Here is a 43677-nt window from a genome sequence, read left to right as displayed (position 1 = left end):
ATTGGAGCGGGAAACGAGACTCGAACTCGCGACCCCGACCTTGGCAAGGTCGTGCTCTACCAACTGAGCTATTCCCGCCTGTACTGCTTGCTGCCAGTTGCCTGACAACGAGGCGCATTATACGTACCCCGAGCGCGGGCACAACCCTTTTTTCGCACTTTGGCCCCTTTCCCGTGCTGTTTGCTCAGGGTTTAGACGGCTTGCCCAAAAAATCCGCACCAGGCTGTGACCCCACAGGCGAATTTGAGAAAAAGTCATTGAAATGATTAGCCTTTAGTCAGAGACTTGCTGCGGTTAGTAACCGGATTCTCAATTGAAAATCACCCGATGAAATGGATCTTCAAGCCCCGTGGGCTCAGGCCGCAGCTGATGCTGGCATTTTTCATGCTAGCCATGGTGCCCTTCCTGGTCGTCACCCTGTTTTTCCTCTATAGCCACGGCAAGGATCTCACCACCCAGACTTCCAACCATCTGGTTTCCGTTCGCAACATCAAGAAGAACCAGCTGGAAGACTATTTCGGCAACCTCAAAGAGCAGATCATCAACTTCTCCCAGCAGGATTTTGCCGGCAACAGTATCGGTCGCTTCTATGGCTTCACCGGAGCCTTCGAGAAACTCGGCACCACACCGCAGGAGGCCCGTGCCCGCGCTCAGGCCCGCTATGTGCCGGGCTCCTGGGATCAGCTGCAAAAACCCGACAGCACCAGCGACATCGAACCCTCTATCAGCGCCCTGATCTTGGCGGACGAGATGTACGGCCGGGTGCACCAGCGCTTTCACCGCGGCTACGCCGATATGGTGCGCAAGTCCAACTACAGCGACATCTTTCTCATCGATCTCAACGGCGACGTGGTCTACTCGGTCACCAAGCACGCCAACTTCGCCACCAACCTGCTCTCCGGCCCCTACCAGTCGAGCGGCCTTGGCAGCACCTTCGCCAAGATCAAACGCCGCCTCGACGGCGGCCAGAAGCCGCAGCAGATCTTCGAGTTCACCGATTTTGGCCGCAACGAGCTGACCGGCCAGGTGGTCGCCTACATGGCGGCCCCCGTGATGCAATACGACTATGTGCGCGGCGTGGTGATCTTCGAGCTGCTGCCTGACAAGCTCAACCAGATCATGGCGGAACGGGAAGGGCTCGGCGAGACCGGCGAGACCATCCTCATCGGCCCGGACAAGCGGATGCGGGCCAACGCCTGGCTGGCACCCGAATTCAGCGTGGAGAATAGCTTTCGCCCCAACTTCCGGCCGCTGCAGACGCCGCTGGTGGTCAAGGCACTCTCCGGCGAACAGGGGGTCGGGCTGTTTCGCTCCTACCACGATGACGAAGTGCTGGCCGCCTACACCCAGGTGAAGGTGTTCGACACCGAGTGGGCCTTCATCGCAGAGATCTCCACCAGCGAGGCTTATCGCCCCATCCGCCAGCTGGAGACCCTGGTGATCCTGCTGGGGGCCGGCTCATTGCTGCTGCTGATCCTCTTCTCCCGCTGGCTCTCCCACTCCATCACGGCGCCGCTGCGCTCCCTCACCGCCGCCGCCGAACAGGTGGCCGACGGTGCGCTGGATCACCCCATCGCCATCGAACGCACCGACGATGACATCGACCGGCTCGCCCAGGCGTTTCGCCACATGCAGCGCTCGGTGAAGGACAAGATCGAACTCATCGAGCGCCAGACCCAGGAGCTGCAGCAGCAGGTCAAGCTGACCCACAAGCAGAACCTCAGTCTGCAACAGGCGGACAAGCTCAAAGATGAGCTGCTGGCCAACACCTCCCACGAGCTGCGCACCCCCATTCACGGCATCAAGGGGATGGCCGAGTCGATGCTTGCCAGCCAGCAGGACTTGACCGAAGGGCAGCAAAAACAGCTGGGGCTCATCATCAAGAGCGCCGACGGCCTGGCCCGGCTGGTGGACGATCTGCTCGACTACCACCAGATGCGCTACGGCCAGCTGGAGATCCACCCCCAGCCGGTCTCCTCCAAGGGAGTCATCAGGCTGGTGCTGGATCTCTGCCAGCACCTGGTACAGGCCAAGCCGCTCACCCTGGTGGACATCAGCCCGGTGGAGCTGCCGCCGGTACTGGCCGACGAGCAGCGGCTCGAACAGGTGCTCTACAACCTGGTGGGCAACGCCATCAAGTACACGCCGCAGGGCAAGGTGGTGCTGAGCGCCCTGGTGGAGGGCAACTTCCTGCGCATCAAGGTGACCGACACCGGCATCGGCATAGCCCCGGATCACCTGGAGCACATCTTCGAGCCGCTGGTGCAGATGAGCCCGGAGGTCAGCAAGCAGGGGGCCGGCCTCGGCCTCTCCATCACCCGCCAGCTGGTGCACCTGATGGGGGGCGAGCTGTTCGTGGAGAGCGAGCCGAGCGTCGGCTCCACCTTCGCCTTCACCCTGCCGCTCGCCAGCGGCAAGGCGGGCAGCCTGACCCTCGACAGCCGCCAGATCGAGCACCAGCTGGTGCGCCAGCAGCCGCTGATCCTGCCGGACTGGGAGAGCGAGGATCTCCCCCCTCCCCCCGAGGATGCGCCTCTCATCCTGGTGGTGGACGACGAGCCCATCAATTTGCACATCCTGCGCCACCTGCTGCAGCCCTGCGGTTATCGCATCCTGCCCAGCAGCGACGGCCACGATGCGCTGGCCAAGCTGGCCGAGGAGCCGGTCGACCTCATCCTGCTGGACGTGATGATGCCCACCCTCTCCGGTTTCGACGTCTGCCGCCGGCTACGCCAGCAGCACCCCAAGGAGAAGCTGCCGGTACTGCTGCTCACCGCCCTCAACCAGCCCAAAGACATCGAGGAGGGCTTCAACGCCGGCGCCAACGACTATCTGGTCAAACCCTTCTGCAAGGAGGAGCTGTTCGCCCGGGTCAGGGCCCTGCTGGAAGCCAGCGCCGGGCGCGCCTCTCTGGTAGAGAATCGCTTGCTCAAGCAGGAGATAGAGCACCGTCTGCTGCTGCAGGAGCAGCTGCATCAGGATCAGGAGCGGCTGCTGGCCCTGCTCGGTGAAGGGGCCGACCCCATGGTGTTCATCGATGGCCAGGGCACAGTGCTGTTCGCCTCGCGGGCGCTGGCCCGCCTGCTGGGTCAGGAGCCGGAAGCCATGGAGGGGCAACCGCTGGACGACTGGCTCGCCAGCCCGCTGACCAGCCAGTGGCCCGATCTGCACGATCGGGGGGAGCAGCAGCTGGCGTTTCTGGTGGCCGGCCAGAAAGACGAGCTCAATGCCCGCGCCCTGCCCATCAGCCTGGGAGGCCAGGCCGCCTTCGCCCTCACCCTCAGCACCGAGCTGCGGCAGGACGAGAACCGGGTGATGGCGCTGGAGAACGCCCTCAAGAGCCTGTCACGCCAGGCCATCATCGAGGATGGCCAGCTGCTGGGCGAGCTGAGCCGGCTGGGCGGGGAGTTCCGCTCGCTCGCCGACGACCTCATCCGCCAGCAGGATGACGAGCCCCTGCGCCGCGCCTTGGTGGACACCATGCGGCTTACCCTGGATGCCTGGCAGCAGAGCACCGGCAAGGGCAAGATAGTGCTGGCCGAGAAGAGCAAGCTGTGGCGGGTCTACATGGACCGCTCCAGCCCGCAGACCCGCACCCTCGACAAGTACCTGAGCCTGGATACCCTGCCCAAGGCGCCGCGCTGGAAGACGGTGGTCGCCACCGCCGAGTACGTGCTCAATCACGGCCAGCTCAACGAGGTCCAGCGCCAGCAGTTGCACCACAGCGCCCAGACCCTGCGCCAGCTCGCCAACCGCAAACCCTGATATCCACCGCCCAATCTGCGCCCTGGCTCACACTTGCCGGGGCGGTTTTTTTTTGTGCAGAATTAAGCCTTCGCCATACGTCAAAACGAGAGCCGATCCAATTCACACAATTGTCATGGAAGGTCGATTGACAGGGACTTATTACGCCAAAGCAATTAACATAACCTGATGATTTAAATCGAATTAAAAGCGGTTTTGACGAAATTGACGTGAGGGCGTCGATTTTTACGATATCGACGATCTGAACAGTTGTTGTTTTCCTGTTAACTCTGCTTTGCTAGGGACGTTGGATGACACAACTACAAGGGTGCAAAACCTGGCCAACATTGAGGGCCGACCTCCCCAGCATGCGAAGTCGGTGCTCAAATCCAAACAAGGAATATAAATAAGAAAGGAAATAATATGCTTGCCAAAGTATCCAAAATCTCTACTGCTGTAATGCTGGGCACCATGATGCTTGCCGGCGCTGCCGGCAACGCCATGGCGGCCGACAACAAGACGGTGCTGACCCTGGTCGCACAACAGGAGACCGCGTGGGTCAAGAACTTCAACCCCTTCCTGCAAGCGGGTCTGTTGCACACCACTCGTCACTTCATCTATGAACCGCTGGTGATCTTCAACGATATGCAGGGTGGCAAACCCGTCTATCGTCTGGCCACCCACTACGAGTTCAGCAAGGACCTCAAGTCCGTCACCTTCGATCTGCGTGACGGCGTGAAGTGGTCGGACGGTCAACCCTTTACTGCCGATGACATCCTGTTCTCCTTCAATCTGGTCAAGGCTAACAAGGCGCTGGACGAGCGCTCAATCTGGACCCAGATCAAGAGCGTCGAGAAGCTGGCCCCCAACAAGGTCAAGTTCGACCTGACCGACGTCAACACCAACGTGGTGAACGATCTGGTACTGGTACCCATCGTGCCCGAGCACCAGTGGAAGTCGGTGAAAGACCCGGTCGCCTTCACCAACGACAAACCAGTCGGCACCGGTCCCTTCACCGAAGTGGACAACTTCTCCGCCCAGCTCTACACCCAGTGCCGCAACCCACACTACTGGGACAACGCCAACCTCTCCATCGACTGCCTGCGCATGCCGCAGATGGCCACCAACGACCAGGTACTGGCCGCGGTGATGAAGGGTGATGTGGACTGGTTCGGCTCCTTCGTGCCGGACATCGAGCGCCTCTACGTCGGCAACGATCCGAAGAACAACAAGTACTGGTTCCCGGCCTCCGGCACGGTGGCGTTCAACGTCAACTTCCAGGCCAAGAAACCGGGCAACCACGAAGCCTTCAACGACATCAACTTCCGTCGCGCCTTCTCCATGGCGATGGACCGCCAGTCCATGGTGGATATTGCGGGCTACGGCTACCCGACCGTCAACGAGTACCCGTCAGGTCTGGGCAAAGCCTTTGACTCCTGGAACAACCCGGAAGTGGACAAGAAGTACGGCAAGTACAACAAGTTCGATCTGGAAGGCGCCAAGGCCCTGCTGAAACAGGCCGGCTACAAGGATTGTGACGGCGACAAGTTCCTCGACACCCCCACCTGCCAGAAGATCGAGTTCAAGGTGCTGGTACCGAACGGCTGGACCGACTGGGTCAACACCGCCCAGATCGGCGTGGAAGGGCTGCAGGCACTGGGCCTGAACGCCAAGACCGCCACCCCGGAAGCCACCGTCTGGACTGAAAACCTCATCACCGGTGACTTCGACGTCGCCCTGCAGGGTTACTTTGCCGGTGCCAACCCGCACAAGTACTTCGAGACGGCCTTCCACTCCCGCAACATGGGTGAGCGCGGCAACCGCTTTGCGGCACCCCGCTACAAGGATCCGGCGCTGGACAAGCTGATCGACGACTTTACCCAGACCGCCGATGCCGCCAAGCAGAAGGAGATCATGTTCGAGATCCAGGACAAGGTCGGTGCCAACCAGACCATCATCCCGGTATTCAACAACCCGACCTGGTACGAATACAGCACCAAGCGTTTCCACGGCTGGTTCAGTGCCGACAACCCGGTCGCCAAGCCGCAGGTTCACCCGGACACCCCGGAGCGTCTGCTGCACGTGTTGTCACTCAAGCCGAACAGCTAATCAATCCCGGCCCCCTGCGGGGGGCCCTCTTCCCCGCCCATCCCCCTTTTTTCCCGGCGCTGCCGGGGTTGGGGTAACTATGCCCGACGCGGGGCGGACCAGCAGTAAAAGGTATCATCATGGGATTCATACTGAGACGCTTTTCCTTCTATCTGGTCGCCTTTCTGGTGGCCGCCACCATCAACTTCCTGCTACCCAGAGCCATGCCGGGGGATCCCGTCTCCGTCATGTTTGCACGGGCCGGCGCCATGATGGAACCCGCCGCCCTGGAAGCCCTCAAGGCCACCTTCGGGTTCGTGGACGGCCCCATCGGCACCCAATTTCTCACCTATGTGAAGAGTGTCTTCACCTGGGATCTCGGCACCTCGGTGCGCTACTACCCCCAACCGGTCGCCGACGTGCTCGGCCGCGCCATCGGCTGGACCCTGTTCCTGGTGGGCACTTCCACCATTCTGAGCTTCTCCATCGGTTCCATCGTCGGCATCTTCGCCGCCTGGCACCGGGGCGGACGCATGGACAGCTTCCTCTCCCCGCTCACCCTGGTGATGCAGGCCATTCCGCCGGTGGTCATCTCGCTGCTGGCGCTCTTCCTGTTTGGGGTGAGTCTGGAATGGCTGCCCATCGGCTACGCCTACAGCCCGGAGATCAAGCCTGACTGGGGCTGGGAGCACATCAAGAGCATCCTGACCCACGCCATCATGCCGGTGGGCACCCTGGCCATGGTGCAGGTGGGGGGCTTTCTCATCACCATGCGCAACAACATGATCAACCTGCTCGGCGAGGACTACATCACCATGGCCAAGGCCAAGGGGCTCTCCAGCAACCGGGTGATCTTCAACTACGGCGCCCGCAACGCCATCTTGCCGAGCGTCACCGCCCTCTCCATGGCGCTGGGCTTCGTCATCGGCGGATCCCTCATCACCGAGGTGATCTTCAACTACCCGGGACTGGGTCTGACCCTCTATCAGGGCATTCTGGCCCGCGACTACCCGCTCATTCAGGGGCAGCTGCTCATCATGACCATCACCATGCTCAGCTTCAACTTCCTGGCCGACGTGCTCTACGTCTTCCTGGATCCCCGTCTGCGTACCGGAGGCAAATAAGATGCGCATGCCGACTATTCTGAAAATCCTGCTGGGCAACAAGAAGGCCGCCTGCGGCCTCTTCATCGTGGTCAGCTTCGTGCTGATGGCGCTGTTCGCCCCGCTGCTGGCCAGTTACGAGCCGACCAAGCGGGTCTCCCGCCCGCACCAGCCGCCCAGTGCCGAGTACGTGATGGGCACCACCCGCATGGGTCACGACATCTGGGCCCAGTTCACCAACGGCGCCCGCATCTCCCTGATGGTGGGCTTCGGTGCCGGTATTCTGGTGTGCGCCCTCGCCATCACGGTCGGCATCACCGCCGGCTACTTCGGCGGCGTCATAGACGAGTGCCTCACCTTCCTGATGAACGTGGTGCTGGTGATCCCCAACCTTCCCTTGCTGCTGGTGCTGGCAAGCTTTATCGGGGAGGCGTCACCGACGGTGATCGCGCTCATCATAGGCTTTACCTCCTGGGCCTATGGCGCGCGCGTCATCCGGGCCCAGACCCTGGCGCTGCGGGAGAAAGAGTTCGTCATCGCCGCCGAGGTGCTGGGCGAGCCGGCCTGGCGCATCATCCTGGTGGAGATATTGCCCAACCTCATCTCCATCATCGGGGTGAGCTTCATCGGCTCCATCATCTACGCCATCGTCACCGAAGCGACCCTGGAGTTCCTGGGCCTGGGCGACCCCACCGTCGTGAGCTGGGGCATCATGCTCTACAACGCCCAGACCTCCAGCGCCATCCTGGTCGGCGCCTGGTGGGAGATCCTGGCCCCCTGCTTCGCCATCGCAACGCTCGGTGCCGGCCTGGCCCTGCTCAACTTCGCCATCGACGAAATCGCCAACCCGCAGCTGCGCTCCCACAAGGGGCTCAATCGCTGGAAGAAACTCGCCGTCCCCGTCACCACGCCGGTGCCGGCCGTACAGGAGAAGACAGCATGAGATCGCAACAACCCCTGCTGTCGGTACGCAACCTCTGCGTCGACTACATCACCGAGAACGGCGACGTGCGCGCCGTCAACTCGGTCAGCTTCGACATCGCCCCCGGTGAAGTGTTCGGCCTGGCCGGCGAGTCGGGCTGCGGCAAGTCCACCGTCGCCTTCTCGGTAGCGCGGCTGCACAAGCCGCCCGCCTACATCAGTGGCGGCGAGATCCTGTTCAAGGGGGAGAACATCCTCCACTACGGCGACGAGCGGCTGCGCTCCTACCGCTGGCAGCAGGTGTCGGTGGTGTTCCAGTCCGCCATGAATGCACTCAACCCCGTGCTGCGGATGGAGGAGCAGTTCTGCGACGTGCTGCTGGCCCACAACCCGGGGCTGACTCGCTACGAGGCGATCAAGCGCGCCCAGGAGCTGCTCGCCATCGTCGACATCCACCCGAGCCGGCTCAAGGACTACCCGCACCAGTTCTCCGGCGGCATGCGCCAGCGGCTGGTCATCGCCATCGCCATGGCGCTCAACCCCGAGCTGCTCATCATGGACGAGCCGACCACGGCGCTCGACGTGGTGGTGCAGCGTGAGATCCTGCAGAAGGTCTATGCGCTGAAAGAGAAGTTCAACTTCTCCATCCTGTTCATCACCCACGACCTCTCCCTGATGGTCGAGTTCTGCGATCGCATCGGCATCATGTATGCCGGTGAACTGGTTGAGGTGGCGCCGGCCAAGGCGATCCTGACCGCGCCGCTGCACCCCTATACCAAGGGGCTCGGCAACTCCTTCCCACCTCTGCACGGGCCCAAGACGGTGCTGGAAGGGATCCCGGGCACCCCGCTCAACCTGCTGGAGGTGCCGGTGGGCTGCCGCTTTCAGGCCCGCTGCGCCAGGGTGCACGAGCGCTGCCGCCAGCAGTACACCAAACTGGCCGAGATCCGCCCCGGCCAACAAACCGCCTGCTACCTCTATGAGGCGCAGGATGAGCAACAAGATCCCCTGATCTATCTGGACAAGGCCGCTGGCTGTTAAGGATGTCTGTCATGCAAATCGCCCAAACCGACGCCCCCATCATCGAAGTCCAGCACCTCTACAAGGACTTCCCCGTCAACTCCAACGCCATCAAGAGCGGCAAGATGCGGGCCCTCTCGGACATCACCTTCAACCTGCACCGGGGCCGCGCCCTGGCGGTGGTGGGAGAGTCCGGCTCCGGCAAGAGCACCATCGCCAAGATCATCGCCAAGATGTACAAGCTCTCCGGCGGCCGCATCCTCTATCGCGGCCGCGACCTCGAGGAGTTCAACAAGGGCACTGCCCTGCTCGACTACCGCCAGAGCGTGCAGATGGTGTGGCAAGATCCGTTCGGTTCGCTGAACCCGACCCACACCATCTACCACCACATCGCCCGCCCCCTGCTGCTGCACAGCAAGGTGATCGACAAGAAAGATCTGCCCGACATGGTCTATGGCCTGCTGGAGAAGGTGGGGCTCACCCCTGCCAAGGCCACCGCGGCCAAGTACCCGCACCAGCTCTCCGGCGGCCAGCGCCAGCGGGTCAACATCGCCCGCAACCTGGCGGTGGAGGCCGAAGTGGTGCTGGCGGACGAGCCCACCTCCATGCTCGACGTCTCCATTCGTATCGGCATCCTCAACCTGATGGAGCAGATGAAGGATGAGCTCGGGGTCTCCATGCTCTACATCACCCACGACATCGCCACCGCCCGCTACGTGGCCGAAGATCTGGCGGTGATGTACGTGGGCCACATGGTGGAGTGGGGCGAGGTGGACGAGATCCTGCACCACCCCCAGCACCCCTACACCCAGCTGCTCATCTCGGCGGTACCGGACCCCGAGAAGAGCATCCACGCCGAGCTGGAGGGGGGCCGCAAGGGGGAGATCCCGCTCTGGACGCCGGAGTCCTGCGGCTGCCCGTTTGCCGGGCGCTGCAATCAGGCGATGCCCCGCTGCAAGGAGACCCTGCCCCCCATCAGCAAGCTCGCCGACAACCACTTCGTGCGCTGCTACCTCTACCAATGACAGATTGGCCGGACACGGCGTCCGGCCACGCCTCGCCACGGGGCCGTCAGGGCCCCGCAATGTGCCTCGCCACGCCAGGTGAGCCACAGGAGTAAGACGTTGATGGAACTCTTGATCAATCAGGTGGGTTACCAGTGCGACGGGGAGAAGATCGCCCTGTTGCAGAGCGACACCGACCTCGATATCCGCGGCCACCTCAGGCTGCTGCGCCAGGATGACGAGCGCATCCTGCTGGAAATCCCACTGCAGCCGGCCGGCCAGGTCGAGGGCTGGCAGGGGCGCCACTACTGGCGCGCCGACTTCTCCCCCTGCAAAGAGCCCGGCCACTACCGGCTGGAGGCCCTCATCCAGACGGGCGCCAAGGAGCGCATCGTGCGCACCGCCCCCTTTGCCATCGGCCAGGATTTGCTGGCGAGCCGCTGCCTCTCCGACGTCATTCACTACTTCAAGGGGCAGCGCGCCAGCGGCGCCTTCGATCGGGCCGACCGCAGCGCCCGCCTGTTTGGCAGCGAGCAGCACAAAGACGTGCACGGCGGCTGGTATGACGCCAGCGGGGATGTGAGCAAGTACCTGAGCCACCTCTCCTACGCCAACTACCTCAACCCCCAGCAGACCCCCATGGTGGTCTGGTCCCTGCTCAAGTGCCGGGAGCTCTTGGCCCCGCGCCAGGACATCGACGGGGTCAACCTCTGCAAGCGGCTCAACGACGAGGCGCTGCACGGCGCGGATTTCCTCTGCCGGATGCAGGATGAGTCGGGCTTCTTCTACATGACCCTGTTCGACAAGTGGAGCAAGGATCCCGCCCAGCGCGAGCTGTGCGCCTACGCCACCCAGCAGGGGCTCAAGTCCACCAGCTGGCAGGCAGGTTTTCGCCAAGGGGGCGGCATGGCCATCGCGGCGCTGGCCCGCGCCGCCCGCGAGAGCGTCAGCGGCGACGTTGATGCCAGCCGTTACGCCGAGGCTGCCCGCCGCGGCTACCTGCACCTGCGTGAGCACAACCTGGCCTATCTGGACGACGGGGTCGAGAACATCATCGACGACTACTGCGCCCTGTTGGCGGCGGTGGAGCTGACCCGCACCTTGGGCTCCGAATGGCTGAATGAGGCGAGAGTCCGTGCCAGCAAGCTCTGTGCCCGCCAGCGCCCCCATCCGGAGCTCGGCCACTACTGGTCGGCCAACGAGGATGGCTCGCGCCCTTACTACCACGCCGCCGAGGCGGGCCTGCCGGTGCTGGCGCTGCTGGAGTATCTCGCCATCGAGCCGGAACCGGCGCGCCAGGGGACGGCCCAGCGCGTCATCGAGCAGGCGCTGGCCGCCGAGCTGGCGCTTTGCGCCCGCCCCGGCAACCCCTTCACCCTCGCCCGCCAGTATGTGAAGGGGGTCGATGAGACGCCCCGGGTGAGCTTTTTCATGCCCCATCACAACGAGTCGGGTTACTGGTGGCAGGGGGAGAACGCTCGTCTCGCGTCGCTGGCCGCCATGGCGTTTGCCGCCGCTGCCCAGCTGCCGCGTCAGCGCAAGCCGCTGCTCACCTTCGGCCAGCACCAGCTCGACTGGATCCTGGGGCAGAATCCCTTCAATGCCTGCATGCTGGCGGGCCATGGCAGCAACAACCCCGCCTACACCGCCGGTTATCCCAACGCGCTGGGGGGGATCTGCAACGGCATCACCGCCGGCTTCGATGACGAGGCGGAGATCGCATTCATTCCAGCGGCGTACAAGGATCGGCTGGATCAGAACTGGCGCTGGGGCGAGCAGTGGATCCCGCATGCAGCCTGGTTTGCTCTGGCCATCACTTGGCAGAATGCGCAGGGAAATGGAGGTCGACATGATTGAGTACTGGGTCGGGGTCGATGGCGGCGGCACCCACACCCGTGCCCGCATTCGGGATCGGGCCGGCAAGCTGCTCGGCGAGGGGCGCGCCGCCGGCTCCAATCTGGAGCTCGGCATCGCGCTCGCCCACGGCAATGTGCTGGCCGCCATCGAGCAGGCCCGTATCGAGGCCGGCCTGGCGGAGGATGCCCAGCAACGGATGGGGGTCGGGCTGGCGCTCGCCTCCGCCGAGCTGGCCGACTGCTATCACGCCATGCTGACCATGCCCTTCCCCTTTGCGAGCGTGCGGCTCACCTCCGACGCCTTCGGCGCCTGCCTGGGCGCCTTTGGCGGTGAAGAGGGTGCCATCCTCATCGCTGGCACCGGCTCGGCCGGGCTCATCTATCGCCACGGCCAGCTGCACACCTGCTCCGGCCGCGGTTTTCCCATCTCGGATCTGGGCAGCGGCGCCTGGCTGGGGCTGCGCGCCATCCAGCAGGCGCTGCTCTGCCACAACGGCATCCTGCCCCCCAGCACGCTCGCCATTCGATTGCTCGACCACTTCAAGCGGGATCAGGCCGAGGTAGTGCGCTGGGCCGCCCGCGCCATTCCCGCCGACTACGGCCGCTTCGCCCCCTGGGTGTTCGATGCCGCCAGCGACGGTGACGAGCTCGCCTGCCAGCTGCTGGATGAGACCTGCCAGCAGCTGGCTACCCTGCTGGAGGGGATGCGCCAGCTGGGTGCCGACCGGATAGCCCTGCTCGGCGGCATCGGCATGCGCCTCGCCCCCCGTCTGGCACACCTGCCGCTGGTCAGTCCCGCTGCCGACGCGCTGGAGGGGGCCATCCTGTTTGCCCGATCGGAGGCTTATCCATGTCTGCATCCCTGAACCTGTCCCCATCCACCCCACCCCAAAGTGCGGGCCTGACCCCGGTCTGCCCGCTGCGGGGGGTGCCCATGTCAGCCCTGCGGCTCCCGGCCGGGGTTGACCAATACCACAAGGACGCTGTCTGGCTGTTCGTCCCCTTCACTCCATCAGAGGAATTTTCATGTCTGCACCCCTGATCCACACCCAGGTCGACCGACGCGACGGTGACGACGTCTGGTTTCGTTTCAGCCTGAGCCAACTGCCGGATGCCCCCTGGAAACTCCACTTCTGCCTGGCCCGCCACATCGACCCCGGCTCGGTAGAGGGGGGGGAGCTGGAGCGCCAGAGCGGCAGCTACAAGGTCTTGATCCCGCAAACGGGGGCCAGCGAGCTCAGCTTCTGTTGTCGCAACACCCCCATCAAGCGCCTCTCCGACATGCCGCGCGGCTTCTTCCTGAGCCTGCCCCAGGCCAGCGGCGGCCCCCAGCTGATGCCGGTGGAGCTGACCGGCGAGGAGCTGGGCCTGCCACAATCCGCCACTGCAGCGCCGGATCTGCCCGAGGTGGAGCCGCTCGCGGGCATCGTGCCCCAACCGGATCGGCTGTTGCTGCTGGAGGGCAACTTCCGGCTGGCGGAGCGCGCCCACGTCAGCGGCCCGAGCCCCCTGCTCGGCCCGCTGCTGGCCCACTTCAACGAGCTGACCGGGCTCGCGCTGGCGCAGGATCACGACGCCGAGATCCGGCTGGTTGAAAGCGGGCTGGGCCCGGAGGCCTACCGGCTGACCATCACCCCGGAGGAGATAGTGATTGCCGCCAGCGGCGAGGCGGGCTGGCGTCACGGCCTCGTCAGCCTGGCCCAGTGGTATCTGCAGCACGGCGAGAGCCTGCCCTGCATCGAGCTCAGCGATGCACCGCGCTTCGGTTTTCGCGGCATCTTTCTCGACTGTGCCCGCCACTTTCACTCCCTCGCCACCCTCAAGCGCCTGCTCAAACTGATGAGCCTCTACAAGTTCAACCGCTTCCACTGGCACCTGACCGATGACGAGGGGTGGCGACTCGAGATCAAGGCCTTCCCCCAGCTGACCGAGCTGGCCGCCTGGCGCGGCCACGCCCTGCCGGTGGGGCCCCAGCTCAGTGGTGGCCCCGAGCCCTACGGCGGCTACTACACCCAGAGCGAGGTGCGCGAGCTGGTGGCCTACGGCGCCGGGCTCGGCATCACCATCATTCCGGAAATTGACATCCCGGGTCACTGCCACGCCGCCATCAAGGCGCTGCCCGAACTGCTGGTGGAGGAGGCCGACCGCTCCCGCTACCTGTCGGTGCAATATTTTGACGACAACGTGCTCAACCCGGCGCTGCCCGGCACCTACCGCTTCCTGGAAGCCGTGATGGACGAGGTGTGCGAACTGTTCCCTGGGCCGCTGGTGCACATGGGAGGGGACGAGGTACCCGCCGGGGTCTGGACCGACAGTCCCGCCTGCCAGCAGCTGATGAAGCAGCAGGGGTATCAGGATTGCCGCGAGCTGCAGGGCCACCTGCTGCGCCACTGCCAGCAGTACCTGGCCGGCAAGGGCAAGCGGATGCTGGGCTGGGAGGAGATTTTGCACGGCGACAAGGTGAGCCGGGACGCCACCATCTTCGCCTGGACCAGCTTCCAGGCCGGGCTCGACGCGGCCACCGCCGGTTATCCGGTGGTGATGGCACCGGTCCAGCACCTCTATCTGGATCTGGCCTGGAGCCAGGACATCCATGAACCCGGCCTCTACTGGGCGGGTACCCTCAATCTGGCGCAGGTCTACGCATGTGACCCGGCCCCAGCCGATTTCCATGCCAACGATAACATCCTGGGGGTGTTGAGCCCCTTATGGTCGGAGCTGATCACCTCTCGCGATCGCCTCGACTATATGTTGTTCCCGCGCATGCTGGCGACCGCCGAGGTGGCCTGGAGCGATCCCGCCCGCAAGGCGTGGGAGCACTTCGCCGCCCGTCTGCCGGGCCAGCTGCAGATCCTCGACCAGCTTCAGGTGCGTTACCGGGTACCACAGAGGTAGTGTTATCTTTTTTCCTTGGCGGCCCGATGGCCGCCTTTTTTTTACGATTCGCCAACAAAACATCAACTTGCCCCTACCATTCATCCGCCATTGTTGGCAAAATTCAGCCCCCTATGAAGCCGGTCTGCCGCCTGCTGGCGCGAGCCTGCAGCCACCTCCAGATCTGCCACAATAACAACGACAAAGTTATCAACAAGAACATCGGAGCGTATTCCTATGGCCCGCAGAGACGTCCATACCCTGGACAGCGAAGTGGAGTTTCCTGCCGACGAACAACTGGTTTCCACCACGGATCTGCGCGGGGTGATCACCTACGCCAACCCCGCCTTCTGCCGCATCGCCGGCTACCCCGTCGAGGAGCTGGTCGGCCACAATCACAACCTGGTACGCCACCCCGACATGCCCAAGGCCGCCTTCGCCGATCTCTGGGCCCGCCTCAAGGAGGGCAAACCCTGGCGCGGCATGGTGAAGAACCGCTGCAAGGATGGCCGCTACTACTGGGTCGATGCCTATGTGACCCCCATCTACGAGGGCAACCGGATCAGCGGCTACCAGTCGGTGCGCTGCAAGCCGGATCCCCAGCTCAAGCGTATCGCCAGCCAGACCTACCAGGCCTTGCTCAAGGCGGAAAGCGGCACCAGCAGCCGCCTCCCCTCCCTCGCCCGTGCCCGCCTGCCGCTGCTCGCGTTGTTGCTGCTCGGCCTGCTGGGCTGGGCCGCCAGCAGTCAGGGCCCGATGACAGCCCTGCTGATGCTGCTGCCCCTGCTGCTCATCGGCGGCGCCTACTGGCGTGAGCTCTTCGCCCTGCCGCTCTATCTGCAGCAGCTCGGTCGCGAATACGACAGCCTGACCCGGCTGGTCTACTCCGGTGACGGCCCCGGCGCCATCGCCGACTTTCACATCAAGATGCTGCAGGCCCGCATCCGCACCGTGCTGGGCCGGGTCAACGATGCGACCAATCCGTTGCAGACCCTGGCCACCAACCTGAAACAGGCCTCCCATCAGGCCTGCCTCGACATCAACGAACAGGATGCCCAGACCCAGCAGATGGCCGCCGCCATGACCCAGATGGCCAGCACGGCCCACGAGATTGCCCGCAACATCCAGGACTCCAACGGCCAGGTCAGCGAGGCGCGCAGCCGCTGCCAGCACACGGACAAGCAGCTGGCCCAGACCGAGCAGCGCATCGAGCAGCTCGCCAGACAGGCAGAGCTCGCCTTCAACTCGGCGGTGGAGCTGGCCAGCGAGTCGGAGCGGATCGGCAGCGTGATGGGGGAGATCCAGGGCATCGCCGACCAGACCAACCTGCTGGCGCTGAACGCCGCCATCGAGGCAGCCCGGGCCGGTGAGCAGGGGCGCGGCTTTGCGGTGGTGGCCGACGAGGTGCGGACCCTGTCGACCCGCACCCACAAGGCGACCGAGCAGATCCAGGGCAGCATCCAGCAGATCCAGCACACCCTGGGCCGCTGGAAGGGGATGATGCAGGAGAACCTGCAGCAGACCCGCGAATGCGCCGAGATGACCCGCCAGGGCTCCAGCAGCCTGCATACCGTGCTGCAGGAGATCGAGCTGGTCACCGAGTTCTCCACCCAGATAGCCGCCGCCGCCGAGCAGCAGCAGACGGTGGTGGAGGACATCAGCCGCAGCATCAACCAGATCTCCGAGTACTCCCACGCCAACAGCCAGAAGATGCAGGAGGTCGACGACTCCAGTCAGGAGCTGCTGGAGCGGGCCAAGCAGCTCAAGGGGCTCAGCCAGACCTTCGGCTGACCCATTTGCCAGCCACCCGACAGAAGCGCCACAATGGCGCTTCTGTCGTTATTGACGAGTGATCCGGATGAGAATGGAATCGACCCCTGCCCCGCTGAACAAGGTTGCCCGCATCGAGGCGATCCTCGCCCTGATCCCGGCCGGTCGCGTGGTGAGTTACGGCCAGGTGGCGGATCTGGCGGGGCTGCCCGGTCGGGCCAGGCTGGTGGGCAAGGTGCTGCGGGAGACCGACAAGGTGCTGCCCTGGCACCGGGTGCTGGGCGCAGCGGGCACCATTTCACTGCCCAAGGGGTCGGCAGGCTTCGATAAACAGGCTGGATTGCTGCAGGAAGAGGGGGTGCCCGTGATTGGCGGGCGGGTCAGGATGCGGGAGTGGCAGTGGCAGCCCGACCTCGCCGAGCTGCTGTTTCTCCTGCCCTTTTGACGATGGCGGCCCGCCTCACCGGGTGATGGGGGCCAGGATCTCGTCGCTGCGCACCTGCACCGGGATGGTTTCGTACTCCCGCTGCAGCAGCACCAGCAGACTCTGCTTGTCTACTTCCAGCACATAGGCGGTTCCTTCCCGGGTCAGACAGGTCATTCCCGGCCGGATCTCGTTAATCTCCATCACAACCTCCGTGTCCAGCGCTGCCATCCTTGCAGCGGTTTCAGTATACCGCCATCCGAAAACAAAAAGGCCCCTGCAAGGGGCCTCTTTCATCAGAGTGTGAACTGCGCGCAATCACGCCTTCTTCGACTTGGCCAGGCTCTCCTGCCACTTGCCGTTGTCGTAGTGCGCCGTCCAGCCGGTCGCCTTGCCGTTGACCTCGGTCATCACGTACTGCTCCTTGGTCTTGCGACTGAAGCGCACGATGGCGGGGTTTCCGTCAGGATCTGACGCCGGGGCATCGGCCAGATACTGGTGCTTGGGCGACAGACGCTCCTTGAAGCGCTTGAGCTCTTCCACCAGCGGCGCACGGGTCTCGCGGGATTTCGGGAAGTTGCTGGCGGCCAGGAACAGGCCGGCCGCCCCGTCACGCAGCACGAAGTGGGCGTCGGACTGGGTGCACTTGAGCTCCGGCAGCGGGACCGGGTCTTCCTTCGGCGGCGCGATATCACCGTTTTTCAGGATCTTGCGGGTGTTCTTGCAAGTGTCGTTGGTGCAACCCATGTACTTGCCGAAGCGGCCGTTCTTGAGCTGCATCTCGGAGCCGCAGCGGTCGCACTCGATGCTCGGCCCTTCGTAACCCTTGAGCTTGAACTGGCCTTTTTCGATTTCGTAGCCATCGCAATCCGGGTTGCGACCACAGACGTGCAGCTTGCGGCTGTCGTCGATGATGTAGGCATCCATGGCTGTGCCACACACACCACAGCGATGCTTGGCACGCAGCGCCTCGGTTTCTGCCTCTTCACCGTCGGTGGCGGAGACGAACTCGTCGGCGGAAACCAGGTTGATGGTCTTCTTGCAACGCTCTTTGGGCGGCAAGGCGTAGCCGGAACAGCCGAGGAACACCCCGGTGGTGGCGGTACGGATACCCATCTTGCGGCCGCAATCCGGGCAGTCGATGTCGGTTAGCACCATCTGGTTGGCACGCATGCCCCCCTCTTCCGGCGCCTTGTCCGCTTTTTCCAGCTCCTGGGTGAACTCGGCGTAGAAGGCGTCCAGCACCTTCTTCCACTCCAGGCTCCCTTCGGCGATGCCATCGAGCTTGTCTTCCATCTTGGCGGTGAACTCGTAGTTCATCAGTTCGACGAAGTTCTCCACCAGCCGGTCGGTGACAATCTCACCCATCTTCTCGGCGAAGAAACGGCGGCTCTCGACCCGCACATAGCCACGATCGACGATGGTGGAGATGATGGAGGCGTAGGTAGACGGACGGCCGATGCCGCGCTTCTCCAGCTCGCGTACCAGCGCCGCTTCGGTGAAGCGGGCGGGCGGCTTGGTGAAGTGCTGGCGCGGATCCAGCTTGACGAGTTTGAGGATCTCGCCGACGGTCACCGCCGGCAGCTGGCTGTCTTCGCCCTTGCGGCCCATCGGCGGCAGCGCCTTGGTCCAACCGGCGAAGCGCAGGGTACGGCCGCGCGCCTTGAGCTCGAACTCACCCGCCTTGACGGTCAGGGTGGAGGAGTCGTACTGGGCCGGCGTCATCTGACAGGCGACAAACTGACGCCAGATGAGGTCATAGAGCCGCATGGCGTCGGGCTCCATCCCTTCCAGCATCTCGGCAGTCACCAGCACGCTGGAGGGGCGGATCGCCTCGTGGGCCTCCTGGGCATTGGCCTTGGCGCCATACAGGTTTGGATCGCTCGGCAGGTAGGCGGCGCCATACTGCTCGCCGATGTATTCCCGCACCGCCTCGACCGCCTCTTTGCTGAGGTTGGTGGAGTCGGTACGCATGTAGGTGATGTAACCCGCTTCATAGAGACGCTGGGCCATCATCATGGTCTTCTTGACCCCGAAGCTCAGCCGGGTAGAGGCCGCCTGCTGCAGGGTAGAAGTGATGAAAGGGGCGGACGGCTTGGAGCCGGTCGGCTTGTCTTCCCGGTTCACTACCTTGTAGTCGACCCCTTCCAGGGCGGCCACGGCGGCGAAGGTCTCGGCCTGGGTCACCGGCTTGAAGTCGGCGCCGTTGCGGCTGACCACTTCCATCCGCAGATCGCTCTTGTCGGCGGTCAGCAGATCGGCGTTGAGATCCCAGAACTCGACCGGTACGAACGCCTTGATCTCACGCTCTTTATCGACGATGAGGCGCACTGCGACGGACTGTACCCGACCGGCGGAGAGGCCGCGGGCCAGCTTCTTCCAGAGCAGCGGGGAGACCATGTAACCCACCACCCGGTCGAGGAAACGACGGGCCTGCTGGGCGTTGACGCGGTGAATGTTCAGCTCGGATGGCTGGGCAAACGCCTCCTGGATGGCGGTCTTGGTGATCTCGTTGAACACCACGCGCTTGTAGCGGCTGTCGTCGCCGCCGATGATCTCGCGCAGGTGCCAGGCGATCGCTTCTCCCTCTCTATCCAAGTCGGTTGCGAGATAGATGGTGTCGGCCTTCTCGGCCAGACTCTGCAACTCGCTGACCACTTTTTCCTTGCCGGGCAAAATCTGGTAGTTGGCCTGCCAGCCTGCGGTCGGATTGATCCCCATCCGTGAGAACAGGGCATTGCGATCCTTGGCAGCCTTCTCTGCTTCGCTCAACTTGATGCCGCGAATGACAGGTTTTTTGGGCTCGTTGCTGGCGCTGCCGCTGGTGGGCAGATCGCGCACGTGACCGACGCTGGATTTCACCACGTAGTCCTTGCCCAAATATTTGTTGATGGTCTTGGCCTTGGCCGGAGACTCCACTATGACCAGTGATTTGCCCATGCTGTAACTATTATCCTCATTGCACCCGACGGGGTTGGTGTGCGGTTTTGTGGGGCTGTATAAGAGATTTGACGGGAAAAAGCAATCTTGTGAGCAAATTTGCCCGGCAGCCCGAACCACTTTGTTTCTTTATTTATTAATGCGAAGCCGAGCCGCGGGAAGCAACCGCTTTTTTATTTTTATGCTATATCCACCCTCTTTTTATATTTGAAACGACATAACCAACCGCTCTTGTAACATAACAAACCAGTTTCGTTATCAGCTTGTTACAAAAGACAAAATCTCCTTATAATGGCTGCATCCCACAGCATTGTGCGCGGAAGGAACCGCTACCCATATAAAAATCGAAAGGATGTACTCAATGAAGCACTTCGAGGTCAACTTCGACGGCCTGGTCGGCCCGACTCACAACTATGCCGGCTTGTCCTATGGCAACGTCGCCTCCCAGAACAATGCCAAGGAGGCGTCCAATCCGAAGGAGGCGGCCAAGCAGGGTCTGCGCAAGATGAAGGCACTGACCGAGCTCGGCATGACCCAGGGAGTGCTGGCCCCGCAGGAGCGACCGGATCTCGCCACCCTGCGCCGCCTCGGCTTCACCGGCAACGACGCCAGCGTGCTGGCCCAGGCCGCCAAACAGGCACCCGCCGTGCTGGCCGCCTGCTATTCGGCCTCCAGCATGTGGACCGCCAACGCCGCCACCGTCTCCCCGAGTGCCGATACCCAGGATGGCCGCATCCACTTCACCCCCGCCAACCTGACCAACAAGTTTCACCGCTCCCTCGAACCCGAGGTGACCGGCCACATCCTGCGCGCCGTGTTCAACAACGACCGCCACTTCTATCACCATCAGCACCTGCCGGAGAACGACCACTTCGGTGACGAGGGGGCCGCCAACCACACCCGGCTGTGCCGCGCCTATGGCGAATCCGGGGTCGAGCTGTTCGTCTATGGCCGCAGCGCCTTCGATGTCTCCCAACCCGCCCCCAAACGCTACCCGGCCCGCCAGACCCTGGAAGCGAGCCAGGCCATCGCCCGCCTGCACGGCCTGGGGGACGAGAGCGCCGTGTTCATCCAGCAGAACCCGGACGTCATCGATCAGGGGGTGTTCCACAACGACGTGATCGCGGTGGGCAACCAGAACGTGCTGTTCTTCCACCAGCAGGCGTTTCTCAATACCGCCTCGGCGCTGGCCGAGGTGCGCACCAAGTTCGGCGACGGCGAGCTGCACTTTATCGAGGTGCCGACTGCCGAGGTGTCGGTACAGGATGCGGTGAAGTCCTATCTGTTCAACACCCAGATCCTCACCCTGCCGTCCGGCGAGATGGCGATCATCGCCCCCACCGAATGTCGCGACAACCCGGCGGTGTCGGCCTATCTGGCCAAGCTGGTGACCCTGGGGACCCCGATCAAGGGGGTGCACTACATGGATGTGAAGCAGAGCATGCGCAACGGCGGCGGCCCCGCCTGCCTGCGGCTGCGGGTGGCGATGAACGACACCGAACTGGCCGCCGTCAACCCGGCCTGCCTCATCAGCGACAGCCAGTTTGCCCGCCTCGATGGCTGGGTCGATCGCCACTATCGCGACAGCCTGGCACTGGACGACCTGCGGGATCCGGCGCTGGTCATGGAGTCCCGCACCGCGCTGGACGAGCTGACCCAGATCCTCAAACTCGGCTCCGTCTACCCGTTCCAGCGCTGAGACGCGCCATCGGCCTGCAGAACCGACCCAACAAAAAGCCGGGCAAGTGCCCGGCTTTTTGTTGGGTTTTACGTTGCCCTGACTCAGCGCCAGGGGCCCTGCTGCCACAGCCGACCAAGACCGGACTCCAGCGCCACGGCGGCCTGCTGACCGAGCTTCTGGGTCAGGCTTTTTGGCTTGCTGTAGCGAATGCCGACCACCTTATGCTGGCTGGTCTGGGCCAGCAGATAGTCATCACTGGTGCAGAGGCTGTCCACCAGCCCGAGCTGCTTGGCCTGGCTCGCCAGCCAGTGTTCGCCGGTGGTGACGCTGTCGATGTCGAGGTTGGGTCTGTGCTCGGCCACGAATGCCTTGAAGCGCTCGTGAATGGCGCCCAGCTCCTCGCGAAACTTCTCGCGCCCCTGATCGTCATTCTCGCCGAACATGGTGATGGTGCGCTTGTACTGGCCAGCGGTGTGCATCTCGAACTCAATGTCGTGCTTTTTGAGCAGCTTGTTGAAGTTCGGCAGCTGGGCGATCACCCCGATGGAGCCGACGATGGCGAACGGCGCCGCCAGGATCTGATCCGCCACGCAGGCCATCATGTAGCCGCCGCTCGCCGCCACCTTGTCGATGGCCACGGTCAGCTTGATGTCACGATCCCGCAGCCGCTGCAGCTGGGAGGCAGCCAGGCCGTAGCCGTGCACCACGCCACCGCCGGATTCCAGCCGCAGCAGCACCTCGTCGCCCGGCTGGGCCACCCCTATCACGGCGCTCACCTCTTCACGCAGGGAGGCCACTTCCTTGGCATCCATGCTGCCGTGAAAATCGATGACGAACAGCCGGCTGCGCGCATCTTCGCTCTTTGCCCGGGCCTTGTGTTCGGCCTTGCGCGCCTTCTCCAGCTGCTTGCGCTCCGCCTTGCCGGCCAGCGCGGCCTGCAACTGGTGACGTCCCTGCTCCAGCTCGCTGGAGAGATCGGTCACCACCAGCTCCCCCTTGCGGGATTTGGGCTGACGGCTGCTCACCACCATCAGGATGACGGCGCCGATGGCGAGCAGTAGGGTGAGGGTCTTGGCCAGGAACAGGCCGTATTCGGTCAAAAATGCCACTTGATGCTCCACTGGTGTGCCCCGGAGGGACGATTTTTTCACATTCTAGGGAGTTTGCCCGGTGTGCGCAAAAACTCTGCGTCAACCCGTCAAAAATGCCAATCGACAATCACAACCCCTCTGATTTATTCACATTTTTGCCATCTCATACTGGTCAAACGCCGTGCGGGATCAGTACACTTGCCCCTCTATTTGCCGCGCGCATCTGCCACGAATTGTTAACAGGAGTTGTCATGTTCAACTATCAGGCCCCCCGGGATCTGCTCAAGGACAAGGTCATTCTGGTCACGGGTGCCGGTGACGGCATCGGCCGCGAAGCGGCGCTCACCTATGCGGCCCACGGCGCCACCGTGATCCTGCTCGGCCGCACCAGCGCCAAGCTGGAGGCAGTCTACGACCAGATCGAGGCCGCCGGCCACCCGCTGCCCGCCATCGTGCCGGTGGATCTGAAGGGGGCGACCAAGAGCCACTACCTTGGCATGGCCGAGACCTTCGCCCAGCAGTTCGGCCGCCTCGACGGCGTGCTGTTCAACGCCGGCCTGCTCGGCACCCTGTCACCGTTCGAACACATCCAGGAGCAGGAGTGGGACGAGGTGATGCAGGTCAACGTCAAATCGGAATTCCTGCTGACCCAGGCGCTGCTGCCGCTCATCCGCCAGACCGCCAAGGAGCAGGGCGAGGCCTCCATCGTCTACACCTCCTCCAGCGTAGGCCGCAAGGGCCGCGCCTACTGGGGCACCTATGCCATCTCCAAGTTCGCCATCGAAGGCATGATGGAAGTGCTGGCGGACGAGCTGGAAAATACCGGTGTGCGGGTCAACACCCTCAACCCGGGCGGCACCCGCACCAAGATGCGGGCCAGCGCCTTCCCGGCCGAAGATCCGATGAACCTCAAGACCCCCGCCGACCTGATGCCGCTCTATCTCTATCTGATGGGCGCGGACAGCCGGGGCAAAACCGGCCAGACCTTTGTGGCCCAGCCCAAATAAATCAACAAAATAACCGCAACCCTGCGCCGCATGGGGTTACATTCAATAGGGTGCCGTCGGCACCCTGTTTCAACATCCGCTCCCTTATCAGGTTGAGATATGTTTCGTCCCAAGAGCACGTTTGAGCAATGGCGGATCTTTCAGGCCGTGGTTGACTGTGGCGGCTACGCCCAGGCCGCCGAGGCGCTGAACAAGAGCCAATCCTCTCTCAATCATGCGGTAGCCAAGCTGCAGCAGAGTCTGGGTGTGGCTCTGCTGGAGGTGAGAGGGCGCAAGGCGGTATTGACGCCGGCGGGGGAGATCTTCCTCAAGCGGGCCCGTCAGCTCAGCCAGCAGGTGGAAGAGCTGGAGAACCTGGCCAACAACCTGGAGCGGCAGTGGGAGCCGCAGATCAACCTCTATGTGTCGGTGCTGCAGCCGCGCGAGCGACTCTATCGGGCACTGGCCAACTTCTATCCCCGCAGCCGGGGCTGCCGGGTCAATCTGCACGAGCGCATTCACTGCCACTTCAACGCCCTGCAGGTAGGGGATCTGATGCTCTCCGAGCACCTGCCCCACGATCGCACCGGCCTGCCGCTGGACGAGGTGTGCCTGCTGCCGCTCTGCTCGGCCGAGCACCCGCTCGCCACCCAGGGTGGCGCCATCGCCGCCGAGGAGCTGGCCAGCCACAACCAGATCAGCCTGCATCCCCCCATTCACCGCTCGGTGGACTGGAACGACGCGGACGACACCGGCTGGAAGGCGACCCATTACCACGAGGTGATCGCCATGCTCAAGCTCGGCCTCGGCTACGCCTGGCTGCCGCGCCACCTGGTGCAGGAAGAGCTGACAAGCGGCGCCCTGGTACCGCTGGATCTGGCAAGCGGCAACGAGCGCCACCTCTATACCTATCTGCTGACTCCGTCGGCCGATGCGCTGGGCCCGGCCACCGAGCTGCTGCTGCGCTGCCTGCGCAACGAATACCAGAACGACAACGACCGCTAGAGCGTCTCCCCGCCGCCATCAGACAGTGAGGCGGGCCGACCCGCTCGCCCCCTCAACCCCTCCGCTTTCAGACGTTCGGCACCCGCCAGCAGGCGGCCAGCGCCAGCAGCGCCAAGCCCATGGCCACCATGAAGACCCCGTGGAAGCTCCAGATCTCCGCCACAGTCCCGGCAATAGCCCCCGCCATGATGGAGCCGGTGCGGATGCTGTTGGCGAACAGGGTGGTCGCCACCCCGGCGCGACCCGGCATCAGATCCTGGAAGTAGGACATGCCGATGCCGGCGACGATGCCGATGAAGATGGCGTTGAGCAGTTGCAGCGCAATCAGAGCATGCTGGCTCGACAGGGTCACCAGCCCCACGTAGAAGCCGACCCCGGCCAGCACCGCCAGCAGCATCATGGGACGCTTGCCAAAACGCTGGGTGTAATGGCCCGCCAGCAGCATGAAGGGGATCTCGAGGGCCGCCGCCGTGCCCATCAGCACCCCGGCCAGCTTCTCCTCCAGCCCCAGCTCGCGGGTGATGTAGAGCGGCATGTTGATGAGGTACATGCTGTTGCAGGTCCACATCAGGGTGGAGGCAATGAAGAGCGCCCGCACCGACGGATCCCGCCAGCTGCTGACCCGCTCCACCTCGCTGTCCATCACCGGCAGCGGCAGCGAGGGCAGCCAGCGCCACACCACGAAGGCGCAGAGCAGATAGGCCACTGCGGAGGCGAGGTACATCACCTCGAAGCCATAACCGATGGCCAGCGCGAAGGCGATGGGGGGCCCTATCACCCAGGCCAGCGAGAACTGGGCCCGCAGCACCGAGCTGAACATGTCGGCCCGCTTGTTGCGGCTGTCGGCGTATTCACGCGCCAGCGCGAACAGCTGGGGACTGGCGGTGGCGGCCAGGCTCGCCAGCAACACCCCCAGGCTCACCAACAGCCAGTATTGCCGGTTCCAGGCAAACAGCAGGGAGAGCACCACGCCGGCGAAGCAGCAGCGCAGGATCAGCCGCTTGCGATCCCCCTTGTTGTCGGAGCGATGGCCGAGCCACTGGCTGATGAGGATGCCAATCACCGCGTTGACGGTATAGAAGAGCCCCACCAGGAAGGGGCGCACCTGCACCTCCTCGGCCAGAAACAGGCTCAAGGTGGGTACCTGCAGTGCCACCGCCACCCCGGTCATAAAGGTCACGGCCAGAAAAGAGAGAGAGACGGGATCCGTCCTGTTGCGAGCGGCGGTCAGCAAGCGCATAGAATTACCACTGATTGGAGGGAAGAAAACTGGCCAAAATTCGGCAAGTGCATGAAATGGCGCCGCTTATTTTATGTCATTATCAAGAGCCACCTCAAGGCTTGCGACCCCGTCCCCGACCCCGTACAGTGAAAGCCCACTGGCCAGCATAAGGATTTCACATGTTTGATTTTGACCGGGAAATAGATCGCAGCGGCACCATGAGCCTGAAATGGGACAAGTACAAGGGACAGGACGTGCTGCCCATGTGGGTTGCCGACACCGACTTCGTCTCCCCCCCTGCCGTCATCGAGGCCCTCACGGCACGGGTCGCCCACGGCATCTTCGGCTACTCGCGCCCCTCTCCCCGGCTGATCGAACTCATCATCGCACGGCTGGCCAGCCGCTATGGCTGGACCATCCAGCCCGAGTGGATCGTCTTCCTGCCCGGGGTGGTGCCCGGTCTCAACCTCGCCTGCAAGGCCTGGAGCCAGCACGGGCGCGGCATCATCACCCCCAAGCCGGTCTACTACCCCTTCCTGCAGGCGCCGGGCTTCAACGACCGGCCGCTGCTCACCGTGCCCATGGTGGAAGAGGCCGGTCGCTGGGTGCTGGATATCGAGGAGCTGGAGCGCCAGGCGCCGGCGGCGGATCTGCTGCTGCTGTGCAACCCGCACAACCCGGGCGGCACCGTGTTCACCCGCGAGGAGCTGCTGGCCATCGACGCCATCGCCGAGCGCCACAACCTGGTGATCTGCTCCGATGAAATTCACTGCGACCTGCTGCTGGACAAGGACGCCCGCCACATCCCCTACGGCGCCATCAACCCGGCGGCGGCCGAGCGCTCGGCGGTGATGATGGCCCCGAGCAAGACCTTCAACATCGCCGGGCTCTGCTGCTCCTTCGCGGTGGTGCCCAATGCCCGTCTGCGCCTCAAGCTGCAGCAGGCGATGCGCGGCATCAGTGCCGACGTCAACCTGCTGGGCTTCGTGGCGGCAGAGGCGGCCTACGAAGGCGGCGAGCAGTGGCTCAGCGAACAGCTCGACTACCTGGCCGCCAACCTGGCCCTGATCGAGCAGGCGGTCGCCCGCTGGCCCGGCATCAAGCTGGCGCGCCACCAAGCCACCTACCTCGCCTGGATCGATATGAGCGCACTCGGGCTGGACGACCCCATCACCTTCTTCGAGCAGGCCGGGGTGGGGCTCTCTCCCGGTGCCCAGTTTGGTGACGGCCAGTTCGTGCGGCTCAACTTCGGCTGCACCCGGGCTCGCCTCGTCGAGGCGCTAGCCCGCATGGAAAAAGCCATTCTGGCGCGCTGATCACGCGCTTTCTCCCTCATGGCCTCACCCTATGGGCAGTGGCGGGGCCGGCAGCAGCCGGCCCCGCAATATATTGAAGTCAGCCAGATCCGTATCCGATCGCAATAGGGTATATTTTCGCAACATGCCGCCACGGCCCCGCAACCCGGGATATCGATGGCGCCGAATACGGTGCAGTGCCGCCGCCAGCAGCTGGCGCGGCCGAATGCCAACCGGGATGGGCCAGCCCCATCCCTTTTATCAGCCATTGATCCGGTTCACTATGCCCCAACCAGCCTTGCACTATCTGCCGACTCTGCTTCGCCGCACCCTGCCCTGGCTGGCAGCGGCCCTGGCGCTGCCCCTGCAGGCAGCCACGCCTGCCAATCTCACCATCGGTACTGGGCCCCTCAACGGCGTCTACTACCCGACCGGTGGTGCCATTTGCCGGCTGCTCAATGAAGAGACGGCCAGCCATGGCCTGCACTGCTCGGTGCAGAGCACCTCCGGCTCCCTTGCCAACCTGAAGGCGCTGCATCAAGGGAAAGTGCAGCTGGCGCTGGTGCAGTCCGATGTGGTGCACCACGCCGCCCACAGTACCGGCCCCTTCATGGGTCAGGCGCCCGACGACCAGCTGCGCAGCCTCTATCGGCTTCATCAGGAGTCGCTGACCCTGCTCGCCAGTGCCAACAGCAACATCAACACCCTGGCCGACATCGAGGGCAAACGGGTCGATCTGGGCAACCCGGGCTCCGGCGAGCACATCACCAGCCAGGCCCTGCTCGATGCCATGGGCTGGCAGGCCAAGAGCTTTGCCCCCGTCATCCCCGCCGCGGCCAACAACCGGCTGGAGGGGCTCTGTGACGGCACCCTGGACGCCGCCTTCGTGGTGGCGGGCCACCCCAACCAGGCCATCGGCGATCTCACCGGCCGCTGCAAGGCGCGCCTCATCCCCATCGAAGGGGAGCAGGTCGACGCGCTGCTCAAACAGCATCCCTACTATCAGCGCAGCCGCATCGGCGCCAACCTCTACCCGGGCCAGCCGAGCGGCGTCAACACCTTCGCCGTCACCGCCGAGCTGGTGGCGCTGGCCAGCCTGCCAGAGGGCGAGGTGCGCACCGTGCGCGACGTGCTGAGCGGGCGACTCAAGCAGTTCACCCGCCTCCATCCGGCCCTCACCGCTCTCACCCTGGAGGGGATGCAGGGTGAGGCGGAAGTACCGCGCCACGCCGGCATGGCGGATGCCCCGCCCGCCCTGCTGCCCGAAGCCCTGAACCCGGCTCCGGCGGCCTCGGAGGCCCTGGCAACCTCAGCGGCGCAGCCCACCGAAGTGGAACACCCCGCTGGTGAGGACGCGAAACAACCCACCGGCGAGACGGGCGCCCCCTCCCCGGAAGGTGCGCCCGCCACCTCGTCCGGGCAGACCCCTGGCGCCCTGCTGCCGACCCCCTCGGCAGCCGCAGCCACCAAACCGGGTGCCAGTAACGTGCTCGAAGGGGCCGCCGTGGAGCAGGGCGGCAAGCTGACGGGCACGGCCGCGCCAAGCTCCTCTGCCGTGATGAGCGGGGAACAACCCGCCTCGCCTGCCCCCGCCGAACCGGCATCGACAGCACAGGTACCGATAACACCGCCCGCACCGAGCGCCGCCTCACCGACCGGGGACGGCGCACCTGCCCAGTAAGGTCGCCAAACAGCCACAACGACAGAGGCCACCCAAGGGTGGCCTCTTTTTGTTTCGATATTGGGTGGACTCACGCCCTGGCGTCCGGCAACGGCTGCGGGCGCTGGATCTCCTGCTCCACCCAGTGCAGCAGTTGCTTGATGGCGCGCGACAGCACCTGGTTCTGGCGCACTACGTACCCTAAGCTGGTGCCGGGAAAGTCGGTGAGCCGGGTCACCGGGGCGGTCAGCTTGAGCCGCGGGTGAATGGAAAAGTCCGGCACTATGGCCACTCCGAAGCCCGCTTCGGCCCAGTCGAGCTGGGCGTCCACGCTGCCCACCTCCATGATGCGGCAGCTGGGCAGACCGAGCAGCGGCAAAGAGGGGTCGATAAGCGCCCGGGTACGGGTGTCGTGGCCCAGCAGGATCAGGGTCGGCTCGTCGAGGGGATCGCTCTCCCCCGCCTTTGCCCGCGCCTGCCAGCGGGCGAGACCGTGGCCCAGCGCGCACCAGGTCACCTGCTGCAACTCGGTGTAGAACAGCGGCTCGCTGCGCTTTTGCGCCATCACGAAGCCCAGATCCGCCTTGCCCGCCTTGACCAGCTCAGCTGCCTGATCCGAAGTGGTGTTGAACAGGGTGAGGTCGATGCCGGGGAACTCCTGCTTGAAGCGCTGAAAGGGTTGAATGAGCAGCAGGCGCGAGATGATGTCGCTGGCGGCGATGGCCAGCGTCCCCTGACTCAGCTGGTTGAGGGCGTTGAGATCGGACTGGCAGAGCTGCAGCTCGGCGATGGCGCGCTCGGCGCTTTGCAGCAGCCGCTCGCCGGCCTGGGTCAGCCGAAACGGGCTGCGCTCGATGAGTTTGACCCGGGTGGCCTGCTCCAGATTCTTGAGGTGCAGGCTCACATTGGGCTGGGTCATGTGCAGTTCGGTGGCGGTCTGGCCGAAGTGCTGCAGCCGGGCCAGGGTGACGAAGGTGTGCAGCCAGTGAATATCCAGCATGGGGATCCTCTTGTGCCGCCACGGCCGCACGGGCCCCTGACGGGGATGCCGGCACGGCAGCGGGGCGGTTTGCCGATAAATTCACCGCAATTATATGACTCTCTTATCGGAATTATAAAGATAATTAATTTTTCTAATCCTCCTGAGCCTCCTAGGATGATCGCCTAACGTCTTAGGAGAAAGAGTCATGTCGTCTATCGTAGTCGTAGGTGCCAACTGGGGTGATGAAGGCAAAGGCCGCATCGTGGATTATCTGGCAGGCCAAGCAGGCGCCAGCATTCGCTTCCAGGGCGGCAACAACGCCGGCCATACCGTCGTCAACGACCTTGGCACCTTCAAGCTGCACCAGGTTCCGAGCGGTGTGTTCAACCCGGATTGCCTGGTCGTGCTCGGCCCTGGCATGGTGATCAGCCCCGAGAAACTGACCGTCGAGCTGGACGAAGTGAAAGCCTCCGGCGTCACTCCCAAGCTGGCCATCTCTGATCGCGCCACCCTCTGCCTGCCGCTGCACGCCATGGAAGATACCCTGGAAGAGCAGCGCCTGGGCGACGGCGCCTACGGTTCCACCCGTCAGGGCATCGCTCCCGCCTATGGTGATCGCGTCATGAAGAAAGCGATCCTGGTGGGCTGGCTGAAGCAGCCGGAAGTGCTGGTCGAGCGTATTCAATTCTTCCTCGACTGGAAACTGCCGCAACTCAAGGCACTCTACCCGACCTTCGAATTCAACCAGACCGCCCAGGAGATGGCCGACTGGCTGCTGGAAGTGTCCGCCCCCTGGATCGACTCCGTCTGCAACGTCAGCATGCCGCTCAAAGCGCTGCAGGCCGAAGGCAAGACCCTGCTGTTCGAAGCCCAGCTGGGCGCCGGCCGTGACCTGATCTACGGCGAATACCCCTGGGTGACCTCCTCCCACGTCTCCGGCGCCTATGCCGGCATCGGTGGCGGCCTGCCGGGTCTGCGTCCCGAGCGCGTCATCGCCGTCGCCAAGGCGTTCAGCACCTCCGTCGGTACCGGCACCCTGCTGACCGCCATGGAGAACCAGGACGAGTTCCGCAAGATCGCCAACGAGTTTGGCGCCACCACCGGTCGTCCCCGCGACGTCGGCTACTTCGATGCCGTTGCCACCAAGAACGGTGTCGAGCTGCAGGCTGCCAATGAAGTGGCACTGACCAAGCTGGACTGCCTGACCGGTCTGCCGGATCTGAAGATCTGCGTCGCCTACGAAGGTGCCCACACCGAGAACCCGATCTGGCCGCAAACTGCCGGTCTGAAGCCGGTTTACGAAGTGATGGAAAGCTGGAGCGAAGACATCACCGGCTGCCGTACCTTCGCCGAGTTGCCCAAAGCGGCTCAGCAGTACGTACTGCGCATCGAAGAGCTGCTGGGCGTACCGGTGCCGATGGTCTCCGTCGGCCCGGGCCGTGACGAGATGATCCTGCGCTAAGTTGCGCGATCAGCTGTCAGCACAGTAAAAAACCGGCATCCTGGATGCCGGTTTTTTTATGCCCGGCGTGCCACCCTCTTTCGCAGCGCTCACCAGCAATCAACATAACGACTCATATCATGGCAGTAAAACGGCCACTTTGAGCGGTTGAGTCACTCACCTTCTCCCCCTCTTCGCTAGACTGATCCCATCATCCACCGAGGAGCCTCACCATGAAGATTGCCAAGCGAACCACCCTGCTCTCCCTGCTGTGCGTGGCGACCCTGCCCGCCAGTGCCATGACCCTAAAGAGCAGCGACATCCACGAAGGCCAGCTGATGGACAAGGCCTTCAGCTTCAACGGCTTTGGCTGCAGCGGTGACAACCGCTCGCCCCAGCTGAGCTGGCAGGACCTGCCGGCCGGCACCAAGAGCGTCGCCATCACCGCCTATGACCCCGACGCGCCCACCGGCAGCGGCTGGTGGCACTGGCTGGTAGTGAACCTGCCGGCCAGTCAGAGCGAGCTGCCGAGCAACACCTCCGGCAAGCTCAAGCAAGGGCTGGAGCTTAAGACCGACTTCGGCAGCCAGGGTTACGGCGGCCCCTGCCCGCCCGCCGGCCACGGCATGCACCGCTACCAGTTTACCGCCTGGGCCCTGCCCCAGGCCCTGGAGGTGAAGACAGACACCCCGCCCGCCATGGTAGGCTACATGCTCAACAGCATGGCCCTTGGCAAGGCCACCCTGACCGCCACCTTCGTCACCCCCTAGGAGCCAGCCGGATGAGCACGCCGCTGCTGCAACTGCACCACTATCTCGGGATCCGCCAGCAGCCGCTGCACCGGGTGCTCATCTACGCCCCCACCATCATCTGGGTGGAGCAGGGTCACAAGCAGTTGTGGTGGCAGGAGAAGCGCCTGGCGTTCGATCAGGCGAGCTGGCTGCTGATCCCGGCCGGTCACCAGCTCACCTTCGTCAACCAGCCGGAGCAGGGCAAGTTTCGCTCCCGCGCGCTGACCCTGCTGACCCCGCCCCCCGTCGAATGGCTCAGCGCCGCCCAGGCCGGCCCGCTCAGGGAGCCGCGCCTGGCGGTCAGTCCGGCGCTGGCCTTCTGTTTCGAGCTGGTCTGCTCCATGGCGGATCGGCGGCTCCATGAGGCCACCCAGGTCCAGCTGCTGCAGGGCTTCTATGCCGAGCTGCAGGCCGCCGGCGGGCTCGACCTGCTGTTTCCCGCCCATGCCATGACCCTCGGCGAGCGGCTGGCCCGCTACCTAGGGGTGGAGCCGGGCGCCGATCACACCCTGGAGGGGGTCGCACCGCACTTCGCCATGAGCCGCGCCTCCATGGCGCGCAAGCTGGCCGCCGAGGGGCGCAGCTTTCGCCAGCTACTGGCCCAGGTGCGTATGAGCCACGCCCTCACCCTGCTACAGCAGGGGCTGGCGCCGCTGGAGACGGCCCTCGCCTGTGGCTACGACTCCCCCAGCCGCTTTGCCGCCCGCTTCAAGCAGGAGTTCGGCCTGACCCCCTATCAATACCTGCGTACCTGCCCCTCCTCCCTCTCGCTGGCTGCCGCCAGACAAGTAAATAGTTACTAAAACATCAAACTATGTAACCTCGTGTAACCGGGTGATCCGGCTCACACCTCCCCCTCCTGCACTGTGACGCAGCGCCAATATTCCCCTCAACATCGCCCTATAATGGCTCTCGCAAACGCTTTCACTAAAACAAGTACTAAAAAACACCTTCCTTAACCTACAAAAACTGTCATTGGAGCGAGAGATGTTTCGTAAAAGTTTACTGTCCGTCACCCTGAGCGTCGCCCTGTTCGGCCTCACTGCCTGCAACGGCAATGACTCCAGCAGCCCGGCCGCCCCCAGCGCCACCCTGGCGAACCAGTATCAGAACGTGATCGACCGCAGCGGCACCCCGCTCCAGTTCCGTGACTTTGACAGCTACTCCAACCTCAAATACAACCCGCTGCTCGATCTCGGTGCCTGGCACGGCTTCCTGCTGCCCTCCAGCGACAGCGAGTGGGGCGGCTTTACCGGACCCATGGTCATCGCCGAGGAGTACAGCCTGTTCTTCGCCAGCGAATTGGACAAGCTGACCCTGAGCGACGAGAGCGGCCGCGCCTTCCCGCTCACCAGCGCCAGCAAGCAGGCGCTGTACGCCATCCCGGGGGCGCTGGTGCAGCGCTTCGAATTCGACCCCTTCACCCTGGAACTGGAGCTGCGCTACGGCGATGCCCGCACTGCGCTGGTTCGCACCCGTCTCATCAACCACACTGACGCACCGCTCACCCTCAAGCTCAACTGGCAGGGGGAGCTGCTCAACCAGTGGGATGCCAACAAGACGGTCGCCGAGCAGTACCCCACCTGGACCCGCAGCATCAGCCAGACCGAGCGCGGCGTGGCATTCCAGTTCGGCAAACTGCGCAGCACCTGGAACATCATGCAAAGCGGCAGCGCCAGCTACCGCATCGATCGCACCCTGCCTAGCCGTACCACCCTCGACGAGCAGGGGCTCGGCTACGTGAGCGAGGCCAGCCTCACCCTGGCCGCCAAGGGCCAGCAGGATATCTACACCCTGCAGAGCTATGTCCACAGCAGTGCTGAAGCGAGTCGTTTCGAGCAGAGCCGCCAGGCGCTGCTGGCCGACCCCGCCAGCCATTTCGACGACTCCATCCGCCGCTGGGAGGATTACCTGGCGCGCGGCCTCTCCAATCAGGGGATCCCGGAATCGGAGCGGCGTATCGCGGTCAAGGCGATGGAGACCCTCAACGGCAACTGGCGCTCGCCGGCCGGTGCCATCCTGCACGACGGGGTGACCCCCTCCAACACCGCCCGCTGGTTCGACGGGGTCTGGGCCTGGGACAGCTGGAAGCACGCCTACGCCATGGCCCACTTCAACCCCGAGGTAGCCAAGAACAACGTGCGCGCCATGTATGACTACCAGATCCAGGCCGATGACCCGGTTCGGCCGCAGGATGCCGGCATGGTGATCGACGCCGTCTTCTACAACAAGCTCGCCGATCGCGGTGGCGACGGCGGCAACTGGAACGAGCGCGACACCAAGCCGCCCCTCTCCGCCTGGGCCATCTGGGAGATCTACAGCGCCACCCAGGACAAGGCCTTCATCGCCGAGATGTATCCGAAGATCCAGGCCTATCACGACTGGTGGTACCGAGCGCGGGACAACAACCGCAACGGCATCATCGAATATGGCGCCACCCGCCACGTCGAGCACAACGACGAGTTCGGCAACATCACCTTCAAGGTGCAGTACCCGACGGGGGCACCGGTCGGGCTGGATCTGTCGAGCTGTACCGATGAGGGAGATGGCTGGTATGGCTGCGCCGGCATGGCGCTCTATCAGCAGGTATTGAGCGTTGGCGGCTACGCCGACATGGATATCGGCGCCCAGCACGGCGCCGGCTGGGAGTCCGGCATGGACAACGCCGCCCGCTTCGGCTTTATCGAGCCGGATCAGCTCAAGCGCTATGCCGACAAGACCTATGGCGGCGACATGGCCAAGGCGCGCCAGGACTGGAACGTCTTCTTCTTCGAAAACCATCAGGACGACGGCAGCCTCATCGGCTTCTCCATCGATCAGGAGTCGGTGGAGCTCAACGCCTTCCTCGCCAAGGAGAAGCGTATCCTGGCCGACATGGCCGAGCTGCTCGGCAAGCCGGACGAGGCGATCCGCTATCGCGAAGGGGCGACCCAGCTGGCTGGTTACATCAACAGCTGCCTGTTCGATGAGGCCTCCGGCTTCTATTACGACCGCCAGATAGCCCAGGGGGATCTGCCGGACGCCAACGGCTGCGTCGGCAAGCTGTTGACCGCCCGCGGCCGTGGCCCGGAAGGGTGGAGCCCGCTCTGGGCCGAGGTGGCGGACAAGGAGAAGGCGGCGCGGGTACGCGAGGTGATGCTCAATGCCCAGGAGTTCAACACCAGGGTGCCGCTCGGCACGGCGGCGCTGACCAACCCGGCCTACGACCCCGACATCTACTGGCGCGGCCGGGTCTGGCTGGATCAGTTCTACTTCGGGGTGAAGGGGCTGGAGAACTACGGCTATCGCAGCGATGCCCAACAGCTCGTCAACAAGCTGTTTGCCAACGCCGAGGGGCTGGCGGGCAGCGGCCCCATCCGCGAGAACTACAACCCGGAGAGCGGCGCCATGCAGGGGGCCAGCAACTTCAGCTGGAGCTCGGCCCACCTCTACATGCTCTATCGCAACTTCCTGAAAACCGAGGGCTGATCCCTATCAGCAGAAATGAGCAAACAAAAAGGCCTCCGCAAGGGAGGCCTTTCTTATGGCGGCGCCGGTGGTGGCGACTTACTTGACGGTCACCCGAGCAAACTTGCGCTTGCCGACCTGGTAGACGGCGGTACCGGCACCGATGAGTGCCTTGCCATCGTCCAGCTTCTCGCCGTCAACCTTGACCGCGCCCTGCTTGATCATCCGCAGCGCTTCGGAGGTGGTGGCCACCAGATCGGCGTCTTTGAGCAGGTTGGCGATGGCCAGCCCTTCGCCTTCCAGTGCCAGCTCGACTTCCGGCATTTCGTCCGGAATGGCGTTCTTGGAGAAGCGCTGGGTGAAGTCTTCGTGGGCTGCTTCGGCCGCCGCCTCGTCGTGATAACGGGCGATGATCTCCTTGGCCAGCCAGATCTTCACGTCGCGCGGGTTGAGAGTGCCGGCGGCAATGCCCGCCTTGAACTCTTCGATTTCAGCCAGCGGACGGAAGGAAAGCAGCTCGTAGTAGTTCCACATCAGATCGTCGGTGATGGACATGATCTTGCCGAACATCTCGCCCGGGGCGTCGTGTACGCCGATGTAGTTGGCAGCGGACTTGGACATCTTCTTGACGCCGTCCAGGCCCACCAAGAGCGGCATCATCAGCACGCACTGGGTCGCCATGCCGGCATCTTTTTGCAGCTCGCGGCCCATCAGCAGGTTGAACTTCTGATCGGTACCGCCGAGCTCGACGTCCGCCTTCAGCGCGACCGAGTCATAGCCTTGCAGCAGCGGATAGAGGAATTCGTGAATGGCGATGGACTGGCCGTTGCTGTAGCGCTTCTTGAAGTCATCGCGCTCCATCATGCGGGCCACGGTCTGCTTGGCCGCCAGCTTGATCATGCCGGTCGCGCCCAGCTCGCTCAGCCAGGTCGAGTTGTACTCGATGCGGGTCTTGGCGGGATCGAGGATCTTGAACGCCTGCTCGGCATAGGTGAGGGCGTTGTGCTTGATGGCCTCTTCGGAGAGCGGCGGACGGGTGGCGTTCTTGCCGGAGGGGTCACCCACCATGGCGGTGAAGTCACCGATCAGCAGGATCACTTCATGGCCCAGATCCTGGAAGGTCTTCAGCTTGTTGAGGATCACGGTATGACCCAGATGAATGTCGGGAGCCGTCGGGTCCATCCCCAACTTGATGCGCAGCGGGCGCCCTTCCTTCAACTTGGCGACCAGTTCTTCTTCCACCAGAATTTCTTCCGCTCCGCGCTTGATCTCGGCTAGCGCCACCTCGAGCTGGGACATTTTTTGACTCTCCAATCACGATTCCACAGGGCCAGACATATTACTGGAATGGCGGGCCAATTGGAAAGGCGGTAAACTCCGACATTCTTCCCGGCTCAACTTCGTCTGCTTCTCATGGTCATTTGGCACGCCTTCAACTCTCTCCCTCACTGGCACCGAAAAATGGTGCTGATCCTGAGCATCATGGTGATGATGCTGGCGGCCTGGCCCAGCGAACAGGCGGTCGCTACCCGGGTCGATGACAACGGCAACAAGCTGGCCATGGAGCAGCAGGTCGACGAGGAGGCGCTGCTGGCCGAAGCCAAGCCCGTCGCCCCGCCCAAGCCGAGCTACATCACCAAACAGGTGAAGGTACGCAGCGGCGACAACATGGGGGTCATCTTCCAGCGCCTCGGCCTCAGCACCACGGATCTGCACCTCATCGACCAGCTCGAGGGCACGGATACCCTGCGCCTGCTCAAACCCGGTCAGGAGCTCACCTTCAAGCTCACCAAGGGCGGCGAGCTGCACAGCCTCTACTACCCCCACAGCCTGGAGCAGGCGCTGAAAGTGAGCCGCAAGGCCGACAGCTTCGTGGCCAGACCGGTCAAGCTCGAACTCGACACCCGCGAACAGGTGGCCAAGGGCGAGATCCGTTCCAGCTTCTGGGGCGCCGCCGTCGACGCCGGCATGACCGAGGATCAGATCATGGACTTGGCCGCCATCTTCGGCTGGGACATCGACTTCGCCCAGGACCTGCAGCCGGGCGACAGTTTCCGGGTGGTCTACGAAGAGAAGTATCAGGATGACGAGCGGGTTGCCTCCGGCGACATCCTGGCCGCCGAGTTCGTCAACCAGGGTGCCACCTATCGCGCCGTGCTGAACGAGGACGGCAACTACTACACCCCGGATGGCAAGGCGATGCGCAAGAGCTTCCTGCGCGCACCGGTCAACTTCAAATACATCAGCTCCAACTTCAATCCGCGCCGGCTGCACCCGGTCACCGGCAAGGTACGCCCCCACAACGGCATCGACTACGTGGCGCCGGTGGGCACCCCCATCATGGCGGCGGGCTCCGGCAGCGTGGTGGCCGCTGGCTACAACCAGTTCAACGGCAACTACGTCTTCATCAAGCACGCCGGCAACTACGTGACCAAGTACCTGCACCTCTCCAAGCGCACCGTCAACAAGGGGCAGCGTGTCAAGCAGGGGCAGACCATCGGCAATCTGGGGGGGACCGGACGGGTCACCGGGCCGCACCTGCACTATGAATTCGTGGTGGGCGGCGTGCACAAGAACCCGCGCACCCTCAACCTGCCGCAGGCGGAGACGCTGAGCGGACGGGCACTGGCCAACTTCAAGGCCCAGGCCATGCCCCAGCTGGCCAAGCTGGACAGCCCGGAGCTGCAGCTGGCCCAGAACAAGCGGGCCAACGGCGGCAATTGACCCACAAGGAGCAGTCATGAGCGAGCGTTATATCGGCTTGATGCCGGGTACCAGAATACGGTATGGAATCGAGGCAGCTCCCTCTCTCACGTGCTTTTTCCCGACCTGCAAGTAAGGAAGCCCCATGACTGAACGCTATATAGGCTTGATGTCTGGTACCAGCATGGATGGTATCGATGCCGTGCTGGTGCTGATCGAGGGGGATGAACTGCGGGTCGAGGCGGCCCTCAGCCACCCCTGGCCCACTGCGCACGAGCTGCACGCCCTCTGCACCCCGGGCGACAACGAGATCGACCGCATGGGGGTGGCCGACAACCTGGTCGCCCGCGAGTTTGCCGCCGCCACCCACGCCCTGCTGGCCAAGGCGGGGCTGACTCCCAGGGATATTCGCGCCCTCGGCAGCCACGGCCAGACCATCCGCCACCGCCCCCAGCTCGGCTTTACCCTGCAGATCGGCAACGCGGCCCTGCTGGCGGCGCTGACCGGCATCGATGTGGTGGCCGACTTTCGCACCATGGACATGGCCCTCGGCGGTCAGGGGGCGCCGCTGGTGCCCGCCTTCCATCAGGCCTTCTTTGCCCACCCCGGCGCCCTGCGGGTGGTGCTGAACCTCGGTGGCATCGCCAATATTTCGGTGCTGCCGGGCCAGGCGGACGGCGTCTATGGCTTTGATACCGGCCCGGCCAACACCCTGCTCGACGGCTGGTATCGCCGCCATCACCCCAAGGGAGCCAGCTACGATGCCGGCGGCCAGTGGGCGGCCAGCGGCCAGCTTATCCCTGCACTGCTGGAGCAGTTGCTGGCTCACCCCTACTTTACCGCCCCCCACCCCAAGAGCACCGGGCGGGAGATGTTCACCCTCGACTGGCTCGATGGCGAGCTGGCCGGCCACTCCCATGCCCCGGCGGATGTGCAACGTACCCTACAGGCGCTCACCTGCCACAGCATCGCCCGCCAGCTGCCCGCACTGACGGATGCGCAGAGCCGGCCCGAGCTGTATGTCTGCGGCGGCGGCGCCCATAACGCTCCGCTGCTGGTGGAGCTGGCCAGCCTGCTGCCCGGCTGGCGCATCGCCAACACGGCCGAGCTGGGGATCGCCCCCGACTGGATGGAAGGCGCGGCGTTTGCCTGGCTGGCGCAGCGCTTTATCCACCGCCAACCCGGCAACCTGCCCGCAGTCACCGGTGCCAGCCGCCCGGCGATACTGGGTGCCCTCTATCCTGCCTGAACAAGGAGGGCAACCTGCCCTCCCATACGCCGGTGCCAGCCGCCCAGCCGTGCTGGGTGCCCTCTATCACGCCTGAGCCAGGCCTGGTCCAGACCCAATAAAGCAGGGCCGTCACTCGACGGCCCTGCTTTATTTCCTGCCTGCTCTGCCAGTTTCTCTTGCAAGGGGCGTGACGCTATTGGCGGCTCACCGCCTCCAGCAGGGTAGTGGCGGCCAGCTTGCCGAGCGGATTGCCGGCCAGCGGGCTGTCACCGGTCAGCAGATGGCGATCCCGGCACACCTCCCCCGAGATGCCGCTGTTGACGATCTCAAACCCCATCCCCTTGAGCCGCTCGCCAAACTTCCAGGTGAGCCGACCCGGCATGTAGCCGATCGCCGGCGTCTGCTCATCCAGCGCATCGGGGAAGGCGCAGATCCGGTAGCCGGCGAAGGTGTGCGGATTGGCTACCGCCAGCAAGGCCGCCGGCCCGTGGCAGAGGGTGATGATGAAACGCTCGTGGGCCATCGCCCACTCCAGCAGCGCCTTGACCTCGGCGCTCTCGGGCAGCCCCATCAGGGCGCCGTGCCCGCCGGGAATGAACACGCCGAGGTAGTCCGAATCGGGGGCCTGCACCTGGGCCAGCAGCTCCGCCAGTTTGGCGGGCTGGCGGAACTGCCCCTGGTATTTGCCATAGAGCCCCACCACCGCCTCATCCTCCGTCGGCATGGCCCACCACTCGAACTTGACCGGATTGCCCGACAGGGTGGCCACCTCAAAGGCAAAGCCCGCCTTGTCGAGGTGATACATGGGCAACAGGGTTTCCACCGGGTGGTTGCCGGTAGAGAACAGGGTGCCGTTGTCGGTGGGCAGATAGCGCTCATCGGCCCCGATCAGCAGGATCTTCCAGCGGCCGCCGCGATAGGGGGCGGGATAATCGGCCCCCGCCAGATCCGACTTGCGCGAAGTGAACTGGCTCAATGAATAGGGGGAAGGGAAAAAGGCATTCTGCTCCGCCGGATCCGGGGTCGGTTGCTTGTCGTCAATCAGCTTCTCGGTCATGGGACGCTCTCCATCATGGGTTGACTCGCTCTCACAGTATTGGCTGCCAGGGGCTGGGTAAATGCGCCGTGCCCTTCCCTCTGACAGGTTGCTGACGTACGGCGCCCGCGCAGCCAGGTCATGTTCGCACCGCTGAAAATATATGGCATATGCAGGCTTCCATCCTGCCCGCCTGGTTGCCGCATCCGGCAGTGAACGGCGCCCCTCATTTCCATCCGCTCTTGCCGCCTCAGCTTATTGCCATGCAGATGGGCTGAATGTTATTTCAATGGCTCGCTTGTGGCTCACTTCAGGCATATTTTTGGTCTTATGAAAAGCCCTTCCCCAAGCCGAAAAATAAATAGCTATGCAAAACCGGGATAATATCCTGCAAGTTGGTCAGATTTATTAACCTGGGATTTACAGCTGGTAACTTGAATCGACGCAAATAAAGGCACCATCAGCCGCCTGCATGGCAAAAAGTGGGAGCCCCATCACCTTTATTGCTCTTTCTGGTCATGCATTGAATAGCAAAGTGAATATATTTCACTCTGTTGAGCCACCTCATAGAAACCGGATCCCGGTTTGCATCCGCTGGCGAACGCCCCCTAGAATCCTCCCGTCTGAATCATCAAGCCGATTTATTTCTCCCTTATCCGTTTGCACGCGCCGGCGGCACCGGCACAAGGCTTTACACAGTGATGACCATGGTCCCCTGCCCTCGTCGCCCTGCGGCGGGAATGGGCAACTGTTGCCGCCATCATGGGTATCGCCCTGCGTGACGCATTCGGCCAGGGAAGAACAACGCGGCCTGACCCTACATCAAAAACGAAAAAGGAGTATCGCCATGAGTGGTACCATCATCAAGTCAGCCAGAAATACCGCCAGTGCACCGCAGGATCTGAGCCCCAGCACCCAGAGCGTGGCGTTCTCCCACTACAACAATATCTCCGCCCAACTGCCGGTCGACCCGAAAACGGGCGCGCTGGTCGCAGGGGATATCAAGGCGCAGGCCAGACAGTGCCTCACCAATATCAAGGCCATCGTCGAGAGCATCGATCATGTGATGGATGACGTGGTCAAAATCACGGTGTTTCTCAAAGAGATTGCCGATCTCGACGCGGTCAACGCCGTCTATGGCGAGTTCTTCCCGCGCTTGCTGCCGACTCGCACCGTGCTGGCGGTGGCCGGTCTGCCGCTCGGCGCCGCCGTGCAGATGGACGCGCTCATCTCCAACGGTGAAGGCACCTTCCCGCAAGCCCCCTGCCCGCTGCTGAAGCTCTCCCGCAACAGCGACAAGGCGCCGCAGGATCCGCTCTCGACCCATACCGTCGCCTTCTCCCACTACAACAATATCGGTGCCCAGCTGCCGGTCGATGCCGCGTCGGGCCAGCTGGTCGCCGGTGGCATCCAGCAGCAGGCTGGCCAGTGCCTGCGCAATATCAAGCACGTGCTGGAGAGCATCGATGTGCCGTTTGACGATATCGTCAAGGTCACCGTCTATCTGACTGATCTGGCCGATCTGGACGCCGTCAACGAGGTCTACACCACCTTCTTCCCGGACTCCGCCATTGCCCGTGCCGTCGCCTACCTGCCGGCGCGCAGCGTGATCGTGGCCTCCGCCCTGCCGCTGGGCGCCCGGGTGCAGATGGATGCGGTCATCTCCCACGGTGACGGCACCCCGCCGCAGCTGGTGGAAGACAGACACAATCTGGTGATCAGCGCCCGCAATACCGACAAGGCACCGCGCAGCCCGCTGCACACCCAGACTGTCGCCTTCTCCCACTACAACCACATCGCCGGCCAGCTGCCGGTTGATCTGGCCACCGGCAAGATCCTGACCGGTTGTGTCAAGGAGCAGACCGCCCAGTGCCTCGGCCATATCAAGACCATCGTCGAGAGCATCGGCCACGTGATGGACGATATCGTCAAGGTCAATATCCAGGTGAAGAACATCGCGGATCTGGCGGACGTGGATGCCATCTACACCAAATACTTCCCGGCCTATCTGCCCGCCCGCACCGTGATTGGTGTGAGCGAGCTGCCCGCCGGCGCCCTGGTGCAGATTGATGCGGTGATGTCCAACGCGGAAAGTACCCCGCCGCAGGCATAAGACATGCCCTGAATAATAAAAAGAGACCGGCTGAATGCCGGTCTCTTGTTTGGTAACAGGAAGGGATATTATGGCATCGACGCAGATATGCGAACGTTCGATGACGCTTCGCCAATCGAACCTGCGGGCCAATAACACGCTATCGAATATGGTGCTTTAGTTCAGCTTCCCACTGTTTGAACAATGTAAAGTCACTCTCGGCTCGACTCTTGGCTGCCGTGAACCATTGCACCCCTACCTCATCAGAATGCCTGAACTCCAACCGAAACTCATACTTGGTACTTATCACCAGTGCCAGACATGCACCAATCAAAAATGCAATAGCAGGAAGAATCCATGTAATAACCTGACCTTGTGCATCCGTTGGCACAAATATGAAAAGTAAACTGGAAGCAATGGCCCCCAACATAATCATATTGAGTATTTTGTCTCTCCAGGAAAGGACCCGAACCTGTACATTCGATATTCTTCCTAGATCGTAGCTGTCCTTATTTACTTGTAGTTTCTGTGCTGACTGATTGATGACAATGGAACAAGACATGGGAAACTCCATTTCAGATATACGTCACATGACATTTTTATAATCAAGAACTCTTCATGAAAAACTGACCGCCATCCCGACAACCCTGCTGCATGACACCAAGCAGCCAGCAACCATCAAATAGCCCGAACGTTGCCAACCAGGCTTGTTCAATGGACGCTACCGAATATTGGTTTATGCCTTGTAATGACGGGGGTAAGCCGCCCAACATGGTATCGTATGACGCCAAACTTGAAAGCAAATTCAAAAGAAAAAGGGAGATTGATCAAATAATCGATCTGAATACCTCCCGTATCGGCCCACACACTATTTCGTCATACCCAAGCAGCCATAAAAAACGCCCTCCATCTTGCGATGGAGGGCGTTTTATCGTTCCGGCTATTGAGTCAGCTTGACCCAATATTCAGCGATTACAGGGATTCAGCAGTCGCAACCACGTTTTCCACGGTAAAGCCGAATTCCTTGAACAGCAGCTCGGCCGGCGCAGACTCACCGAAGGTGGTCATGCCGATGATCTTGCCGCCAAAGCCCACGTACTTGTACCAGTAGTCGGCGATACCGGCTTCGATGGCCACACGCTTGGTGACGGAGGCCGGCAGGACAGACTCTTTGTACTCGGCAGACTGGGCGTCGAACACGTCGGTGGCCGGCATGGAGACCACGCGCACGGCACGGCCCTTGGCAGTCAGCTGCTCATAGGCGGCAACG

Annotated in this window: 32 protein-coding genes and 1 tRNA gene (1 of these 33 cut by a window edge); 23 read left to right on the top strand and 10 right to left on the bottom strand. The window is 63.3% G+C overall.

Annotated elements, in window-relative coordinates; all coding sequences use genetic code 11:
* Positions 1-2: 2 nt before the first annotated feature.
* A tRNA-Gly gene (locus tag PG881_RS01780) sits at positions 3-78 on the bottom strand.
* A 249-nt stretch (positions 79-327) separates the two neighbouring features.
* Between PG881_RS01780 and PG881_RS01775 the strand changes: the two genes are divergently transcribed.
* From PG881_RS01775 to PG881_RS01725, 11 genes are all read left to right on the top strand, one after another.
* The gene (locus PG881_RS01775) at positions 328-3765 is read left to right on the top strand and encodes an ATP-binding protein (protein ID WP_270797857.1); all 3438 of its coding nucleotides are present in this window, start codon (positions 328-330) and stop codon (positions 3763-3765) included.
* A 402-nt stretch (positions 3766-4167) separates the two neighbouring features.
* Positions 4168-5853, top strand: coding sequence for an ABC transporter substrate-binding protein (locus tag PG881_RS01770; RefSeq protein WP_139707041.1), 1686 nt, complete (start codon positions 4168-4170; stop codon positions 5851-5853).
* Between the two features lie 119 nt (positions 5854-5972).
* Positions 5973-6956 carry an ABC transporter permease gene (locus tag PG881_RS01765; RefSeq protein WP_011706883.1) on the top strand — a complete coding sequence of 328 codons (984 nt, stop codon included), beginning with the start codon at positions 5973-5975 and terminating at the stop codon, positions 6954-6956.
* Position 6957: 1 nt separating this feature from the next.
* Positions 6958-7878: an ABC transporter permease gene (locus PG881_RS01760; protein WP_130631932.1), complete on the top strand. Its 921-nt coding sequence runs from the start codon at positions 6958-6960 to the stop codon at positions 7876-7878.
* Positions 7875-8897, top strand: coding sequence for an ABC transporter ATP-binding protein (locus PG881_RS01755; RefSeq protein WP_270797856.1), 1023 nt, complete (start codon positions 7875-7877; stop codon positions 8895-8897). Before PG881_RS01760 ends, PG881_RS01755 begins: the two co-directional genes overlap by 4 nt.
* 11 nt (positions 8898-8908) lie before the next feature.
* On the top strand, positions 8909-9901 hold the full coding sequence (locus PG881_RS01750; RefSeq protein ID WP_077096090.1) for an ABC transporter ATP-binding protein: 993 nt from the start codon (positions 8909-8911) through the stop codon (positions 9899-9901).
* A 102-nt stretch (positions 9902-10003) separates the two neighbouring features.
* Entirely contained in the window at positions 10004-11737 is a 1734-nt protein-coding gene (locus PG881_RS01745; protein ID WP_270797855.1) for a glycoside hydrolase family 9 protein, read from the top strand.
* On the top strand, positions 11730-12602 hold the full coding sequence (locus PG881_RS01740; RefSeq protein ID WP_270797854.1) for a BadF/BadG/BcrA/BcrD ATPase family protein: 873 nt from the start codon (positions 11730-11732) through the stop codon (positions 12600-12602). The genes PG881_RS01745 and PG881_RS01740 overlap by 8 nt, the downstream gene beginning before the upstream one ends.
* Positions 12603-12762: 160 nt before the next feature.
* Positions 12763-14631, top strand: a complete 1869-nt coding sequence (locus tag PG881_RS01735) for a beta-N-acetylhexosaminidase (protein ID WP_270797853.1) — start codon at positions 12763-12765, stop codon at positions 14629-14631.
* A gap of 216 nt (positions 14632-14847) precedes the next feature.
* Positions 14848-16401 (top strand): methyl-accepting chemotaxis protein, encoded by a 1554-nt coding sequence (locus PG881_RS01730; protein WP_270797852.1) that lies wholly within the window; start codon positions 14848-14850, stop codon positions 16399-16401.
* A 67-nt stretch (positions 16402-16468) separates the two neighbouring features.
* Positions 16469-16825, top strand: a complete 357-nt coding sequence (locus PG881_RS01725; protein WP_024944134.1) for an MGMT family protein — start codon at positions 16469-16471, stop codon at positions 16823-16825.
* A 15-nt stretch (positions 16826-16840) separates the two neighbouring features.
* Here PG881_RS01725 and PG881_RS01720 read toward each other — a convergent pair whose 3' ends face one another.
* Together PG881_RS01720 and topA are read right to left on the bottom strand one after the other, a co-directional pair.
* Positions 16841-17008, bottom strand: a complete 168-nt coding sequence (locus tag PG881_RS01720) for a hypothetical protein (protein WP_005303277.1) — start codon at positions 17006-17008, stop codon at positions 16841-16843.
* A 114-nt stretch (positions 17009-17122) separates the two neighbouring features.
* Positions 17123-19744 (bottom strand): type I DNA topoisomerase, encoded by a 2622-nt coding sequence (gene topA / locus PG881_RS01715; protein WP_029304161.1) that lies wholly within the window; start codon positions 19742-19744, stop codon positions 17123-17125.
* A gap of 361 nt (positions 19745-20105) precedes the next feature.
* Here topA and astB point away from each other — a divergent pair, with 361 nt between their 5' ends.
* Entirely contained in the window at positions 20106-21443 is a 1338-nt protein-coding gene (astB, locus tag PG881_RS01710; protein ID WP_270797851.1) for an N-succinylarginine dihydrolase, read from the top strand.
* 83 nt (positions 21444-21526) lie between these two features.
* Here astB and sohB read toward each other — a convergent pair whose 3' ends face one another.
* Entirely contained in the window at positions 21527-22534 is a 1008-nt protein-coding gene (gene sohB, locus PG881_RS01705; RefSeq protein ID WP_270797850.1) for a protease SohB, read from the bottom strand.
* Between the two features lie 233 nt (positions 22535-22767).
* Between sohB and PG881_RS01700 the strand changes: the two genes are divergently transcribed.
* The gene (locus PG881_RS01700) at positions 22768-23523 is read left to right on the top strand and encodes a YciK family oxidoreductase (RefSeq protein WP_203091294.1); all 756 of its coding nucleotides are present in this window, start codon (positions 22768-22770) and stop codon (positions 23521-23523) included.
* A 99-nt stretch (positions 23524-23622) separates the two neighbouring features.
* On the top strand, positions 23623-24507 hold the full coding sequence (locus PG881_RS01695; RefSeq protein WP_016351569.1) for a LysR family transcriptional regulator: 885 nt from the start codon (positions 23623-23625) through the stop codon (positions 24505-24507).
* Positions 24508-24574: 67 nt separating this feature from the next.
* Here PG881_RS01695 and PG881_RS01690 read toward each other — a convergent pair whose 3' ends face one another.
* The gene (locus PG881_RS01690; protein ID WP_005303290.1) at positions 24575-25747 is read right to left on the bottom strand and encodes an MFS transporter; all 1173 of its coding nucleotides are present in this window, start codon (positions 25745-25747) and stop codon (positions 24575-24577) included.
* Positions 25748-25908: 161 nt separating this feature from the next.
* Here PG881_RS01690 and PG881_RS01685 point away from each other — a divergent pair, with 161 nt between their 5' ends.
* Together PG881_RS01685 and PG881_RS01680 are read left to right on the top strand one after the other, a co-directional pair.
* A complete protein-coding gene (locus PG881_RS01685; protein ID WP_270797849.1) occupies positions 25909-27045 on the top strand; it encodes a MalY/PatB family protein in 1137 nt (378 codons plus the stop codon).
* Positions 27046-27307: 262 nt separating this feature from the next.
* Positions 27308-28705: a TAXI family TRAP transporter solute-binding subunit gene (locus PG881_RS01680; protein WP_270797848.1), complete on the top strand. Its 1398-nt coding sequence runs from the start codon at positions 27308-27310 to the stop codon at positions 28703-28705.
* A gap of 70 nt (positions 28706-28775) precedes the next feature.
* Here PG881_RS01680 and PG881_RS01675 read toward each other — a convergent pair whose 3' ends face one another.
* Positions 28776-29684, bottom strand: a complete 909-nt coding sequence (locus tag PG881_RS01675) for a LysR family transcriptional regulator (RefSeq protein ID WP_011706900.1) — start codon at positions 29682-29684, stop codon at positions 28776-28778.
* 187 nt (positions 29685-29871) lie between these two features.
* On the opposite strand from PG881_RS01675, the gene PG881_RS01670 reads away from it, so the two are divergent.
* The 4 genes from PG881_RS01670 (at position 29872) to ygjK (ending at position 35366) form a co-directional block, all read left to right on the top strand.
* Positions 29872-31128: an adenylosuccinate synthetase gene (locus PG881_RS01670; protein ID WP_005303296.1), complete on the top strand. Its 1257-nt coding sequence runs from the start codon at positions 29872-29874 to the stop codon at positions 31126-31128.
* Positions 31129-31340: 212 nt separating this feature from the next.
* Positions 31341-31877 (top strand): YbhB/YbcL family Raf kinase inhibitor-like protein, encoded by a 537-nt coding sequence (locus tag PG881_RS01665; protein ID WP_270797847.1) that lies wholly within the window; start codon positions 31341-31343, stop codon positions 31875-31877.
* 11 nt (positions 31878-31888) lie between these two features.
* Complete coding sequence (locus PG881_RS01660; RefSeq protein ID WP_270797846.1) at positions 31889-32701, top strand: helix-turn-helix transcriptional regulator; 813 nt, start codon at positions 31889-31891, stop codon at positions 32699-32701.
* A gap of 184 nt (positions 32702-32885) precedes the next feature.
* Positions 32886-35366 carry an alpha-glucosidase gene (gene ygjK / locus PG881_RS01655; protein WP_270797845.1) on the top strand — a complete coding sequence of 827 codons (2481 nt, stop codon included), beginning with the start codon at positions 32886-32888 and terminating at the stop codon, positions 35364-35366.
* Positions 35367-35444: 78 nt separating this feature from the next.
* Here ygjK and tyrS read toward each other — a convergent pair whose 3' ends face one another.
* The gene (gene tyrS / locus PG881_RS01650) at positions 35445-36644 is read right to left on the bottom strand and encodes a tyrosine--tRNA ligase (protein WP_005303305.1); all 1200 of its coding nucleotides are present in this window, start codon (positions 36642-36644) and stop codon (positions 35445-35447) included.
* 114 nt (positions 36645-36758) lie between these two features.
* On the opposite strand from tyrS, the gene PG881_RS01645 reads away from it, so the two are divergent.
* Entirely contained in the window at positions 36759-38069 is a 1311-nt protein-coding gene (locus PG881_RS01645) for a peptidoglycan DD-metalloendopeptidase family protein (protein ID WP_270797844.1), read from the top strand.
* Positions 38070-38193: 124 nt separating this feature from the next.
* Positions 38194-39297: an anhydro-N-acetylmuramic acid kinase gene (locus PG881_RS01640; protein ID WP_270797843.1), complete on the top strand. Its 1104-nt coding sequence runs from the start codon at positions 38194-38196 to the stop codon at positions 39295-39297.
* Positions 39298-39472: 175 nt separating this feature from the next.
* Here PG881_RS01640 and hchA read toward each other — a convergent pair whose 3' ends face one another.
* A complete protein-coding gene (gene hchA / locus PG881_RS01635) occupies positions 39473-40336 on the bottom strand; it encodes a glyoxalase III HchA (protein ID WP_270797842.1) in 864 nt (287 codons plus the stop codon).
* An 826-nt stretch (positions 40337-41162) separates the two neighbouring features.
* On the opposite strand from hchA, the gene PG881_RS01630 reads away from it, so the two are divergent.
* Positions 41163-42428, top strand: a complete 1266-nt coding sequence (locus PG881_RS01630; protein WP_270797841.1) for a RidA family protein — start codon at positions 41163-41165, stop codon at positions 42426-42428.
* Positions 42429-42567: 139 nt separating this feature from the next.
* On the opposite strand, the gene PG881_RS01625 is transcribed toward PG881_RS01630, so the two are convergent.
* Complete coding sequence (locus PG881_RS01625) at positions 42568-42969, bottom strand: hypothetical protein (protein WP_270797840.1); 402 nt, start codon at positions 42967-42969, stop codon at positions 42568-42570.
* Positions 42970-43379: 410 nt separating this feature from the next.
* Positions 43380-43677 carry the end of a transketolase gene (gene tkt / locus PG881_RS01620; protein WP_016351585.1) on the bottom strand. Its footprint extends 1694 nt past the window's final position, so the window shows 298 of its 1992 coding nt (coding positions 1695-1992); its start codon lies off the right edge, out of view; the stop codon is at positions 43380-43382.

Origin of the sequence: Aeromonas sp. QDB54 (genome assembly GCF_027707385.1) — a bacterium.
Classification (GTDB): domain Bacteria; phylum Pseudomonadota; class Gammaproteobacteria; order Enterobacterales; family Aeromonadaceae; genus Aeromonas; species Aeromonas hydrophila.
The sequence above is the reverse complement of the archived record's forward strand: the minus strand, read 5'-3'. Positions and strand labels throughout refer to the sequence as shown.

Excerpts from the sequence above, each read along its gene's own strand:
- PG881_RS01775 (WP_270797857.1), top strand. The coding sequence starts at position 328 with ATGAAATGGATCTTCAAGCCCCGTGGGCTCAGGCCGCAGCTGATGCTG.
- PG881_RS01770 (WP_139707041.1), top strand. The coding sequence starts at position 4,168 with ATGCTTGCCAAAGTATCCAAAATCTCTACTGCTGTAATGCTGGGCACC.
- PG881_RS01765 (WP_011706883.1), top strand. The coding sequence starts at position 5,973 with ATGGGATTCATACTGAGACGCTTTTCCTTCTATCTGGTCGCCTTTCTG.
- PG881_RS01760 (WP_130631932.1), top strand. The coding sequence starts at position 6,958 with ATGCGCATGCCGACTATTCTGAAAATCCTGCTGGGCAACAAGAAGGCC.
- PG881_RS01755 (WP_270797856.1), top strand. The coding sequence starts at position 7,875 with ATGAGATCGCAACAACCCCTGCTGTCGGTACGCAACCTCTGCGTCGAC.
- PG881_RS01750 (WP_077096090.1), top strand. The coding sequence starts at position 8,909 with ATGCAAATCGCCCAAACCGACGCCCCCATCATCGAAGTCCAGCACCTC.
- PG881_RS01745 (WP_270797855.1), top strand. The coding sequence starts at position 10,004 with ATGGAACTCTTGATCAATCAGGTGGGTTACCAGTGCGACGGGGAGAAG.
- PG881_RS01740 (WP_270797854.1), top strand. The coding sequence starts at position 11,730 with ATGATTGAGTACTGGGTCGGGGTCGATGGCGGCGGCACCCACACCCGT.
- PG881_RS01735 (WP_270797853.1), top strand. The coding sequence starts at position 12,763 with ATGTCTGCACCCCTGATCCACACCCAGGTCGACCGACGCGACGGTGAC.
- PG881_RS01730 (WP_270797852.1), top strand. The coding sequence starts at position 14,848 with ATGGCCCGCAGAGACGTCCATACCCTGGACAGCGAAGTGGAGTTTCCT.
- PG881_RS01725 (WP_024944134.1), top strand. The coding sequence starts at position 16,469 with ATGAGAATGGAATCGACCCCTGCCCCGCTGAACAAGGTTGCCCGCATC.
- PG881_RS01720 (WP_005303277.1), bottom strand. The coding sequence starts at position 17,008 with ATGGAGATTAACGAGATCCGGCCGGGAATGACCTGTCTGACCCGGGAA.
- topA (WP_029304161.1), bottom strand. The coding sequence starts at position 19,744 with ATGGGCAAATCACTGGTCATAGTGGAGTCTCCGGCCAAGGCCAAGACC.
- astB (WP_270797851.1), top strand. The coding sequence starts at position 20,106 with ATGAAGCACTTCGAGGTCAACTTCGACGGCCTGGTCGGCCCGACTCAC.
- PG881_RS01700 (WP_203091294.1), top strand. The coding sequence starts at position 22,768 with ATGTTCAACTATCAGGCCCCCCGGGATCTGCTCAAGGACAAGGTCATT.
- PG881_RS01695 (WP_016351569.1), top strand. The coding sequence starts at position 23,623 with ATGTTTCGTCCCAAGAGCACGTTTGAGCAATGGCGGATCTTTCAGGCC.
- PG881_RS01690 (WP_005303290.1), bottom strand. The coding sequence starts at position 25,747 with ATGCGCTTGCTGACCGCCGCTCGCAACAGGACGGATCCCGTCTCTCTC.
- PG881_RS01685 (WP_270797849.1), top strand. The coding sequence starts at position 25,909 with ATGTTTGATTTTGACCGGGAAATAGATCGCAGCGGCACCATGAGCCTG.
- PG881_RS01680 (WP_270797848.1), top strand. The coding sequence starts at position 27,308 with ATGCCCCAACCAGCCTTGCACTATCTGCCGACTCTGCTTCGCCGCACC.
- PG881_RS01675 (WP_011706900.1), bottom strand. The coding sequence starts at position 29,684 with ATGCTGGATATTCACTGGCTGCACACCTTCGTCACCCTGGCCCGGCTG.
- PG881_RS01670 (WP_005303296.1), top strand. The coding sequence starts at position 29,872 with ATGTCGTCTATCGTAGTCGTAGGTGCCAACTGGGGTGATGAAGGCAAA.
- PG881_RS01665 (WP_270797847.1), top strand. The coding sequence starts at position 31,341 with ATGAAGATTGCCAAGCGAACCACCCTGCTCTCCCTGCTGTGCGTGGCG.
- PG881_RS01660 (WP_270797846.1), top strand. The coding sequence starts at position 31,889 with ATGAGCACGCCGCTGCTGCAACTGCACCACTATCTCGGGATCCGCCAG.
- ygjK (WP_270797845.1), top strand. The coding sequence starts at position 32,886 with ATGTTTCGTAAAAGTTTACTGTCCGTCACCCTGAGCGTCGCCCTGTTC.
- tyrS (WP_005303305.1), bottom strand. The coding sequence starts at position 36,644 with ATGTCCCAGCTCGAGGTGGCGCTAGCCGAGATCAAGCGCGGAGCGGAA.
- PG881_RS01645 (WP_270797844.1), top strand. The coding sequence starts at position 36,759 with ATGGTCATTTGGCACGCCTTCAACTCTCTCCCTCACTGGCACCGAAAA.
- PG881_RS01640 (WP_270797843.1), top strand. The coding sequence starts at position 38,194 with ATGACTGAACGCTATATAGGCTTGATGTCTGGTACCAGCATGGATGGT.
- hchA (WP_270797842.1), bottom strand. The coding sequence starts at position 40,336 with ATGACCGAGAAGCTGATTGACGACAAGCAACCGACCCCGGATCCGGCG.
- PG881_RS01630 (WP_270797841.1), top strand. The coding sequence starts at position 41,163 with ATGAGTGGTACCATCATCAAGTCAGCCAGAAATACCGCCAGTGCACCG.
- PG881_RS01625 (WP_270797840.1), bottom strand. The coding sequence starts at position 42,969 with ATGTCTTGTTCCATTGTCATCAATCAGTCAGCACAGAAACTACAAGTA.